32 protein-coding genes, 1 pseudogene and 1 riboswitch are annotated in these 41578 nt (G+C 73.9%); of the genes and pseudogenes, 14 read left to right on the forward strand and 19 right to left on the reverse strand.

The window, feature by feature from the left end; genetic code table 11:
- The first annotated feature begins 1067 nt into the window (after positions 1-1067).
- A complete protein-coding gene (locus tag AWW66_RS15695) occupies positions 1068-3200 on the forward strand; it encodes an alpha-1,4-glucan--maltose-1-phosphate maltosyltransferase (protein ID WP_083978525.1) in 2133 nt (710 codons plus the stop codon).
- 10 nt (positions 3201-3210) lie between these two features.
- Positions 3211-5313, forward strand: a complete 2103-nt coding sequence (glgB, locus tag AWW66_RS15700) for a 1,4-alpha-glucan branching protein GlgB (RefSeq protein WP_067366320.1) — start codon at positions 3211-3213, stop codon at positions 5311-5313.
- A 622-nt stretch (positions 5314-5935) separates the two neighbouring features.
- Here glgB and AWW66_RS15705 read toward each other — a convergent pair.
- A complete protein-coding gene (locus AWW66_RS15705; RefSeq protein ID WP_067366322.1) occupies positions 5936-6976 on the reverse strand; it encodes an App1 family protein phosphatidate phosphatase in 1041 nt (346 codons plus the stop codon).
- A gap of 120 nt (positions 6977-7096) precedes the next feature.
- Between AWW66_RS15705 and AWW66_RS15710 the strand changes: the two genes are divergently transcribed.
- The 5 genes from AWW66_RS15710 to AWW66_RS15730 all read left to right on the forward strand — a co-directional run bounded on the left by AWW66_RS15710 (position 7097) and on the right by AWW66_RS15730 (position 12227).
- Positions 7097-8752, forward strand: a complete 1656-nt coding sequence (locus AWW66_RS15710) for a hypothetical protein (RefSeq protein WP_211271958.1) — start codon at positions 7097-7099, stop codon at positions 8750-8752.
- A 99-nt stretch (positions 8753-8851) separates the two neighbouring features.
- Complete coding sequence (gene yaaA / locus AWW66_RS15715) at positions 8852-9649, forward strand: peroxide stress protein YaaA (RefSeq protein ID WP_067366324.1); 798 nt, start codon at positions 8852-8854, stop codon at positions 9647-9649.
- Positions 9650-9788: 139 nt separating this feature from the next.
- Positions 9789-10469, forward strand: a complete 681-nt coding sequence (locus tag AWW66_RS15720; RefSeq protein WP_067366327.1) for a hypothetical protein — start codon at positions 9789-9791, stop codon at positions 10467-10469.
- A gap of 60 nt (positions 10470-10529) precedes the next feature.
- On the forward strand, positions 10530-11480 hold the full coding sequence (locus AWW66_RS15725) for a TAXI family TRAP transporter solute-binding subunit (RefSeq protein ID WP_281179604.1): 951 nt from the start codon (positions 10530-10532) through the stop codon (positions 11478-11480).
- Between the two features lie 114 nt (positions 11481-11594).
- Positions 11595-12227, forward strand: coding sequence for an NAD(P)-dependent oxidoreductase (locus tag AWW66_RS15730; protein WP_067366329.1), 633 nt, complete (start codon positions 11595-11597; stop codon positions 12225-12227).
- Here the strand turns inward: AWW66_RS15730 and AWW66_RS15735 are convergent.
- Both AWW66_RS15735 and AWW66_RS15740 read right to left on the reverse strand, forming a co-directional pair.
- Positions 12221-13699, reverse strand: a complete 1479-nt coding sequence (locus tag AWW66_RS15735) for a sensor histidine kinase (protein ID WP_067366334.1) — start codon at positions 13697-13699, stop codon at positions 12221-12223. The two genes, AWW66_RS15730 and AWW66_RS15735, sit on opposite strands and share 7 nt — an antisense overlap.
- Positions 13700-13709: 10 nt before the next feature.
- A complete protein-coding gene (locus AWW66_RS15740; protein WP_067366337.1) occupies positions 13710-14366 on the reverse strand; it encodes a response regulator transcription factor in 657 nt (218 codons plus the stop codon).
- Positions 14367-14624: 258 nt separating this feature from the next.
- Here AWW66_RS15740 and AWW66_RS15745 point away from each other — a divergent pair, with 258 nt between their 5' ends.
- Positions 14625-15167 (forward strand): acyltransferase, encoded by a 543-nt coding sequence (locus AWW66_RS15745; protein ID WP_067366340.1) that lies wholly within the window; start codon positions 14625-14627, stop codon positions 15165-15167.
- A 61-nt stretch (positions 15168-15228) separates the two neighbouring features.
- Here AWW66_RS15745 and AWW66_RS15750 read toward each other — a convergent pair whose 3' ends face one another.
- From AWW66_RS15750 to AWW66_RS15765, 4 genes are all read right to left on the reverse strand, one after another.
- A complete protein-coding gene (locus AWW66_RS15750; RefSeq protein WP_067366343.1) occupies positions 15229-16992 on the reverse strand; it encodes a CDP-glycerol glycerophosphotransferase family protein in 1764 nt (587 codons plus the stop codon).
- 271 nt (positions 16993-17263) lie between these two features.
- The gene (locus tag AWW66_RS15755) at positions 17264-19654 is read right to left on the reverse strand and encodes a DUF6077 domain-containing protein (protein WP_067366346.1); all 2391 of its coding nucleotides are present in this window, start codon (positions 19652-19654) and stop codon (positions 17264-17266) included.
- A gap of 177 nt (positions 19655-19831) precedes the next feature.
- Positions 19832-20797 (reverse strand): Gfo/Idh/MocA family protein, encoded by a 966-nt coding sequence (locus AWW66_RS15760; RefSeq protein ID WP_083978526.1) that lies wholly within the window; start codon positions 20795-20797, stop codon positions 19832-19834.
- Positions 20794-21894: a DegT/DnrJ/EryC1/StrS family aminotransferase gene (locus AWW66_RS15765; protein WP_067366349.1), complete on the reverse strand. Its 1101-nt coding sequence runs from the start codon at positions 21892-21894 to the stop codon at positions 20794-20796. Before AWW66_RS15765 ends, AWW66_RS15760 begins: the two co-directional genes overlap by 4 nt.
- 204 nt (positions 21895-22098) lie before the next feature.
- On the opposite strand from AWW66_RS15765, the gene AWW66_RS15770 reads away from it, so the two are divergent.
- Positions 22099-23163: a lysylphosphatidylglycerol synthase transmembrane domain-containing protein gene (locus AWW66_RS15770; RefSeq protein WP_067366351.1), complete on the forward strand. Its 1065-nt coding sequence runs from the start codon at positions 22099-22101 to the stop codon at positions 23161-23163.
- A 44-nt stretch (positions 23164-23207) separates the two neighbouring features.
- On the opposite strand, the gene AWW66_RS15775 is transcribed toward AWW66_RS15770, so the two are convergent.
- From AWW66_RS15775 to AWW66_RS15815, 9 genes are all read right to left on the reverse strand, one after another.
- Positions 23208-24443: an acyl-CoA reductase gene (locus AWW66_RS15775; protein ID WP_067366354.1), complete on the reverse strand. Its 1236-nt coding sequence runs from the start codon at positions 24441-24443 to the stop codon at positions 23208-23210.
- 67 nt (positions 24444-24510) lie between these two features.
- On the reverse strand, positions 24511-25557 hold the full coding sequence (locus AWW66_RS15780; RefSeq protein WP_067366357.1) for a LuxE/PaaK family acyltransferase: 1047 nt from the start codon (positions 25555-25557) through the stop codon (positions 24511-24513).
- Positions 25554-26975, reverse strand: a complete 1422-nt coding sequence (locus AWW66_RS15785) for an AMP-binding protein (protein WP_067366360.1) — start codon at positions 26973-26975, stop codon at positions 25554-25556. Before AWW66_RS15785 ends, AWW66_RS15780 begins: the two co-directional genes overlap by 4 nt.
- The gene (locus AWW66_RS15790; protein WP_067366363.1) at positions 26972-27727 is read right to left on the reverse strand and encodes an SDR family NAD(P)-dependent oxidoreductase; all 756 of its coding nucleotides are present in this window, start codon (positions 27725-27727) and stop codon (positions 26972-26974) included. Before AWW66_RS15790 ends, AWW66_RS15785 begins: the two co-directional genes overlap by 4 nt.
- The gene (locus AWW66_RS15795; protein ID WP_067366367.1) at positions 27720-27959 is read right to left on the reverse strand and encodes an acyl carrier protein; all 240 of its coding nucleotides are present in this window, start codon (positions 27957-27959) and stop codon (positions 27720-27722) included. The genes AWW66_RS15790 and AWW66_RS15795 overlap by 8 nt, the downstream gene beginning before the upstream one ends.
- Before the next feature lie 38 nt (positions 27960-27997).
- On the reverse strand, positions 27998-28618 hold the full coding sequence (locus AWW66_RS15800; protein ID WP_067366369.1) for an acyltransferase: 621 nt from the start codon (positions 28616-28618) through the stop codon (positions 27998-28000).
- Positions 28615-29805, reverse strand: coding sequence for a glycosyltransferase family 4 protein (locus tag AWW66_RS15805; RefSeq protein ID WP_067366372.1), 1191 nt, complete (start codon positions 29803-29805; stop codon positions 28615-28617). Before AWW66_RS15805 ends, AWW66_RS15800 begins: the two co-directional genes overlap by 4 nt.
- A 102-nt stretch (positions 29806-29907) precedes the next feature.
- Positions 29908-30840 carry an NAD-dependent epimerase/dehydratase family protein gene (locus AWW66_RS15810; RefSeq protein ID WP_067366375.1) on the reverse strand — a complete coding sequence of 311 codons (933 nt, stop codon included), beginning with the start codon at positions 30838-30840 and terminating at the stop codon, positions 29908-29910.
- A 26-nt stretch (positions 30841-30866) separates the two neighbouring features.
- A complete protein-coding gene (locus tag AWW66_RS15815; protein ID WP_067366378.1) occupies positions 30867-32003 on the reverse strand; it encodes a DegT/DnrJ/EryC1/StrS family aminotransferase in 1137 nt (378 codons plus the stop codon).
- Positions 32004-32171: 168 nt separating this feature from the next.
- Between AWW66_RS15815 and lhgO the strand changes: the two genes are divergently transcribed.
- Positions 32172-33368: an L-2-hydroxyglutarate oxidase gene (lhgO, locus tag AWW66_RS15820; RefSeq protein WP_067366381.1), complete on the forward strand. Its 1197-nt coding sequence runs from the start codon at positions 32172-32174 to the stop codon at positions 33366-33368.
- A gap of 112 nt (positions 33369-33480) precedes the next feature.
- Here lhgO and AWW66_RS15825 read toward each other — a convergent pair whose 3' ends face one another.
- A complete protein-coding gene (locus AWW66_RS15825) occupies positions 33481-34089 on the reverse strand; it encodes a TetR/AcrR family transcriptional regulator (RefSeq protein WP_067366414.1) in 609 nt (202 codons plus the stop codon).
- A gap of 256 nt (positions 34090-34345) precedes the next feature.
- On the opposite strand from AWW66_RS15825, the gene AWW66_RS15830 reads away from it, so the two are divergent.
- From AWW66_RS15830 to AWW66_RS15845, 4 genes are all read left to right on the forward strand, one after another.
- On the forward strand, positions 34346-35242 hold the full coding sequence (locus AWW66_RS15830; protein ID WP_067366384.1) for an ABC transporter permease: 897 nt from the start codon (positions 34346-34348) through the stop codon (positions 35240-35242).
- Positions 35235-36053: an ABC transporter ATP-binding protein gene (locus AWW66_RS15835; protein WP_067366387.1), complete on the forward strand. Its 819-nt coding sequence runs from the start codon at positions 35235-35237 to the stop codon at positions 36051-36053. Before AWW66_RS15830 ends, AWW66_RS15835 begins: the two co-directional genes overlap by 8 nt.
- 140 nt (positions 36054-36193) lie before the next feature.
- Entirely contained in the window at positions 36194-37699 is a 1506-nt protein-coding gene (locus AWW66_RS15840) for a bifunctional cytidylyltransferase/SDR family oxidoreductase (protein WP_067366390.1), read from the forward strand.
- A gap of 72 nt (positions 37700-37771) precedes the next feature.
- Positions 37772-39499: a CDP-glycerol glycerophosphotransferase family protein gene (locus AWW66_RS15845; RefSeq protein WP_067366393.1), complete on the forward strand. Its 1728-nt coding sequence runs from the start codon at positions 37772-37774 to the stop codon at positions 39497-39499.
- A 95-nt stretch (positions 39500-39594) separates the two neighbouring features.
- Here AWW66_RS15845 and AWW66_RS15850 read toward each other — a convergent pair whose 3' ends face one another.
- A complete protein-coding gene (locus AWW66_RS15850) occupies positions 39595-40467 on the reverse strand; it encodes a C39 family peptidase (RefSeq protein WP_067366396.1) in 873 nt (290 codons plus the stop codon).
- A gap of 229 nt (positions 40468-40696) precedes the next feature.
- Positions 40697-40840: riboswitch (cyclic di-AMP (ydaO/yuaA leader) on the reverse strand.
- A 297-nt stretch (positions 40841-41137) separates the two neighbouring features.
- A pseudogene (locus AWW66_RS34430) lies at positions 41138-41578 on the reverse strand (hypothetical protein); the annotation flags it as partial.

The following is a 41578-nucleotide window of genomic DNA, read 5'->3' on the forward strand; positions in this document are numbered from 1 at the left end:
TCTCGCGCGCCGAACATGATCAGGCTGCCGGGATCACCCCCGCGTGCGCGGGGAAGAGTTGACGTTGGAGCCGCTCTGGTCGCATGATTTGGGATCACCCCCGCGTGCGCGGGGAAGAGACCGGCTCCGGCTCGACCGGGGGCAGCTTCTCGGGATCACCCCCGCGTGCGCGGGGAAGAGTTCGGCGCAACGAACCTGCGCATGTACCGGGAAGGATCACCCCCGCGTGCGCGGGGAAGAGACTTCCTGACCTGGGGCGCTAGAGATCAACTTCGCTGTTTTTCTTCACTTTGTCGCTCAAGATCGACTCCCAGTCGCGGCAGGCTCGATGGCGGATCAGTCATGAACAGTAGCTTTCAGGCGGTGTGCGCAGGTAGCCCGTTGCACCGTCTACCTGAATCATGAGGCGCGAAGAGACCTTGGAAGCGAATGGCCCTCATGGGGGCCGAAATCCTCCAAGATCTCTAAGCCACAACCCTCCCACGCAGGGGGCGCTTGGCTGTCTTCCGGCGCAGGACGCTTCACTCGCCGCGCAGCAGGTCCATCAGCTCGTCGGTGGAGAGGTGCGCAAGCTCCCCGGCCGGGGCTCGGTGGCGCAGGTTCCGTAGGTGACGCACCAACCTCTGCCCGGGGCTCTCGGTGCCGTCAAGCGGCACCACCTGCGGGTTGTTGCCCCTCGTTCGCCCGGTCACCCCGCCCTCTCGATCAACTCCGGGCCCCCTCACTCAGCCAGGCCCGCCCGGAGCATTATCCTCAGCCGCCGGGGGTCCACGGGTCGCACAGAGACGCCGTAGTTGTCGCCTCAGCGGCCGATGATGACCACTAAATCCAAGATGTTGTGGCAAGGCAGCACGCCCGAGCGCGGTCTGGCGTGTCGCGGTCAGCAGCGATACTGCTTTGGTTGCACATACCTGCCAGGAATAATTATACCTGCCAGGTATGCGGCTCAAAAGCAGTACGTCGCCCCGACGACCCCAGGTGGCCCGGAGGAGCGCGCGGCGAGGCGCGGAGACGTGGCGGGAGGGCTTGGACGGGCGCGAGGGAGGCTCGCACAGTAGGTTGATCGGGTGACTGGACGGTTCCCGATCGAAGACGTCTCCCCCACCGTCTCCTGCGGGCGCTACCCGGCCAAGGCGGTCGTGGGCGAGGTGGTGCCGGTGTCGGCGCGCGCCTACCGGGAGGGCCACGACGCGCTGGGCTGCAACGTGGTGTGGCTCGGGCCGGACGGGGCGGCCCGCCCGTTCACCCGCATGCGCCCCGGCGAGCCCGGCCAGGACCGGTGGCACGCCACCATCGTGCCGGACGCCGTCGGCGACTGGACGTTCACCGTCGAGGCGTTCCAGGACCCGTACCTGACCTGGCAGAACGCGGTGACCAAGAAGGTCGCCGCCGGGCAGGGCGCGGCGGAGCTGGCCAACGACCTGGCCGAGGGCGTGCGGGTGCTGACCGCCGCCGAGGGCCTGGTGCCCCGCGGCGACGTCGAGCGGGTACGCGCCGCCGTCGCGGCGATGGGCGACGAGGCGCGGGACCTGCCGCACCGGGTCGGGCCGGGGCTGGAGCTGGCCGAGCTGCTGTGGGCGTACCCGGTGCGGGAGCTGGTCACCACCGGCGAGCCGTACCGGATCTGGGTGGACCGGCCCCGGGCGCTCTTCTCCGCCTGGTACGAGTTCTTCCCCCGCTCGGAGGGGGCGGTCCTGGCGACCGCCGACTCCCCCGCCCGGTCGGGGACCTTCGCCACCGCCGCACGGCGGCTGCCGGGGGTCGCGGAGATGGGCTTCGACGTGCTGTACCTGCCGCCGGTGCACCCGATCGGCCGGGTCAACCGCAAGGGCCCCAACAACGCGCTCACCGCCGGGCCGGACGACGTGGGCTCGCCGTGGGCGATCGGCGCGGCCGAGGGCGGGCACGACGCGCTGCACCCCGACCTGGGTACGCCGCAGGACTTCCGCGACTTCGTCGCCGCCGCCGCCGAGGTGTGCCTGGAGGTGGCGATGGACCTGGCGTTGCAGTGCGCCCCGGATCATCCGTGGGTCGCCGCGCACCCGGAGTGGTTCACCACCCGGGCCGACGGCAGCATCGCGTACGCGGAGAACCCGCCGAAGAAGTACCAGGACATCTACCCGCTGAACTTCGACAACGACCCGGAGGGGATCCGGGCGGAGGTCCTGCGGGTGGTGCTGCACTGGGTCGGCGAGGGCATCAAGATCTTCCGGGTGGACAACCCGCACACCAAGCCGTTCGACTTCTGGCACTGGCTGATCGGCGAGGTCAAGCGGGTCGACCCGGACGTGCTCTTCCTGGCCGAGGCGTTCACCCGGCCGGCGATCATGCACGGGCTCGGCAAGATCGGGTTCACCCAGTCGTACACCTACTTCACCTGGCGCACCAGCGCGGCGGAGATGCGGGCGTACTGCGAGGAGCTGGTCGCGGCGGCCGACTACATGCGGCCCAACTTCTGGCCCAACACCCCGGACATCCTGCACGAGTCGTTGCAGCACGGCGGCCCGCCGATGTTCAAGATCCGGGCGGTGCTCGCCGCGCTGCTCTCCCCCTCCTGGGGCCTGTACGCCGGGTACGAGCTCTTCGAGCACGTCGCCCGCCCCGGCGCCGAGGAGTACCTGGACAACGAGAAGTACGAGCTGCGGCCCCGGGACTGGGCCGGCGCGGAGGAACACGGCCGCTCGCTCGCCCCGTTCCTCACCACCCTCAACCGGGTGCGACGGGAGAACCCGGCCCTGCACCAGCTCCGCAACCTCGTCTTCCACGAGATCGACAACCCGGCGCTGCTCTGCTGGTCCAAGCACGACCCGGCCACCGGCAACACCGTCCTGGTGGTCTGCTCGTTCGACTCCCGGGGCGTCCAGTGGGGCAACACCGTGCTGGACATGCCCGCGCTGGGCCTGGACTGGCACGACCGGTTCACCGTCCACGACGAACTGACCGGGGCACAGTACGACTGGGGTCAGCACAACGCGGTCCGGCTCGACCCGTATCTTCAACCGGCGCACGTCTTCACGGTGCGCCGCCCGCAGCCGCCCGAGCCGCCGGCCCCCGCCGGCACCGCACCGACCACGCTGACCGTGGCGAACGTGCCGGAGGAGATCTCCGGGGGCACCGCCCCGACCAGCCCCGCCCCCACCGACGCCACCCCGACCGCCGCCACCCCTGCCGTCCCCGCCCCGACCGATTACGCCTCGTGAAGGATCACCGATGGACCAGTTGATCGCCGGCGAGACGCACGACCCGCACGCGGTCCTCGGCGCGCACCCCGCCGACGGGCGGACCACCATCCGGACCCTGCGCCGCGCCGCCGGGACGGTGACCGTGCTGGTCGGCGGCGCGCGGCACCCGGCGACCCGGGTGCACGACGTCGGGGTCTTCGAGGCCACCGTGCCCGGCACCGTGCTGGACTACCGCCTCGACGTCGACGGCGCGATCGTCGACGACCCGTACCGGCACCCGCCCACCCTCGGTGAGCTGGACCTGCACCTGATCGCCGAGGGCCGGCACGAACGGCTCTGGGAGGCGCTCGGCGCCCGGGTCGGTGACGACGGGGTCGCCTTCGCGGTCTGGGCGCCGAACGCCCGGGGGGTCCGCGTGGTCGGCGACTTCACCGGCTGGGGCGCCCACGACGGCTGGCCGATGCGCTCGCTGGGCGCCAGCGGGGTGTGGGAGATCTTCGTGCCGGGCGCGGCCTCCGGGCACCGGTACAAGTACCGCATCCTCGGCGCGGACGGGCAGTGGCGGGACAAGATCGACCCGCTGGCCGGGTACGCGGAGGTGCCGCCGGCCACCGCGTCGGTGGTGCACCGCTCCACGTACCAGTGGACCGACGGGGCGTGGCTGGCCGGCCGGGTCCGCCGGCAGCCGCACCAGGAGCCGATGAGCGTGTACGAGGTGCACCTCGGCTCGTGGCGCCCCGGCCTCGGCTACCGGGAGCTGGCCGAGCAGCTCACCGCGTACGTGGTGGAGCTGGGCTTCACGCACGTGGAGTTCCTGCCGGTGATGGAGCACCCGTTCGGCGGCTCCTGGGGGTACCAGGTCACCGGCTACTACGCCCCCACCTCCCGGTTCGGCGACCCGGACGACTTCCGGTACCTGGTCGACACCCTGCACCGGGCCGGCGTCGGGGTGCTGCTGGACTGGGTACCCGCGCACTTCCCCAAGGACGACTGGGCCCTGGCCCGCTACGACGGCACCCCGCTGTACGAGCACCCCGACCCGCGCCGGGGCGAGCACCCCGACTGGGGCACGTACGTCTTCGACTTCGGCCGCCGGGAGGTGCGCAACTTCCTGGTCGCCAACGCGCTCTACTGGTGCGAGGAGTTCCACGTGGACGGCCTGCGGGTCGACGCGGTCGCCTCGATGCTCTACCTGGACTACTCCCGCCCCGAGGGGCAGTGGCTGCCCAACGAGCACGGCGGCCGGGAGAACCTGGAGGCGATCGCGTTCATGCAGGAGGTGAACGCGACCGTCTACAAGCACCACCCCGGCGTGGTGATGATCGCCGAGGAGTCGACGGCCTGGCCCGGGGTCACCCGGCCCACCTCCGACGGCGGGCTCGGCTTCGGGTTCAAGTGGAACATGGGCTGGATGCACGACACCCTGCTCTACACCTCGAAGGACCCGATCTACCGCCAGCACCACCACCATCAGCTCACCTTCTCCCTGGCGTACGCCTGGAGCGAGAACTACGTCCTGCCGATCAGCCACGACGAGGTGGTGCACGGCAAGGGCTCGCTGGTGGCGAAGATGCCCGGCGACACCTGGCAGAAGCTGGCCACCGTCCGGGCGCTGCTGGCGTACATGTGGGCGCACCCGGGCAAGCAGCTCCTCTTCATGGGCTGCGAGCTGGGTGACGAGCGGGAGTGGAGCGAGGAACGCGGCCTCGACTGGTACCTGCTGCACGACCCGGCCCGCGCCGGGTTGCAGCGCCTCGTCGGTGACCTGAACCGGATCTACCGCGACACCCCGGCGCTGTACGCGCAGGACACCTCGCCGGCCGGCTTCCGCTGGCTGGCCGGGGACGACCTGGCCAACAACACGATCTCCTTCGTCCGGATCGCCCCGGACGGCCGGACCCTGGTCTGCGTGGTCAACTTCTCCGCGCGCCCGCTGGAGGAGTACCGGGTCGGGCTGCCGGCCGGCGGGCGCTGGACCGAGGTGCTCAACACCGACGCCCACCACTACGGCGGCTCCGGCGTGGGCAACCTCGGCGAGGTCCGGGCGCAGGACGTGTCGTGGCACGGCCAGCCCGCCTCGGTGGCCCTGCGGGTCCCGCCACTGGGCGCCCTCTGGCTGCGCCCGAGCTGAGCCGGGTGCCCCGGGCCGGGCCGGTTCGGCCGGTGCCGGACTTCGGCCCTGCCGCAGTCGTCTCCGCCAGGGCTGCTCGCCGGCTCCGGCCCGGGGCCGAGGTCGTAGGCGACGCCCTTTCGAGCTGCCCCGTCGGTAGGACCGCCACCGCGTCACCCACTCACCGCCCCCAGCGCCCGCGTCACCCCACGCCGCCCACTCGCCACCCGCGCCCCCGCGTCACCCACTCACCGCCGGGTCATTCACTCACCGCCGCGTCACCCGCGCCGCCCGCGTCATCCACCCGCCACCGCGCCATCCGCGCCATCCGCGCCGCCACCGCGCCGCCCGCGTCACCCACCCGCCACCGCGCCATCCGCGCCGGCCGCTCACCGCCCGTGCCATCCACTCACCGCCCGTGCGCCAGGCCGCGCGGTCCAGAAACTCACGGCCCGCCGGACAGCCTTCCCGCCGGCCACCCGCAGCCCGGGCGGCCCCTTCGCCGCCCGTGCGTGGGGCGTCGTGCGGCGTGCCCCGTTCATGAGGGCAGCTCCAAAGGAACCGCGAGTCATGACCGCCCCGCCTGCGGTCCGGCCCGTCCGCCGCCCGGCCCGCCCCGGGACCGGCCACCGCGCCCGAGCGGTCAGACCAGGCCGTTGTCGCGCATGAGCTTCCACAGGCCGGCACCGTCCGGCGCGGAGAGCCACCGCTGCCCCACCGGGCCCTGCACGGTGCTGTCCAGCGGGGTGGGCAGCGTACCGGCGAGGACCGCCTCGGTGGGTGAGAGCTGCCGGATCGCCACCCCGGCGACGTTGTCCGGGTGGCCGGCGGCGAACTCGCGGTAGATCTCCTGGTCGTGCTGGCCGTCGTCGCCGACGAGCAGCCAGCGCATCCGGGGGAACTCCCGGGCCAGCCGTTCCAGGGTGGCCCGCTTGTGCTCCCGGCCGCTGCGGAACCAGCGGTCGTGGGTCGGCCCCCAGTCGGTCAGCAGCAGCGGGCCGGCCGGGTACAGGTGCCGGGAGAGGAACCGGGTCAGCGTCGGGGCGACGTTCCACGCCCCGGTGGAGAGGTAGAAGACCGGGGCCCCGGTGTGCGCGGTGACCAGCCGTTCGTAGAGCACCGCCATGCCGGGCACCGCCATCCGGGCGTGCTCGTCGAGGACGAAGGTGTTCCAGGCGGCGAGCAGCGGTCGGGGCAGCGCGGTGACCATGACCGTGTCGTCGATGTCGGAGAGGATCCCGAACCGGACCTCCGGGTCGAGGATGCGCACCGGCGCCTCGACCGGCTCGGCCTCGGGCACGCTGATCCGGACCACCCCCCAGCCGGGCGCCAGGTCCGCCTTGACCACCGTCTGCACGAAGCCGCTCCGGTCGGTACGGACCTCGTGGCGCACCCCGGCGGCCTCGATGGTGACGGTGACGTGCTTCGCGGGCAGGGTGGCGAAGCTGCGCCAGCCCCGGACCTTCTCCAGCCGCCCCCGCTGCCGGGTGTCCGGGCGGCCCAGCAGCACCCGGCACATCACCCGTACCCAGCCGGGCGCGCCGTAGCCGGTGTAGGCGACGACGTTGGTCCGCCAGCCGGTGCGGCGCAGCCGGCGTTCCACGAGCTGGTGTACCGCGTCCTCGATCCGCGCGGCCCGGTGCAGGGTGGGTACGGCCAACTGGCCGGCGGGTGTGGGTGGCACGCCTGCCACCCTGCCACACCTGGCCGAGACCGGCCACGCGAGCCGATCAGCTCACCGGAGCACCCCCGACGGCTCACCGCTCGCCGGGTCGGCCGAACGTCCTCGGCGGGGCGGTCGGGCGTGACAGACTCCGGTCGGGGCGACGACGGGGGCGTGGTCGTGTCGACACCTGGGCAGCACGGCCGACGGTGGCCACCGGCGCTCGACCGGCCGGCCGCCGTCGCGGTCCTGCTCGGCCTGGCCGGCGTCGGGTACCGGCTGGTGCTGCTGCTGGCCACCGTCCCGGCCGCGAACAGCGACGAGGCGACCTTCGGCCTGGCCGCGCTGCACATCGCCGAAGGGCGGGAACGACCGGTCTTCCTCTACGGCCAGCGGTACATGGGGATGCTGGAGTCGTACCTGGCCGCGCCGCTGGTGGCGGTCGCCGGGCCGGGCTGGCCGGTGCTGCGGCTGCCCCTGTTGGCGCTGTACGCCCTCTTCCTCTTCCTCACCTGGCGGCTGAGCCGGCGGCTGTTCTCGCCGTGGTTCGCCACGGTCGTCGTCGGCCTGCTCGCCCTCGGCTCGGAACGGGTGGTCCGCGACCAGCTCACCGCCGTGGGCGGCCGGCCGGAGGTGAAGGTGGCGGTGCTGCTGATGCTGCTGGTGGCGGTGGGCCTGGCCGACGGCCGGATCCGCCGACGCGGGTGGGCGGTGGCCGCGTTCGGTCTGCTGGCCGGGCTGGCCGTCTGGTCGGACTGGCTGATCCTGCCCTACCTGGCCGGGGCGGGCCTGCTGCTGGGCTACGTGCTGCGGCGCGAGCTGCTCGGCCGGGCCGGCCTGCTGCTGGTGGTCGGGTTCCTGGTCGGGGCGGCGCCGATGATCGCCGACAACCTGGTCGCACCGCCGGGCGAGGACTCGCTGTCGGTGCTGCGCCGGCTCAGCGCCGGGACCGGGGTGGTTCCGCCGCTGGCCGACCGGGTGCGGGCCGGGTTGCTGACCGGGGTACCGCTGGCCACCGGCCTCTGCCCGGTCGACGGGTGCGCCCGGTGGCAGGCGTGGTTCGGTGCGCTGTACCCGGTGCTGCTGGTCGTCGCCGCCGGGCTCGCGCTGGTCGCGTGGCGGCGGGCCGCCGGCCGGGCGCTGGCCCGGCGGGTCCGGCCGGTCGCGTCGCTCGCCCTGCTCGCCGGGGCCGCCCTCACCCTGCTGGCGTACCTGCGCAGCCCGCTCGCCGCCACCGCGCCGCTGGACAACGCCCGGTACCTGTCGGTGCTGCAACTGTCCCTGCCGGCGGTGCTCTGGCCGCTGTGGGTGGCGGCGGTGGGCTGCTGGCGGGGCACCGTCGGGGTGGCCGGCCGGCTCGCCGGGGCGCTCGGCACCGCCGTCCTGGCCGGGCTGACCGGCGCGCTGCTGGTCGGCACCCTGGTCTTCGCCACCGGCACCGGGGCGGCCCGCGCCGACCAGCGGCAGGCCGAGGCGGTGGCCGACGCGGTCCGCCGGGCCGGCCTGCGCGCGGTCTACGGCGACTACTGGACCTGCAACCGGCTCGTCTTCGACACCGCCGAGGAGGTGGCCTGCGCGGTGCTGGACGGGGCGCTGCGGCCGGGGCAGAACCGCTACCCGGCGTACTGGCGGCGGGTGGCGGCGGCCGACCGGCCCGGGTACGTGCTGCCCGCCGGGTCCCCGGCGGACCAACGGCTGCGGGCGGCGCTGGGCGACCGGGCCGACGCGGCCACCGTCGCCGAGGTGGGCGGGGTACGGGTGTACCACCCCGAGCCGGCCCTGCGCCCGGTGCGCTGACCGCCGGGTCCCGGTGCCGGGAACGGCGCTGCGGGGTGCCGCCGGCCGGGTCGTACGCTGGCGCACGCCGCACCCGTGAGTCGAGGAGAGCCGTACCCGATGCTGATCCTGCTGCCGCCCTCGGAGGGCAAGGCCACCGCCGGTGCCGGCCGGCGGCTGGACCTGGCCCGGCTCAGCCTGCCCGAGCTGAACCCGGCCCGGGAGCGGGCGCTGGCCGCGCTGACCGCGCTCTGCGCCGGGCCGGACGAGGAGGCCGCCCGCGCGGCCCTGGGGCTCAGCGCGGGGCAGGGCGCGGAGCTGCGCCGCAACGCCCGGCTGGAGCGGGCGGCGACCGCCCCGGCCGGCCGGATCTACACCGGCGTGCTGTACGGAGCGCTCGACCTGGCCACGCTGCCCCCGACGGCCCGACGGCTCGCCGAGCGGTCGGTGCTGGTCTCCTCCGGCCTGTGGGGCGCGGTCCGGCTGACCGACCGGATCCCGCCGTACCGGTGCCCGATCTCCGCGCGGCTGCCCGGCCCCGGGGCGTTGCCGGCGTACTGGCGGCGGGAGCTGGGGCCGGTGGTGACCGCTGCGGCGGACGGCGGCCCGGTGCTCGACCTGCGGTCCGGGGCGTACGCGACGACCTGGACGCCCCGGGGCGAGCTGGCCGAACAGACCGTCACGGTCCGGGTGCTGCACGAACGGATGATCGACGGTAGTCTGGTCCGGTCCGTGGTGAGCCACTTCAACAAGGCCACCAAGGGACGACTGCTCCGGGATCTGCTCACCGCCGGCGTCCGCCCCGGCACCGCCGGTGAGCTGGTGACGGCGCTGCGGGACCTGAAGTACACCGTGCTGGAGCCGGCGGCGACGCCGGGCCGGCCCCGGCAGGTCGACCTGGTGGTCACCGAGCTGTAGGGCCGCCGGGCCGGCAGGGCCCCACGCCAGTTCCGCCGCGCCAGCGCAAGATTTCCTCAAGCCTCGCCCCGATCGGTACCACCGGGCCCGCGGTCTTGACACCGTAGGTGCACTCCCCGTCGACGAAGGAGTGCCTGCGTTGGCCAGCGAATCCACCCTGCTCGACCGTCCCCGGCACCTGGCGGTCCCCGCGTCGCCGCTGGACTGGCCGACCCTGGCGGACGCGTTCGAGGCCGCCTGCCTGCTGCGCTGCACCCCGCCGCCGCCTCCGGCCGGGACGGGGCGACGCCGGCCGGCCGGGCCCCGCCCCCCGGGCACGGCGGAGTTCAACCGGGAGGACGCGGCGCTGCGGATGCGGCAACTGCTCGGCCGGCTCGACATCCCGGTCCGCCACGAGCAGACCGTCGGCGGGCTGCGCCGCCGCTACGAACTGCACCAGCTCCGGGTGCCACCCGAGCACCAGGCGACGTACGTGGCGCTGCTGGAGGCCGGGTGGCGGCAGGGCCGCCGGGAACTGCTGGGCGGTCTGGTACCCGGGGCGTCGGCGCCCCGCCGGGCGTGGCGGGCCCGGCTGGCCGCGGCGGCCTGGCGCTCGGCGCTGCTGGCCGGCGGGCGGCACGTCCGCCGGCACATCCTCGGGGTCCGGCTGGCCGACCGGGAGCTGGCCGCCGTGCTGGTCCGGGGCGCCGCGCTGCTGGACGTGCCGGCGCTGCTCCGGCCGGGCGCGGGCTGTCTCGTGGTCAGCGTCGCCGACGGCCCGGACCGGGACCGGATCCTGGACAGCACCGCGCTGGCACCGGCCGTCCGACCGACCGGCTGACGGTATCCCGACCACAGGTCGGGTTGCGGTCCACACCGTTCACGGCGCATTGTGCTGGCCGTGGACGGTCACTGCAATGCCCGCAACCGGCGGTACGCCGCCGGTCTGATGGCGCTGCTCATGGTGCCCGCCGGGCTCGGCGGCTGCCGGGACACCCCGGCCGAGCCGGTGCCCATCCGGATCGCCACGGGCAGCCCGACGGCGGTGTACCACGCCTTCGGCCAGTCCCTGGCCGCCATCCTCAACCGTGAGCTGCCCCACGTGCAGGCCAGCGTGGTGGTGACCGCCGCCTCGGCGGCGAACGTGCGGCTGGTCGGCAGCAGCCAGGCGGAGCTGGGCTTCACCCAGGCCGACGTGCTGGAGACCGGGCCGACCGGCGACCCGCCGGTGGTCGCCGTCGCGCGGGTCTACGACGATCTGCTGCACCTGGTCACCACCGCCGACGGCCCGATCCAGACGATCGCCGACCTGCGCGGCCGGCGGGTCTCGGTGGGCGCGCCCGGCTCCGGTACGGAGATCACCGCGACCCGGCTGCTGACCGTCGCCCAGCTCGACGACGTGGCGGTCGACCGCCGCCCCCTCAATCTGGACGAGTCGGTCGAGGCGCTGCACGCCGGCCGGATCGACGCGTTCTTCTTCTCCGGCGGCCTCCCGGTGCGCGCCGTCGAGCAACTGGCCGCCACCGTGGCCACCCGGATCGTCGACCTCGGCGAGTGGATCGAGCCGCTGCGCCGCAACTACCCGGAGGTCTACGTCTCCCGGGACATCCCCCGCTCGGTGTACGGGGTGGAGCCGGTGACGACGGTGGCGAACCCGAACTACCTGATCGTCCGGGCCGACCTGCCGTACGCCCTGGTCCACGAGGTGACCCGGCTGCTGATGGAACGGCGGGCCGAGCTGGCCGCCGCGCACCCGGCCGCCGGGCGGATGAGCACCCGCTCGGCGATCGCCACCACCCCGCTGCCGCTGCATCCCGGGGCGGCGGCGTGGTACCGGGAGACCAAGCCCTGACCGGGCACCGGCGGCGACCTGCGTCGACCCGGAGCCCCTCGGCCGGCGGTTGACAGCGGGGTGTCCGCTGCCCCAGTCTCGGGGTCCGGCAGGCATCGATCACGGGGGTACGTCATGCGGCTGACCGTCTTCGGCGCGACCGGCCGTACCGGTCGACACCTCGTCGACCAGGCTCTCGCCGACGGCCACGAGGTCACCGCCGTGGTCCGGGACCCGGCCCGGCTGGCGTCCGCCGGCCACCCCCGGCTGACCCCGGTGGTCGCCGACACCATGGACCCGGAGTCCATCGCCGTCAGCGTGACCGACCAGGACGCGGTGGTCTCCACGCTCGGCCGCCGGGCCAGGACCGACGGGTCGGTCTGCGCCGACGGCGCCCGCGCGATCAGCACCGCGATGCGGGCCACCGGGACCAGCCGCCTGATCGTGGTCACCGCCAGCGGCCCGGTCGTGGACGAGGGGGACGACGCCTTCACCCGTCTCGTGTTCAAGCCGGTGCTGCGCCGGTTCCTGGCGGCGGAGTTCGCCGACTTCACCCGCGCCGAGCGGGTCGTCCGCGACAGCGGGCTGGACTGGACCATCGTGCGCCCGCCCCGGCTGACCAACGGCCGCCGCCGCCCGTACCGCACCGCCCTGGACCGCAACATCCGCGGCGGTACCTCCATCGCCCGCGCCGACGTCGCGCACGCCATCCTCGCCGCGCTGGACGACCCGGCCACGATCGGCCACACCGTCGGCCTGGGCTACTGACCGGGCCCGCCGGAGCCGGTGCCCACCCCGACGGCGGGCGGCCCGACCGCAGGCGGGCCGACAGCGGACGGGCCGACCGTCGGCGGGCCTGTCTCGGGGACGGTCTCCGGGGCGGGGAACCACAGCTCGGCGACGAGGCCGCGCGGCTCGCCCGGCCGCATGGCGAGCCGCCCACCGGAGGCGTCGACGAGGACCGCGACGATGGTCAGCCCGAGCCCGGCACCGTCGACGTTCTGCACCTCCGGCGCCCGCCAGAACCGCTCGGTGGCCTGACCCAGCTGGCTGGTCGTCAGGCCCGGCCCGGTGTCCCGGACCTCCAGGACGGTCCCGCCGTCGGCCCGGCGGACGGTCACCGTCACCTCCTCGCCGGCCCCGCTGAACTTCACCGCGTTGTCGATCAGCGCGTCCAACGCCTGGTCGATGGCGGTCGGCACGGTCCGGGCGTACGCCGGGTGGTCGAGGGTCACCAGGCCCAGGGCGACCGACCGGTGCCGGGCCAGCGGCTCCCAGGCGGCCACCCGGGAGGCGGCGACGGCGACCGCGTCGACGGTGACCCGTTCGTTCTCGGTCCGCTCCGCCCGCGCGAGGGTGAGCAGGGCGTCCAGCACCTGCGCCAGCCGGTCGGTCTCCTCCAGCGCCAACTGGTGCTCGACCCGGCCCTCCGGGTCGGTGAGGCTCGGCCCCAGCTCCTCCACCCGCAGCCGCAGCGCGGTCAACGGGTTGCGCAGCTGGTGGCTGGCGTGCGCCACGAAGGCCCGCTGCCGGTCCATCACGTCGGAGACCGCGTCGGCCATGTGGTTGAAGCTGGTCGCCAGGCGGCGCAGCTCGGGCGGGCCCAGCCGGTGCTGCACCCGGGCGCCCCGGTCACCCTCGGCGATCTCGTGGGTCACCGCGTCGAGTTCGGTGACCGGTCGCAGCACCCAGCCGGCCAGCCCGAACGCCAGCAGCACGCCGGCCACCACGGCCAGCACCCCGACCGCGGCCAGCAGCAGCCACCAGGCGGTCACGGTCCGGCGGATGCGCTCCGACGGGGTGGTGATCACCACCGCGCCGAGCACCTCGCCGCCGTCGTTGATCGGTACCGCCACCACGACCGGGTCGCGCACCCAGGGCCAGACCGAGTCCGGGGTGCTCACCTGCAACCCGGACAGCGCGGTGTCCAGGGCCGCCGCCGTCCCCGCGCTGGCCTCCCAGGTCGCCGACTCGGTCACCGTCCGGCGGTCCCGGTCCACCACCGCCGCGCCGATGCCGTACAGCTCGTCGTAGCTGGCGAGTTCCCCGCCGAGCGGGCCGACCACGTCGTCGCGCAGCGCCGGGCCGGCCAGCGAGGCGAACCGGGTCGCGTCGGCCAGCCGGTCGGCACGGACCCGGTCGGTCTCCCGGGTGGCCAGGGTGAGCGCGAGCGGGGTCTCCAGGGCGAGCAGCACCAGCACCATCAGCAGCAGGTAGCTGATCACCAGCCGACGACGCACGCCCGGCCCCTCACTCGGCGCGGAGCCGGTAACCGACCCCGCGTACCGTCTCCACCAGCCGGGCGTCGCCGAGCTTGCCCCGCAGCGACGCCACGTGCACCTCCACCGTGTGCCGGTCCGCCCAGGTGGTGCCCCAGACGTCGAGCAGGATCCGCTCGCGGGGCACGGCGACCCCCGGCTGCCGGGCCAGGGAGAGCAGGATGTCGAACTCCTTACGGGTCAGCGCGACCGCCCGCCCGTCGACGGCCACCGTCCGGGCGGCGACGTCGACCCGCAGCACGCCGGCCTCGATCAGGTTCCGCTCGGGCAGGGTGTGCGCGGCCCGGCGCAGCACCGCCTCGATCCGGGCCTGCAACTCCACCATCGAGAACGGTTTGACCACGTAGTCGTCGGCGCCGAGCCGCAGCCCGAGCACCCGGTCGCGTTCCTCGCCCCGCGCGGTGACCGCGATGATGCCCAGTTGCGGGCTGCGGCGGCGCAGTTCCCGGCAGAGGTCCACCCCGTCGCCGTCGGGCAGGTTCAGGTCGAGCAGCACCAGGTCGCACGGGGCCGCCGACAGCGCGGCGGCGACCGTCGCGGCGTGCTCGACCTCGTAGCCCCGCCGGGTCAGCGCGGACGACAGGGCCGCCGCCACCCGACGGTCGTCCTCGACCAGCAGGATGCGCACCCGAACCCCCCTCCTTGCGTGGAACCGCTGCTAGGGCATCGTGGCAGATGGGTCGGCCCGACGCGATGGGCCACCGGGGCGGGGTCGCTATGCTACGCCGGCCCGCGCGTCGCGGCGGCGGGGCGACCGCCCGACGCGGTCACCCGCGTCCGACGCGCGTCGTCGTGCCCCGCGCGCCGACGGCGGCCGGCGCCACGCCCGGCCGGCACCGCGCACCCACGGCGCGTCGCCGCGCCCCGACCTGTTGCGAGCTGGCGGATGACTGACCCTGAATCCCACTCCCCCACCGTCTTCGTGCACCCCACGGCCGATGTCGAGGCCGGTGCCCGGGTCGGCGACGGTACCCGGATCTGGCACCTGGCCCACGTCCGGTCCACCGCCACCGTGGGGGCGAACTGCGTGATCGGGCGGAACGTGTACGTCGACGCCGGGGTGACCGTCGGTGACCTGGTGAAGATCCAGAACAACGTCTCGGTCTACCAGGGGGTGACCCTGGAGGACGAGGTCTTCGTCGGCCCGTGCGCGGTCTTCACCAACGACTTCCGGCCCCGGGCGCAGAACCCGGACTGGACGATCACCCCGACCGTGGTCCGCCGGGGCGCCTCGATCGGCGCGAACGCCACCCTGGTCTGCGGCATCGAGGTCGGCGAGTACGCCATGATCGCTGCCGGCGCGGTGGTGACCCGGGACGTCGCCCCGTACCAGTTGGTCGCCGGTAACCCGGCCCGCCCCAAGGGCTGGGTGGACGAGCGCGGCGAGGTGGTCTCCCGCGACGTCGACACGCCGCCGCGGCGGGGCTGAGCCGCCCCGGTACGCGCGGAACGGGGGACGGCCCAGGCCGTCCCCCGTCGGTCGTCACGCCTCAGCGGCTGAGCCGGGTGATCTCCTGCCGGAACCGCTCCATCGCGTTCGGCTCGTCCGGGCCGAGCAGGTACGTCTTCAGGTCCCGCCGGGCCTCGGTCATCGGGTCGTCGCCGGCCCGGGTGAGCGCCACGATCTTGGGGAGCTCGCCGCAGTCCGCCGAGAGCAGGTACGCCGCCCGGGCGGTCGGGAACTTGCGCCGGAACTCGTCCTCCGGCAGCCCGCTCGGGTTCGCCACCACGTACGGCCGCTGGCTCTGCACGAAGTCCGACACCACGCTGGAGATGTCACTGATCAGCAGGTCGGTCTGGTTGAAGCAGTCGAACAGGGCCGGCACCCGGCCGGTCACCACCCGGTGCGCGGGGCCGTCGAGGCTGCTCGCGTCGGTGTCGCCCCCGGCGGCGGCGATCCGGGCGACCACCCGCTCGTGCACCGCCTTGGCCGCCTTGGACCGGGCGCCGGTCAACGGGTGCGGCTTGTAGATCACGCGGATCCCCGGCCCGGCCTTCAGCAGGCCGTTCATGATCCGCTCGCCCATCAGCACCAGCGAGGTGTGGTACGGGTCGTCGTCCAGCCACCCCTCCCAGGTGGGCGCGTAGAGGACGGTGAACGGCCGGTCCACCGCCGGGGCGCCGAAGGTGTGCACCCCGGCGAGCTGCGGCCGGCCGATCTCGACGATGTCGGCGTCGAGCACACCGACCCCGGCCCGCGCGTACCGCTCCCGCCCGGCCAGCCCGGCGACCCACACCTCGTCGTACACCTTGCTGTACGGGTTGACGCTAGCCTGCTTGTCGCTGTCGCCGTGGCCGACGAAGACGTGCTTCATGCCGGGCTCGCGGAGCATGTGGATGTTCGCGCCCACGTTGGCCGCGTACAGGCTCGCCCGGATGCTGGACAGCTCCAGGTTCATGAAGTCCACGCTGGCCGGTACGCAGATCACCGGGAGCCGGGTGTCGGCCAGCTCCAGGAAGGCCTCCTTGCTGCGCATCAGCACCACGCCGCGCTGGTCCAGCGCCTCGGTCGGGGCGAGCCACATGTTGGCCTGGTAGACGTCCTTGGCCGGGCCGGCAAAATAGAGCGCCACCTGCGGCCGGTAGCTGTCCAACCAGGTCTGCACCGCGGCCAGCACGGCGTCCTTGCCGGTGCCCTGGCCGCGACCGCCCAGCCAGGTGAGCGCGACGATCCCGCCCACCACGGCGGCGGCCAGCACCGCCGCCGCGCCGGCCACGAAGACCGGCACCAGGTCACCGAGGACGGCGGCCACCACCACGGCCGGCACCAGCAGGATGTTGAGCTGCGCCATCCCGTTGCCCACCACGGCGCCGGTCCACTCGGGAGGCCGGGGAGCCGCCTTGATCGGGCCGAGGTCGATGTTGCGCACCAGCGCGGAGACCGGGTTCCGCCGGTTGATCATCCGGTTGAAGGCCCCGGCGAAGACGCCGATCATCCAGACCACGGCGGGCAGCAGCAGCAGGACGGTGATCTCGCCGATGCCGGGGCGCACCGTGGTGACCGCCAGCAGGACCACCGACAGGTCCCGGGCGAGCTGCCGGTAGACCCGGCTCAGGCCGACCTTGTCCAGCAGGACCCGGGAGGGGGCGGACCAGCGACCGATGGCGTACTCGCCGAACACGGCGGCCAGCCCGGCGACGGCGAACGCGCCGACCCAGCCGAGCGCGCCCGTGACGAGCATGACCAGATAGCACAGCAGCAGCAGCGCACCACGGGCCGGGACCCCGAGTCGCTGGAGTAACGTGCCGAACAAGGATGGCTCTCCCTACGAGATCGACGACGAGCCGGACCGAACGGACGGAGGCGACCGCTGGGCTCGGCCGGCGGGGGCCGGCGGCGTCGGTCGGTGTCGGCCTGACTGCCCACGACCTTAACGCGAGGACAACGGGAGTCGCCGTTCGGGTATAGAGCGATTTGCGGGGGTGATACGAACCCGGTACCACGCTGTCCGGGTTGTCCCGACCGCTGCCGGTCGGGACCGCCGTGACCTGCTCCGCGAGCGTCGCCGCGCCCCGGCCGACCGGTCAGTCGGTCGGCGGCGGCGCCCCCGCGTCGAGCTTGCGCAGACAGCGGACCGAACCGGCCGGGTCCTCCCGTTCGCCGAACACCTCGAAGTCGAGCCGCTCCAGCGCCCGACGGGCCGCCCGGTTGCCGAAGTACAGGCAGACCGTGGTGACGTCGAGCCGGTCCAGGGTCGCCGCCAACTCGTCGTCGGGCGGGACCCCCTCCCCGTCGGCGAAGGCGGCGAGCCGCAGCCGGTCCTGGGCGAACTCCGAGTTCCAGTCGTACTCGATCAGGTAGCCGTCGCGGGGCAGGACGACCCGCAACTCACTGCTGAGGATCGGGGCGAGGCGCATCAGGGTGCTGGGGGCCAGCAGCAGACCGGGCGGGCGGGCCGGGGTCAGGGACTGGATCCACTCGACGCGGCCCAGCCGGTCCTGGGGCACCTTCCACACCGGGTGGGGATGCGTCTCGACGAAGCTGTCCCGGTGCCACATCGGGGTGCCGTACAGGCTGAAGGTGGCCAGCAGGACGGCCGCGACCAGGGCGCTGGTCAGGGCCTTGAGCGTCCGGCCGGTCCAGGGCAGCGGGCCGAGCAGGGGCAGCCGGGCCGGCCAGGGCAGGCGCACGGTGCACAGGATGCCGATCAGGCCGGGCAGGGCGAGGATCCACGGCACCCGCCAGAGCACCGCGGCGATGCCGGTCAGGTCGGCGAGGAACTCCAGCACCCCGGGGACGAACAGCACGCTCATCGTCACCGCCGCGCCGGCGGCGAGCAGGCGGGGCGTCCGGTGCCGCATCAGCAGCGGGGCCACCCAGAGGGCCAACCCGCCGATCACGCCGAGCGACCCGACCAGCAGGGTGCGCCGGTACGTCCCCTCGGCGTCGAAGAACTGGGTCTCGCCGCCGACCTCGGTGACCGGGCCGAGGGCGAGCCGGGACACCACCACCGAGCCGAGCGGGTACGCCACCGCCGCGGCGAAGGCGAGCACCGCCGGCAGCCAGCGCCCGACCAGGAGCATCGCGAAGGCCGCCGCGCCGACCAGGATGGGCAGGATGATCGCCGCGGTGGAGGTGAGCCCCGCCGAGGCCACCCCGAGCGCGAAGATCAGGAAGAGCTTCCACCGGGACCGGGACTCCAGCCAGTCGGTCAGGTACACCCACATCAGCGGTACGGCGGCGGAGACGAACATCCCCTTGCCCTCGTAGAGCCGGGGCAGGTGGAAGGTGCCCAGCGCGGCGTCCGAGCCGGCCACGAGGTAGAGGTAGCCGACGGCGACCGTGAAGGCCAGCATCGGGCGGCGCGGGGCCCACCGGTGCACCAGCCGCCACAGGGCCAGCACCGCCAGCACGGCCAGCACCGGCAGCAGCACGAACCAGGTGGCGTCGGCGGCGTGCAGGCCGAGGAACCGCCCGAGCGCCCCGGCGAAGACCTCGATGGAGGAGATCGGCGGCTGGGTGCTCAGCCCCGGCAGGACCTCCTCGGTGAACAGGAAGTCCCGCACCGGGACGCTGTCGCGCTCGGCCACCCAGACGGACTTGCCGAGGTAGAACACGTCGTCGGGGGTGTTGCGGGCCATGTAGAGCGAGGAGACGGCCACGCCCGCCGAGACCAGCAGGACGTACCCGGTCTGCCAGACGGTGGGGGCGGGCTCGCCGTCGGGGCCGGCGACCAGCCAGCTCCGCCGGGCCAGCAGCGCCACCGCGACCGAGGCGACCAGGCCCAGCGACGCCGGCCACCACCAGGGCATGGTGCCGCCGATCCCGGCGGTCACCGCCGCCGCCACCCCGACGCCGAACGCGGGCAGCACCCACCACCAGCGGGGACCGCGCCGGGCGGGCGGGGTGAGTTCCACCGTCGTGCCGTCCTGCGGCACGGTGGCGGCGGGCCGGCGGGCGGTCCGCTCGCGCAGCCCGGCGACGACCAGCCGGAGCAGCGCGAGCAGGGCGCAGCCGGTCAGCCAGATCCGGAAGGTCAGCGACGGGGCCCACCCGAACGGGAACGCCAGGTGGTAGAGCACGGTGTAGAGCGCGAACGCCAGCACGGCCGCGTCGGTGATCCGGCGCGGGACCGCCGCGACGAACCGGCGGACCCGCTCCAGCACACCGGGCCGGCGGGGCGCAACGGCGGCCGGGACCGTGTCGTCGTCGACGCCCGGCTCGGCGAGGGTCGGGGCGTCGTCGGCGCCCGGCGCGGTCGGGGCCGGCACGGCGGCGGGGCCCGCCGGCGGCACCGGGGCGGTGGCCGGGGCCGGCTCGACGAGTGTCGACTCCGTCGTGGTCGCCTCGGCCGACGTGCGGGGGGCGGCCGGTCGCCCGGCCCCGGCCGGCCCGGCCCCGGCCGGCCCGGCCTGCTCCGGCCCGGCCTGCTCCGGCCCGGGCCGCTCCGACACGGTCAGTTCGACTGCGGTCACAACGGGAATTTCGCCCTTCACTGACACAGAACGTCCTTGTTGTGGCCTCGATGATGGGGGGACGGTCGCCGTCGCGGGGCCCACTGCCGCCGCTCGGCCCGACGCGCCGAGCCTACCGGAGCGGGTCCCACCCGGCCTGTCGACGGGCCGGGTGGGCGGGCACCGGCCGCCCCGCCGTCACGGCCGGTTGCCGTCGATGACGCTGGCCACCGCCCGGTGCGCCGGCAGGATCCGCTGCCGCTCCGCGTCGGCGTCCAACCGGCCGGCCAGGATGTCGAGGAAGTGGTCGAGCTGGGCGGCCAGCGGCTCCTGGTTCGACAGCAGCTCCGGCACCTCCATGATGCTCTGCTGCCGGTACCCCCGCCCGTCCGGCGTCGCCGCGTCCAGCGACACGTGCCGGTAGATCGTCACGTGCTTGCGGATCAGGTCCGCCTCGATCAGCCGGTCGACTTCGCCGATCGCCAGGGTACGGATCTTGCGCTGGCCGATCCGGCTGGCCGAGACGTGCGCCAGCGCGCGGTCGCCGAAGGTGAGCACCGCCTCGGCGACGTCCTCCGCCCCGGGCTCGGAGTCGGGGTGGAAGTGGCCGAGGGTGCCCCGGACCGCGCTCGGCGTGGCCCCGCCGAACAACTGGATGGCCAGGTCCACGTCGTGCACGAGCAGGTCCCACGCCACGCCGGTGCGGATCCGGGGCGCGTACGGGGAGTGCCGGGTGACGGTGACGTGCACCGGGTCGCAGGCCAGCGCCAGCGCGGTGAGCACCGCCGGGTTGAAGCGCTCCAGCAGGCCGCAGAGCAGCGGCAGGCCGCGCTTCTCGGCGAGCGCCACGACCTCCTCGGTCTCGGCCAGGTTGCCGCAGACCGGCTTCTCGATCAGCAGCGGCCGGTCGGCGGCGAGCACCTGCTCGGCCAGGTCCCGGTGGTACTCGGTCGGGGCAGCGACCACCACGGCGTCCACCGCCGACAGGTCGGTCAGGTCGGGCACCCACTCGGCGCCGTAGCGCTGCGCGATCTCCCGGCCGACGTCCGCCCGGGGCTCGACCACCCGGGCCAGCCGGGCGCGCGGGGACTGGGCGATCACCCGGGCGTGCAGCGAGCCCATCGTCCCGGTGCCGACCAGCGCGAAGCTGACCGGGGCGGTCACGCCCCGACCGCCTTGCGCACGGCCTCGACGACCCGGTCCACGTCACCGTCGGCGAGGTGGTGGTGCACGGGCAGCGACAGGCACTGCCGGGCCACCCGCTCGGCGACCGGCGCCGGGTCGGCCACCACCCGGGGGTGCTCCCGGTAGCAGTCGTAGTCGTACACCACCTTCGGGTAGTACACCCCCGAGCCGACGCCCTGCTCGGTCAGCCGGGCGGCCAGCTCGTCGCGGGTGACCGGGGCCGCCTCGGTGACCAGCACGGTGTACTGGTGCCAGACGTGCGCGCGGCCGGGCAGCTCGGCCGGCAGCCGCAGGCCGGGCACGTCGGCCAGGCCGGCGGTGAGCCGGGCGGCGTTGTCCCGGCGGCGCTTGACGGTCTCGTCGTAGCCGGCGAGCTGCGGGATGCCCAGGGCGGCCTGCAGGTCGGTCATCCGGTAGTTGTGCCCGGCGACCTCGTACTGGTACCGCTGGCGCATGCCCTGGTTGCGCAGGACGCGCAGCCGGTCGGCGAGGACCGCGTCGTCGGTGGTGACCATCCCGCCCTCGCCGGTGGTCACGTTCTTCGTGGCGTAGAGCGAGAACGTGCCGAGCCCGAAGCTGCCCGCCCCGCGCCCGTCGACGGTGGCGCCCAGCGACTGCGCGGTGTCCTCGACCAGCCCCAGCCCGTGCGAGCGGACCAGCGGGACGATCGCGCCCATGTCGGCCGCCTGGCCGTACAGGTGCACCGGCAGGACGACCCGGGTCCGGGGCCCGACCGCCTCGGCGAGCGCCGCCGGGTCCAGGCAGAAGTCGTCGTCGCGGATGTCGGCGAAGCGGGCGGTGGCGCCCGCCTCCAGGATGGCGTTGAGGGTGGCCACGAAGGTGAACGGGGTGGTCACGACCTCGTCACCCGGCCGCAGGTCGAGCACCTCCAGCGCGGCCACCAGGGCCGTGGTGCCGTTGTTCACGGCCACCGCGTGCTCGACGCCGACGAGTTCGGCGAAGTCGCGTTCCAGTCGGGCCACCATCGGCCCCTGTGCCAGCACACCGGACCGGATCACCTCGACCGCCAACCGTTCGGCCGCCTCGTCGAGTTTGACGACGGAAATGGGGATCACGCTCGGACTCCTCGGGGGGACGTGGTGCCAGCGCTCCGACGTTAACAGCGGTGGAATGCGGCCCGACACAGGGCCGACCGGTGGGCGACCCGCAGGGGTACGGCCGGCGGGCGGCCCACCGGGGACTGGGCTAGGGTGGTGCCCTGCTCCACCACCCCCATCCCCCAGGTACCGGGCGGAATCCGACACGTAGGCAGGTAGTCAGTGGTACGAACCGCAGCCCGCAGCGAGGTCGGGGAGACCACGGCGGCACCCCCGGCCACGACCACCGGCGGCACGCGGCAGCGGCTGGGCCTGGCCGTCCGGGTGGTGGTGATCGTCGCCATCGTGGCCGGGATGACCTGGAGCGTGGTCGACCAGTGGCCGCAGGTGCGGGCGACCTGGCTCGGCCTGGCCTGGCAGTCCGTCGGGCTCTCGGTGCTCGCCGCGCTGCTCGGCATGGTGGCCAACACCATGGCCTGGCGGGCCGCCGTCGCCGACCTGGCGCACCGGGTCACCGTCGGCGCGGCCCTGCGGATCTGCCTCGTCGGTCAGCTCGGCAAGTACATCCCCGGCAGCGTCTGGGCCTACGTGTTGCAGATCGAGTTGGGCCGCCGGGCCGGACTGCCCCGTCCCCGGGCCTTCCTCGCCTCGCTCATCGCCGTCGGGCTCGGCGTGACCACGGCGCTCGGCCTCGGCGTGGCGGGTCTGCCGTCGCTGCGGGAGGCGGTCGGCTCGGGCTCGGACTACGCCGAGTCGGTCCGGGTGGCGCTGTGGATCATGGCGATCCTCTTCCCGGTCGCGGTGCTCTGCGCCGTCCCCCGGGTGCTCACCGCGCTGGTCCAGCTCGTCCTGCGGGTACTGCGCCGGCCGCCGCTGGAGCACCGGCTCACCTGGCCCGGCGTGCTGCGCGTGGTCGGCTGGAGCGCCCTCGGGTACGGCCTGTTCGGGGTGCACCTGTGGCTGCTGGCCAACGCCCAGGCCACCCCCGGCCTGGACGGGCTGGTCCGCTGCGTGGGGGCGTTCGCGATCGCGATGACGGTGGGCATGTTCGCCTTCGTCTCCCCCTCCGGGCTCGGGGTCCGCGAGGCGGTGCTGGTCGCGGCGCTCGCCCCGTTCCTGGTCGGCAGCGGCGGCGTCGGCGCCGCGATGGGCATCGCGCTGGCCTCCCGGCTGATCTTCACCATCGCGGACGTACTCGCCGCCGGGCTCGCCGCGCTCTCCGGGGTACGCCAGCTGCGGGGCGACGGCCCGGACGTCGTCCCCCACGCCACCGGCCCCACGGGCTGACCAGCCCTGCCCCGGTCACCCGGGCCGACCAAGCCCTGTCCCGGTCAGCGGACGCCGACCGTGGTGATCCGGGTGAACTCCCGCATCAGGTCGTACCCGTCCCAGGTGGCGGCGAAGTCGAGCGCGGTGCCGATCGGCACCAGCCGGTCGATCCCCCGCCCCGCCACGGTCCGGGCGAACGCGGTCAACTCGGCGGCGTCGAGGCCGAAGTGGGTGACCGTCTGGTCCCGGCGGACCACCACCGGGGCGAGGTCGGCCAGGGCGTCGACCCGGGCCTGCGGGAAGGTGCCGACGCCGAGCCACCGGCGGGGGATGTCCCCCGGGCCGGTCAGCTCCACGGTGGCCAGGTCGTTGCCGTCGAACCGGATCCCGGTCGCCGTCCCCTCGACGGCCAGCCCGTACGTGGCGACCCGCTTCTGCACCGCCATCGCGGCGTCAACCTCCGGCCGCTTGCCGTCGAGCACCGCGCGCAGCCGGGCCCGCAGGTCGGCCTGGGCGGTGGCGGCGTCGGCGGCCGGGCCGATCCAGTACACCGCCCGGGGCGAGGAGCAGGCGGCCTGGTCGAACCAGTACGCGTCGTTGTAGAGCCCGAGCGCGGCGGCGTCCCGCTCCGCCTCGCTCGCGGCCAGCCACCCGGCGACCCCGATCACCGTGAACGACGACCGGTCGGGGAAGGTGACGTCCCGGGCGTGCGGGGCCAGCGGGTGCCGGCGCAGGTCGGTGACCGAGCCGTCCCCGCCCCAGATCACCCGCAGGTCGGCGGCGACGGAGAGGGCGGCGGTCACCGCGTCGTCCCGGCCGTAGGTGACCATGCGCTGGGTCTCCCGCAGCGCCGGGTGGGCGTCGGCGAGGGTCTCGTTCAGCGCGTCCAGCACGGCGTCCGCCGCTCCGGCCGACCGGGAGGAGATCCGCACCACGTTGCTGTTGCCGGCGAGCGCGGCGAGCGCCCACGAGTAGACGAAGATGGTGTCGACGTTGGCCGGCGGCACGTGGAACACCAGCCCGCGGGGGAAGCGCAGCTCGCCGGGGGTCTCCGCGACCCGGTCCCGGACCCGGGCGAGTTCGCCCCGGCGCAGGAAGAAGCCGAGCGAGGCCAGTTCCGGGTGCCGGCGGGCCACCGCCGGGCGCAGCAGCCGGCGGGCGAACGCCACCAGGAACTCGACCACCCGCTCGTCGCCCACGGTGAGCGGCCCGTCGGTCGGGGCCGACCGCAGCGCGGCGAGCAGGTCCTCGACGGTGACCGGGCCGCCGGCCGGGAACCGTTCGACCACCGTGCTCATGCCGGTACCACCCTCCGCTGTCCGCGCCGCCGGCTCATGCCGGTACCGCCCTGTGCTGGCCGCCGGCTCATGCCGCCGCCGCGAAGGTGTCGCTGCACCCGCGCGCCTCGGCGCGGGGCAGCCGGCCCAGGATCGAGAACCGCTTGCCCGGCCAGGCCCCGTCGTCGACGCCGTGCACCACCCCCCGGTCCTCGGTGAGCAGCAGGTGGCCCGGATACGACCGGGGCAGGGTGCTGATCACCTGGACCACGCCGGGGGTGCCGACCGGCACCTCCCGCCAGGTGGCCGGGTCCCGGACGATGACGTCGGAGAAGTCGGGGCAGTACAGCCCTCCGCCGTCCGGCCCCTCCAGGAAGGTCAGGCCGATCTGCTCCACCATGCCGTAGAAGTTGTGGATGTGGCGCAGCCCGGTCTCCTGGGCGAAGCGGCGGCGGAACTCGTCGTTGTCCACCGCCCGGTCGGCCAGCTTCTTCCAGCCACCACTGTGGATCAGGATGCCGTTGCTCAGGTCGAGCCGGTGCTCCCGGGCCAGCTCGTAGAGGTAGAGCCAGGTCATGAAGGTGAACCCGAAGATCAGGAACGGCTGGTCGCCGTGCCGGGCGAGGAAGGAGCGGACCGCCTCCGGGTCGGGCCGGTCCTGCTCGTCGAGGACGAAGGTGTGGTCCCGGCCGAAGTTCATCATGCCGAGCACGCCCGCGCCCCGCGCCGAGAACGAGCGCCGCTTGGTGAACAGCGCCCGGGTGTCGACCAGCAGCATCGGCAGCCGCCGCCCTCCGATCACGGTCTGCATCGTGGCGCTGAGCATCCGCTGCTGGACCGAGGCCGCCGCCTTGTCCAGATAGATCCGGCTGACCTCCCCGGTGGTGCCGGAGGAGGTGAGCACGGTGAACACCTCGTCGTCGGGGATGCTCTTGAGCACGTGGTGCTTGAAGAGCCGGACCGGCAGCCAGGGCAGGTCGGCCACCCGCGCGTACCGGCGGCCGGGCGGGTGGCCCAGCGCGGCCAGCAGGCGGGCGTACTCCGGGCTGGCGGCCCGGTGGTGCTCGGTCAGCTCGACCAGCTCCGGCAGGAGCCGGGCCTCCCGGTCGGCCTGGCCGAGGGTAAACAGGGTCATACCTGAGCCTCCAGGGCACGGTAGTCGATCTTGCCGTTGGAGAGCTGCGGCAGCCGCTCCACGGGTCGGACGTCGAACCCGGTGCGGTGGGTCCGGAGCCGCTCGGCCAGCCGCCCGGCGATCTGTCCCGCCGTGGCGGCGTCGACGCCCTCGGCGAAGATCACCACCCGGTCCGGGCCGGAGACCGCGACCACCGGCCCGTGGTCGCGCACCATCTCCTCGATGTCGTGCAGGTTGACCCGGACCCCGAAGACCTTGCCGAACCGACTGAGCCGCCCGCGCAGCCAGACGTACCCGTCGGCGTCGAGCCGACCCAGGTCGCCGGTGCGCAGCACCCCGCCCTGGTCGTCGCCCCGGGCCAGGTCGGCGGCGCGCTCGGCGTACCCCATCATCACGTTCGGGCCCCGGTAGACCAGCTCACCGACCACCTCCGGGGCGCTCGTCTCCACCCCGTCGGGGTCGAGCACGGTGAACGCGCCGCCGGCCAGCGCCGGCCCGACCGAGCCGACCCGCTCGGGCAGCGCCTCCGCCGGCAGGGTGCTCATCCGGGGCCCCGCCTCGGTGCACCCCCACATCACGTGGAACCGCCCGCCGACCGCGCTGATCTTCTCGTGGAAGGCGAGGATCAGCTCGTCGCGCAGCCGGCCACCGGCCTGGGTGAGGGTCCGCAGGGTCGGGTACCGGGCCGGGGTCCACCGGATCCGGTGCAGCATCTCGTAGTGGTGCGGCACCCCGGCCAGCGAGGTCGCCCCGTGCTCGGCCGTCGCCTGCCAGAACTCCCGGGCCAGCACCCCACCGTCGACCACCAGCACCGTCGCCCCGGCGGCGAGGTGGCTGTTCACCACCGACATGCCGAAGCTGTAGTACAGCGGCAGGTTGGTCGGGGCGACCTCGGTCGGGTCGAGGGCCAGCGCGGTACCGATGGCGGTGGCGTTGGCCAGCACCGCGTCCCGGGAGAGCCGGACGAACTTCGGGTCCCCGGTCGACCCTGAGGTGGCCAGCAGCACCGCCAGGTCGGGGTGCGGTCGCGCGGCGGGAGCGTGCTCCCGGACCCAGACCGGGCCGAGCACGGCGTCGGTGACCTCGCGGTACCCCTTCGGCAGCGCACCCGGGTCGGCGCCCGCGCCCCCCTCGGCCAGCCCCAGCACGGCGGCGGGCTCGAAGCGGTGGACGAAGTCGGCCAGCACCGCCGGGTCGAGCGCCGGGTCGAGCAGGGCGACGGGACGGCCGGCCTCGACCGCGCCCACGTACCGCAGCACCGCCTCGACGCCGAGTCCGCTGCGGGCGAAGAGGACGCCGGGTGGCAGGGCCGCGTACGCCTCGCCCACCCGGGCCAGCCGGGCGGCCAGGTCCGGGCCGCCCAGGGTCACGCCGCTGGCGGCGTCGAGCAGCCGGGCGGCCGGGTGGACCAGCCTCATGGCACCAGCCCGCCGTCGACCCCGAGCACCTGCCCGGTGACGTACCGGGCCCCGTCGCCGGCCAGGAAGCGGATCACGTCGGCCACCTCCTCGGGCTCACCGAGGCGGCGCAGCGGCGCGGCGGCGGCCTGGGCGTCGAGCACGTCGGCGGGCAGGACCGCGGTCAGGTCGGTCCGGACGACGCCGGGGGCCACCGCGTTGACCCGGATGCCCCGGGGGCCCAGCTCCCGGGCGGCCGAGCGGGCCAGCGCGGCGACGGCCGCCTTCGACGCGGCGTACACCGCCTGCCCGGCCGCGCCGTGGGTGCCGACCACCGAGGCCAGCAGCACGATGGCACCGCCCTGGCGGGGGACGCCGTCGGCGTCCGTGCGGCGGCGGGCCATCGCGCGGGCGGCGGCCTGGACGGCCGCGACGGTACCGGCGACGTTGACGTCCAGGGTGCGCCGGACGGCGTCGGCCCGGACCATGCCGAGCAGCGCGTTCTCCATGATTCCGGCGTTGGCGACGAGCACGTCGAGCCCGCCGTGGTCGGCGACGACCCGCCGGACCACCGCGCCCACAGCGTCGAAGTCCCCGACGTCCAGGCCGAGGCCGTGCCCCCCGATCTCCTTGGCCACCGCCTCGGCGCGGGCGGCGTCCCGGCCGGTGAGCACGACCGTGGCGCCCGCCCCGGCCAGCGCCCGCGCGGTGGCCAGGCCGATCCCCCGGGTGCCCCCGGTCACCAGGGCCACCCGGCCCGCCAGCTCACTCATCGACGCCGAGGCCCCGCAGCATGTCCTGGGCGACCTTGAAGCTGCTCAGGTCGATGACCTGGTCGGTGTCGAGCTGCACGCCGAACTCGTCCTCGATCGCGGCGACCAGCGTCATGTGCCCGAGCGAGTCCCACTGCTCGATGTCGCGGTACTTGAGGTTCTCCACGTCGACGCCCTCCGGCAGTTCGAGGGCGTCGACGAAGACGGCGCGCAGGCGGTCGGTGAGGGTCATGGTCGCGATTCTCCGTTGGTCCGTGTGGCGAGTGACCGTCACTGTCCGTCAGGACGGTCGGTACGTGAATCCGGTGGTGCGGGCTGCGTACGCTCCCGGCGGGCCCGGTTGGCCGCCCGGACCCGCTCTGCCTCGGTGCGGATGTGGTCCTGGTCGTAGCGCTGAAAGACGCGGGCGGGGTTCCCGGACACCAAACTGTATGCGGGCACGTCCTTGGTCACCACCGAGAGCGGGCTCACCGTGGCGTGGTCACCGATGGTGACCCCCATCATGATCACGCTGTTGCCCCCGATGAAGCAGCCCCGCCCGATCCTCACCGGTTTGCGTTCGATCAGGTCACTGCCCGAGTGGTTCTCCAGCATCATGTTCGCCAGCCAACTGGAGTGGGTGAAGACCAGGCAGTTGAGGCCGATGCTGGTGTGCTCCCCGATCTCCAGCCCACCGCTGGCGTCCAGCAGGGTGTTCTCCCCGATCCAGCAGTGCTCGCCAATGGTGAGCTGCTCCGGGCTGATGATCTTCGCGCGTTCCCGGATCCGGGTGGTCTCCGGCAGGCCGAGGTGCCGGGCCCGCTCTACGTCGTTGAGCAGACTCCCGACGAAGTCGTCGAGGATGGCCGGGCGCAGCCGGTTGCTGCGGTCGTCGTCGAGGAAGAGACTCACGCCGGCACCCCCACCATCCGCTCGAAGGCCGTCAGGTGCTGCCGGGTCACCACATCCATGGTGAAGTGGGAGTAGACCAGGTCCTGCTGCTGCTTGGCGATCCACTGCCGTTCCTGCGGGTCGTCGAGGAGACGGACGATCGCGGTGGCCAGGTCGGCCGGGTCGTTGGGGCGGGCCAGGACGAAGTTCTCCCAGTTGTGCAGCCGGACCGCCGGGAAATTCGTCTCGGTCACGGTACCGATGGTCGCCCGGCCCGCCGCCATGGCCTCCAGGCTGGCCGTGCCGAAGCCCCCGCCCTGGAGGTCGTGGGCCACGATGTCTGCGGCGGCGAAGTAGGCCGGCACCTCGCTGGAGGGCACCGGCCCGGTGGCGATGATCGCCTCCTGGACCCCCAGTTCGGCGGCCCGCCGGGCGAAGGCGTCGTAGTACACCTGCCCGACAATCATGACCTTGGCGGTGGGATGCCGCTCCAGCACCGCCGGCAGCGCCTCGACCAGGGCCAGCCGGTCCCGCAGCGGAATGACGTGCCCCAGGGAGACGATCAGGGGCTGGTCGCCGAGCCCGTGCCGGGCGCGCACGTCGAGGGTGGGCTGCTCCTCGAAACGGTCCGGGTCCACCGCGACCGGGATGTACTCGAAGTCCGCCTCGGTGGCCCGGTACCGCTGCGTGCAGTAGGTGGCGGCCAACTCGTCCATGATCACGTAGCGCGGGTGGAAGCGGCGGATGATCGGCCGGACCAGAAACCGGTCCAGCCCCCGGAACAGCAGGGCGTACTTGGGGTCCGGGCTCTCCAGTCGGGTGTGGATCGACAGCAGCACCGGGACCTTCCGCCGCCGGGCGTACCAGCCGGAGATCCAGCTCAGGTCGAAGAACTGACCGTGCTGGTGGATCACCTCCGGCTGGAACTCGTCGAGCAGCCGGAAGACCCGACGCAGGTTCCCCGGCCGGGCCAGGGCGAAGGCCAGGTCGAAGTCGATCGCCAGCCCGAGCTGGGGCATGGGCAGCGCGGGAAGGCGCACCACCCGGTAACCGTCCCGTTCCTCCTCGGCGGGAAGACCCCGGTAGGCGGCGGTCACCACGAGGACCTCGTGCCCGGCCGCCACGTAGCCGGCAGCGAGGGCGGCGGCGAGGTGGGAACTACCTCCTGGCCGCGGGGGAAAGAAGTTGTTCACGACTGCGATCCGCACGGAATTGCTCCAGTCCGGGAGGAGAACGAGGGTGAGAGTCGGGGATCGCATCGCCGGGGCAGCGTACGAGCCTCAATGGTCCCGCAGGTGAACGACGGGTGACTAGACGACCTCGGTCTTGATGAGGTCGGTCATGCCGTCCTCGACGGCGATGGTCGGCTCCCAGCCGAGCACCTCGCGGGCCCGGGTGATGTCGGCGGCCCGCCGGCTGACCAGCACCTCACGGGGGTTGAACTGCGGCTCGACGTCCACCCCGACCGCCTTGATCAGGATCTCGGCGAGGGTGGCGACGGAGGTGTCGAGGCCGGTGCCGATGTTGACCGGCAGGTTGCCCTGCTCGGCCTCCAGCGCGGCGACCACGGAGCGGGCGATGTCGTGCACGTGGATGAAGTCCATCGACTGCTCGCCCTTGCCGTCGATGATCGGCGGCTGGCCGGTCTTGAGCCGCTTGACGAAGTGGTTGATCACCGAGGTGTAGTAGGCGGTCGGCTTCTGACCGGGGCCGTACACGTTGAAGAACCGCAGCGCGATCCAGTTCAGGCCCTTGCTGCGCTGGTAGAAGCCGAGCAGGTCCTCCCCGGCCCGCTTGGCGATGCAGTACGGGGTGAGCGGGTCCAGCCGGTCGTCCTCGTGCATCGGCAGCTTCTGCGGGTCGCCGTAGACCGAGGCGGAGGAGGCGTAGACCACCCGCTTGACCCCGTGGTCGGCGGCGGCGGCGAAGACGTTGTGGTTGCCCACCACGTTGATGTCGATCGACTCGTACGGGTCGGCCTGGCTCTTGTTGATCGAGACGGCGGCGAGGTGGATCACGTACTCGCAGCCCTTCATGGCCGCGTGCACCGCCCCGCCGTACCGGACGTCCTGGTCGATCAGCTCGACGTCGCCGGTGGCGACCAGCTCGGCGACCTTGTCCCGGTCACCCCGGAACATGTTGTCGAAGATGCGGACCCGGTAGCCCTTCTCCAGCAGCAGCGGCACCACGTGCAGCCCGATGAAGCCGGCCCCGCCGGTGATGAAGACGGTCTGCTTGGACATGTCGAACGGTGTCCTTCCTACGTTCATCACCTGGCTGCCGTGGCGTCGACGACGTCGACCAGAGTGGTCGCAACGGTCTCCACCTGGGCGTCGGTGAGGTTGGCGTGCATCGGGACGGCAAGGTGCCGGGCGAAGAGGTCAGCCGAGACCGGGCAGGGCTCGCGCTGGTCGTACAGCGGCTGGACGTGCGAGGCGTACGTGCCGAAGGTGCACTGTACGCCGCGCTCGCGCAGGGCCAGCGCCACCGCGCCCCGGTCCACCGTCGGGTCGAGGGTGACCACGTACGACTGCCACGGGTGTTCGCGGTCCGGCGCCTGGTACGGCGTGGTGATCAGCGGGTGGTCCTTGAGCAGCTCACCGTAGCGGGCCGCGGTGCGCCGCTTGGCGGCCAGCAGCTCCGGCAGCCGGTCGAGCTGGGCCAGCATGATCGCGGCGGCGACGTCGGAGAGCCGGTAGTTGTAGCCCAGCTCGGTGAAGCTCGGGATCGGCAGGTGGGACAGCTCGGCCCGGGTCAGCGCGCCCTCCACCCCGTAGGTGTGCAGCTTGCGGGCGTGCGCGGCGAGGTCGTCCCGGTCGGTGACGAAGGCCCCACCCTCCCCGGCGGTGATGCCCTTGCGGCCGTGGAAGCTGAAGGTGGCCACGTCGGCCAGGCTCCCGGCGGGACGGCCCCGGTACGTGGCGCCGGCCGCGCAGGCCGCGTCCTCGACCAGGAAGAGCTGGTGCCGGTCGGCGATGGCCCGCAACTCGTCGTAGTCGGCCGGCTGCCCGAAGGCGTCGACCGCGATGATCCCCACGGTACGGGGGGTGATCGCCGCCTCGACCGCGGCCGGGTCGACCGTCCAGGTGTCCGGCCGGACGTCGGCGAAGACCGGCTTCGCGCCGGTCCAGAGCACCGAGTGGCCGGTGGCCGGGAAGGTGTAGTCGGCGACCACCACCTCGTCACCCGGCCCGGCGCCGAGCGTGAGCAGCGCCAGGTGCAGGGCGGACCCGCAGTTGGTGGTGGCGAGGGCGTGCCGGGTGCCGGCGGCGGCGGCGAAGCGCTCCTCGAACCGGCGGCAGGTCGGCCCGGCGCCGGCCAGCCAGCCGGAGGCGAAGACCTCGGCGATGGCGGCGAGCTCGGCCTCACCGACGGTGGGCTGGCCGAGCGCGATGACCTCAGACATGTGACTCCCGGTGTGACTGGACCCGCAGCAGTCTAGGCCAACCCCACGCAACGGGCGCGGATCGGGCAAGCCGATGGGCTTCGTTACCATCGCTGCGCGGTGCCGGGCGGGCACCGGCGTCCGGCGGTACCGGCCGGGCCGGTACCGACGTGCCCGAGGGGAGAGGGAATGACGAGGTTCGTGGTCGTCGGTGGCGGCATCGTCGGTCTCGCCGTGGCGCACCGGCTGCTGACCGACCGCCCCGGTGACCGGGTGACCGTGCTGGAGAAGGAGTCCGGCTGGGCGGCCCACCAGACCGGGCACAACTCCGGGGTCATCCACGCCGGGGTCTACTACAAGCCGGGCAGCCTGAAGGCCACCCTGTGCCGGGCCGGCAGCGCCTCGATGGTCGAGTTCTGCGCCCGACACGACCTGCCGTACCAGGTCTGCGGGAAGTTGATCGTGGCCACCGACCGGGCCGAGCTGCCCCGCCTGCACGACCTGCACCAGCGGGCGCTGGCCAACGGGCTGCCGGTGCGGCTGGTCGACGCGGCCGAGGCCGCCGAGTACGAGCCGCACGTGGCCGCCGTCGCCGCGCTGCACGTCGCCTCGACCGGGATCGTCGACTTCGGCGCGGTCTGCCGGACCCTCGCCGGCCTGCTCGCCGACGGCGGCGCGGAGCTGCGTACCGGGGCCGAGGTGACCGGGGTGACCGACCGCCCGGAGGGGGTGGTGGTCACCACCACCACCGGCGAGGTGGTCGCGGACGTGCTGGTCAACTGCGCCGGCCTGCACGCCGACCGGATCTCCCGGCTGGCCGGGGTGCCCACGCCGGTGCGGATCGTGCCGTTCCGGGGCGAGTACCACGAGCTGACCCCGCAGCGGCGGGACCTGGTCCGGGGGCTGATCTATCCGGTACCCGACCCGCAGTTCCCGTTCCTCGGGGTGCACCTGACCCGGATGGTCGACGGCAGCGTGCACGCCGGGCCGAACGCGGTGCTGGCCACCGCGCGCGAGGGGTACTCGTGGGGGCGGTTCAGCCCGCGTGACGTCTGGGACGCGCTGTCCTACCGGGGGTTGTGGGCGTTGGGCCGCCGGCACTACCGGTACGGCCTGACCGAGGTGACCCGGTCGCTGTCACGCCGACGGTTCGCGGCCAGCCTGGCCCGGCTGGTCCCGGAGCTGACCGCCGCGGACATCGTGCCGGCGGGCGCGGGGGTCCGCGCCCAGGCCATCCGGCCGGACGGCACGCTGGTCGACGACTTCCTGATCGTCGAGGCGCCCCGGCAGGTGCACGTGCTCAACGCGCCCTCACCGGCGGCGACCAGCTCGCTGGAGATCGCCCGGCACATCGTGTCCCGGCTGCCGCTGGCACCGGTCCGGTAGTCCGGTGGCCGTACGGCGGGAGGGTGCCCGGTCAGGCCGACGCGGTCGGCATGCCGGTTCAGGCCGACGCGGCCGGCGGGGCGGGTCAGGCCGACGCGGCCGGCATGCCGTTTCAAGCCGGCGCGGCCGGCGGGGCGGGCCTGTGCTGGCGGGGCACCGTGGCCGACGCGCCCAGGGCGGTCACCACCGCGTCGACCAGGCTGCCCAGGTACTCCTCGGTCAGCGGGGTGCGGGCGATGGCCAGCCGCCAGTAGAGCGGGCCGGCGACCAGGTCCACCGCCAGGTCCGGGTCGGTCTCCGGGGGCAGTTCACCGCGCCGGATCGCCCGGTCGACCAGCCGCCCGCCGATCTCCTGCTGCTGCGCCCGCAGCACCTGCTGGAGGGTCTCGTCGATCTGCGGGTTGCGGGCCGCCTCGGCGAGCAGGTCCGGGATGATCTGGGCGGCCAGCGGGTGGCCCAGCGCGTGCACCACGACGCCGAAGAGCAGTTCGAGGTCGCCCCGGAGGCTGCCGGTGTCCAGCGTCGGCAGCTTGCGCCCGGCCGTGGCGGAGACGACCTCCAGCACCAGTTCCAGCTTGGAACTCCACCGCCGGTAGATCGCCGTCTTGCTCACCCCGGCGCGGCGGGCCACCGCCTCGATCGACAACCGGCCGTACCCGGCGGCGGCCAACTCCTGCATCAGCGCCCGCCGGATGGCGGAGGTGATGTCGTCGCGGAGCACCGCCGCGCCGGCCGGCGTCCGCCGCTTCCCGGTCGCCACCTGCACCTCGTCCGGCGCGGTCACGCTGTCCTCTTCTCGCACGTCACGTGCCCCAATGTAGCGCAACGACGGTACGGTTGCGTCCCGACGTAATTTGGACTACCGTCCACGCAGCGACGAGGCGGCGCTCCACGCACCGGCCACACGTGGTCCCTGCCACGCGTGGTCCCGTCGCCACGCGCACCCCGTCGGCACAAGAGATCGGAGCGCCCCACCAATGGCCAACACCGCGCTGGCCGACCCCGATTCCGGCCTCACCCAGGCGCAACTGGCCGCCCGGCACGGGCTGCGGGTCGCCGGCGAGCGGCCTCCGCTGGCCGAGTACACCCGCCGGCTCTGGTCCTACCGGCACTTCATCGCCGCGTACGCCAACGCGAAGCTCGTCGCCTCGTTCAGCAACGCCAAGCTGGGCCAGCTCTGGCAGGTGCTCACCCCGCTGACCAACGCGGCGGTCTACTACCTGATCTTCGGCATCGTGCTCGAACAGAACCGGGTGCCGAACTTCATCGCGTACCTGACCACCGGGCTGTTCATCTTCAACTTCACCCAGACGGCGGTGCAGAACGGCACCCAGTCGATCACCAACAACCTGGGCCTGATCCGGGCCCTGCACTTCCCCCGGGCCTGCCTGCCGCTGGCCGTCGTGACCACCCAGCTCCAGCAGCTCATGGGCGCGATGGTGGTGCTGGTCGGCATCGTGCTGGTGACCGGCGAGCCGATCACCTGGGAGTGGCTGCTGCTGGTGCCGACCGTGCTGTTCCAGGCGCTGTTCAACGCCGGGCTGACCATGGCGGTGGCCCGGATGGGCGCCAAGGTCAACGACCTCAAGCAGATCATGCCGTTCGTCCTGCGCGCCTGGATGTACGGCTCCGGCGTGCTGTACAGCGTCACCCTCTTCGAGCAGAGCCTGCCCGGCTGGGCGGCCCGACTGGTCGAGCTGAACCCGGCCCTGGTCTACATCGAGTTGGCCCGGGTCTCCCTGCTGGAGTCGGCACCCCTGCTCAACTCCTCGCCGACCCAGCTCTGGCTGGTCGCGGCGGCCTGGGCGGTCGGCATGGGCATCGGGGGCTTCCTCTACTTCTGGCGCGGCGAACAGGAGTACGGCCGTGGTTGATCAGCTCGAGAACTCCAACGACGTCACCGTCACCCTCCCCCGGGTGCAGGACCGCATCCCGACGGTGGTGGCCGACGACGCGCACGTCATCTACCGGGTGCACAAGGGCGCCGGGGCCACCGCCAGCCCGGTGGCCGCGCTGAAGCGGATCGTGTCGCGCACCTCGGCGCCGCAGATCCGCGAGGTACACGCGGTCAAGGGGGTCAGCTTCACCGCGTACCGGGGCGAGGCGATCGGCCTGATCGGCAGCAACGGCTCCGGCAAGTCGACCCTGCTGCGGGCGATCGCCGGGCTGCTGCCGGTGAACCGGGGCGCGGTCTACACCCAGGGGCAGCCCTCGCTGCTCGGGGTGAACGCCGCGCTGCTCAACGACCTCTCCGGCGAGCGCAACGTCGCGCTCGGCTGCCTGGCGATGGGGATGTCCCCGACCGAGGTCGAGCGGCTCACCCCGGAGATCATCGAGTTCTCCGGGATCAACCAGCGCGGCGACTTCGCCTCGCTGCCGATGCGGACCTACTCCTCGGGCATGTCCGCCCGGCTGCGCTTCTCGATCGCCGCCGCGAAGAAGCACGACGTACTGCTGATCGACGAGGCGCTGGCCACCGGCGACAAGGGCTTCCGCAAGCGCAGCGAGCAGCGGGTCCGGGAGCTGCGGGAGAACGCCGGCACGGTGTTCCTGGTCAGCCACCAGCTCTCCTCGGTGCGGGACACCTGCGAACGAACGATCTGGCTGGAATCCGGCACCCTGCGGATGGACGGCCCGACCGCCGAGGTGATCCGGGCCTATGAGACATACGTGAACTCCAAGTAGAGTTCCGTCGTCCGTGCGGCAACCACCCGGTGCCGTCCCACCGCGTCGCCCCACCGGGCGGCGCGGTGGCCGCGTTACTGTTCATCGGGGCGTACCCCCGGTGTCACCCAGAGTCAACCCCCCGGAAGTGAGGATCGGCAATGACGCAGGACCACACCGCTGGCCCGGACGCCACCGGCGAGGCGGCAGCCCCGTGGCGACCCACGCGGACGGTGGCGGTGGTGCTGGCCGGCGGCACCGGAACCCGGCTCGGCCTGGGCATCCCGAAGCAGCTCCTGAAGATCGCCGGTAAGCCGATCATCGAGCACACCCTCGCGGTCTTCGAGGCCGCCCCGGAGATCGACGAGATCATCGTGCTGATGGCCGCCGGGCACGTGCCGCAGGCCCAGCAGATCGTCGACAAGGCCGGCTTCCGCAAGGTCAGCAAGGTCATCGAGGGCGGTGAGACCCGCAACGACACCACCCGCGTCGCGCTCGACGCGGTCGGCGAGGGCGACGTCAACATCCTCTTCCACGACGCGGTCCGCCCGCTGGTCAGCGGCCGGATCGTCCGCGAGTGCGTCAACGCGCTCTGGACGTACTCCGCCGTCGACGTGGCGATCCCCTCGGCGGACACGATCATCCAGGTCGACGACGACGAGTGCATCACCGACATCCCGGTCCGGGCCCGGCTGCGCCGGGGCCAGACGCCGCAGGCGTTCCGCTCGGGCACCATCCGGGAGGCGTACCGGCGGGCCGAGGGCGACCCGAACTTCGCCGCCACCGACGACTGCGGCGTGGTCCTGCGGTACCTGCCCGGGACCCCGATCAAGGTGATCGACGGCTCGGACGAGAACATCAAGGTCACCCACCCGGTGGACGTGCACCTGGCGGACAAGCTCTTCCAGCTCGCCGCCGCCCAGGTGCCCCGGCTGGCCGACCCGCGCGGCTACACCGAGGAGCTGGCCGGCCGGACGGTGGTGGTCTTCGGCGGCAGCTACGGCATCGGCCACGAGCTGACCGAGCTGGCCCGCCGCTACGGCGCCCAGGTCTTCCCGGTCAGCCGCTCCACCACCGGCACCCACGTCGAGCGGGCCGGGGACGTCGAGGCGGCGCTGCGGACGGCCTTCGAGGCCACCGGGCGGATCGACTACGTGGTGGTCACCGCCGGCATCCTGGAGAAGGGCGCCCTCGCCGAGATGGACGAGGAGACCATGGACCGGGTCCTCCAGGTCAACTTCGTCGGGCCGGTCACCATCGCCCGCCAGTCCCTGCCGTACCTGCAGCAGACCAAGGGCCAGCTCCTGCTCTACACCTCCAGCTCCTACACCCGGGGCCGGGCCCAGTACGCCCTCTACTCCTCCACCAAGGCGGCCCTGGTCAACCTGACCCAGGCCCTCGCCGACGAGTGGGCCGAGTTCGGCATCCGGGTGAACTGCGTCAACCCGGAGCGCACCGCCACCCCGATGCGGACCCGGGCCTTCGGCGAGGAGCCGGAGCACACCCTGCTGGCCGCCGAGACGGTCGCGCAGGCCTCGCTGGACGTGCTGATCTCCGACCTGACCGGCCAGGTGATCGACGTCCGCCGGGCTCCCGGCGAGGGGTCGGCCAGCCCGGCGGTGCCGGCCCAGGCGGACAAGCCCGCCCCGGTGGCCAGCGCCGGCTGACCCGCCCACCCGCACCACCGGCGGCCGGTCGACCGGCCCGGCGCACCCAGCGAGACCGAAAAGCGGAGTGACATGCGTGGTGACCTGGTCAGGAAACTGATCGCCCGGTGCCTGACCACCGGTCTGGCCCTGCTCGCCTTCGCCGTGGTCGCCCTCACCGGGGCGACCTGGTGGGGGCTGGCCCTCGCGGTGGCGGCGCTCGCCGCCGCCGCGTGGGAGCGGCGGGTCCGGCCGGCGGCCGACGTGCTGACCGAGACCACCCTGGTCGCCGCCGCCGTCCTGGTCGGGTACGCCCGCCGGCTCGACGCCGGGTTCGACCCGGTGCTGGCGGTCACCGCGCTGGCGCTGCTCGGGCTGGTCCTGCTCGCCGGCCCGCTGCGGGAGGCCGGGATGCTGGAGATCCGGGCCGCCAACCTGCCGGTGCGGCAGTGGACCCCGCTGGTCGCCGCCCAGCTCGGCAACGCGGTGCTCGGCCTGCTCGCCGTGGTGGCGCTGGCCGCGCTGGCCGCCCTGCCGGCCTGGGTGGCGCTGCTGGCCACCCTCGTGGTGGGCGCCGGGGCCGGGGCGGTCGGGCTGGACCTGGCCCGGCGGCGGTTCCGGCCCGGTGCCGGGGGCGGGCCGGTGGGCCGGGCGCTGCGTCGGGACCAGCCGGAGTTCCTGCTCTACTTCTCCGCCCCGCCCGGGTCGGAGTACCAGGTCACCATGTGGCTGCCGTACCTGGAGCGGATCGGCCGGCCGTTCCTGGTGGTGCTGCGCGAGCCGGAGTTCCTCGCCCCGGTCGCGGCGGCCACCCGCGCCCCGGTGGTCTTCTGCCCCACCCTGAAGGCGCTGGACGAGGCGCTGGTGCCGAGCCTGAAGGTGGCCTTCTACGTCAACCACGGCGCGAAGAACAGCCACTGCGTCCGGTTCAACCAGCTCACCCACATCCAGCTCCACCACGGCGACAGCGACAAGGCGCCCAGCGCCAACCCGGTCTCCGGCATCTTCGACCGGATCTTCGTGGCCGGGCCGGCGGCGATCGAACGGTACGCCCGCGCCGGGGTCGACATCCCGGCGGAGAAGTTCGAGGTGGTCGGCCGACCGCAGGTGGAGGCGATCCAGGTCCGGCGGGAGCCGGCCGGCGCGGCACCGAACCCGAACCCGACGGTGCTGTACACGCCCACCTGGACCGGCCACCACGCCGACGCGAACTACTGCTCCCTGCCGGTGGGCGAGACCCTGCTGCGCGCCCTGCTGGCCCGGGGTGCCACGGTGATCCTGCGCGCCCACCCGTACACCACGCAGAACCCGGCGTCGGCCCGGCACCTGGCCCGGCTGACCGAACTGCTCGCCGCCGACCGGGTCCGGACCGGCCGGCAGCACGTCTACGGCGCGGCGGCGAGCCGGGAGCTGACCCTGACCGAGTGCGTGAACCGCTCCGACGCGCTGGTCTCCGACGTCTCCGGGGTCATCTCCGACTACCTCTACTCCGGCAAGCCGTACGCGGTGACGGACATGGTGGGCGAGGGTGACCGGTTCGTCGAGCGGTTCCCGCTGGCCGGCTCGGGCTACGTGCTGCGGCGGGACATGACCAACGTCGACGAGGTGCTGACCCGGCTGCTGGAGACCGATCCGGCCGCGTCGGCCCGGTGGGCCACCCGGGCCCGCTACCTCGGTGACTTCCCCGCTGAGACGTACGCCGAGGTCTTCCTGGCCGCCGCCCGGCGGCACCTGGAGCCGGGCTGGGCCCCGCCGGGGCCGCGCAGCTCGGCCGTGGTGCCGCTGCCGGACGCCAACGCGCCGCTGACCCCCACCACCTGATGCGCGCGCCCACCACCTGACGCGCGCCCCCACCGACGCCGACGGGCGCCGGTCCCCGAGTCGGGGGCCGGCGCCCGTGGTGCGTCGCGGGTGGGTCAGGCGGAGTACCCGCGGGTGGCGATCCAGTCGGCCAGCGCGTCGACGCTGAGCCAGTACGAGGCGGTCGCCGGGTTCGCCGAGTCGGCGATCTTCACGGACTTGCCGTTGTCCCGGTAGCCGACCACGGCGACGTAGTGCCCACCCGGGAACGAGTGCCAGCCGCCGGAGAGGTCGGTGGTGCTGCCGGCGACGTTCACCACCGGGCTGCGGTCGTCGGCCACGGCGGCGACCACGTCGGCCCGCAGCCGCTCGGTCTGGGCGGCGGTGGCGGCACCCCCGGAGATCATCCGGGTTCGGTACGGCTCACCCTTGACGAGCTGGTTGAGCACCCGGGTGGTGTCGGCGGCCGAGTTGGTGCCGAACTGGGTGGTGCCGAGCCGCCCGGCCAGGTCGTCCTGGCTGCGGGCGATGCCCATGGCGGTCAGCGCGTTACGGACCGCCGCCGGCCCGCAGTAGTAGTAGGTGGTCTGCGCCTGGTACTCGTGGTCGAGGACCTTCGACGCGGGCGCCTTCGGCGCCGCCGAGCGGGTCAGGTCCGGGTCCGGCGCGGCGCTGCTGGCGGCGGCGCTCGGCGAGGCCGCCCGCGACGGGGTCGCCGCCGGCGAGGTGGCCGTCGGGGCCGGGGTGGTCAGCGACGGCGCCGAGGTCTGCGGGGCGCTCAGCTCGGCGCGGGCGGGCAGCTCACCGACGTGCGGCGCCTGCTCGGCCACGGCGGCCGGGCGGACCCCCGCAGGCTCCGGGGTGTCACCGGCGGTGGCCAGGACGCCGACGCCCGAGGCCACCACGAGGGTCGCGGCCGAGGCGGCGACGACCTGGTACGGACGGTCCGCGGCGAGCCGTCGGAGCTGCCGCTTGAGGTGCTGCTTCACGTGTTTCCTCCACGGTGCCGGTGGCGACCGCACCGGCGCGGCGGAGCCGAGGGGCACGCCGACGACGCGGGTCGGGGCCCGCGGACGGTGGGATCGCTGGGGGATGGCGCCCGATCTGCTCGGGCGGGGGCGGTTGCCGGAATCAGCTCGTCGCGAGCGCGACGGTCGACGGCACCGCGGCACCGTGGGGGTTCAGCTCAGGGGATTGGTCGTGGCGCACAGGCTGTGGCTCTCCTTCCGATACCGCCTACCGGGTTAGCTGACGGATTCGGGCGGGAAGAATTCGCCCTACCGCGAGCCGTGGGCCCGCGGATTCACCCCACACGTGCACTGGGTCCCCGGTTCGTCGTCGACGATTGAGCGGGTCGGCACGGCGTCGCCTCTTGCGATCGTGAACCGCACCGGACGCAGCGACACTACTGGCCGCCCACCGGTGCCGCCAACCCGCCCTCACCTGCTCAAACATCGAACACCGGACGACTTGCCGACCCAGTTGTGCACTGACGCTACTCAATGGGACGAGCAGTTGTCAGGGAATCACCGGTCGACAACCGGACACCCGGTGCGCATCCCACGGGAATTGACGGCCCTCCTCACCCCGCCTGCGCCGGCTGCCCGAATCCGCCAGCCTGTGACCGGCGTCACCGAAGTCGTCCCGACGCGGCCCGGGTCAGCCGACCCGGGCCGGGCGGAACCGGGCCGCCAGCACGGTACGCCGGGCCTGCGCCGACGTCGCCGCCGCCGGCGCGACGGCCGGGCTGAGCCGCTGCGCCGCCGCGTACGCCTCTACGGCGAGCACCCGGGCCGCCTCGGCGGACAGGTCGGCGTCCCGCCACGCCGCCCGCTCCCGGACGACCGCCTGGCGGTACCGCGCCAGCTTGGCGTCGCGGACCGCGCGGGCCAGCAGCACCTCCTGCTCGACCGGGTGCCGCCGGGGGTCCCAGCCGCCCCGCCCGGCGAAGACGTCACGGAGTTGCTGCACGGTGAGGTCGCCCCGCCAGTGCGCCAGCACGGCCGCCCGGTGCAGGTAGCGCTTCCGGGCGGCGCGCTCGGCCGGCGTGTACGGCGGTCGCAGGGCGGGCAGGGCCCCCGCCCCGGCGAACCGCCGGGC

The sequence above is a fragment of the Micromonospora rosaria genome (assembly GCF_001567585.1).
Classification (GTDB): domain Bacteria; phylum Actinomycetota; class Actinomycetes; order Mycobacteriales; family Micromonosporaceae; genus Micromonospora; species Micromonospora rosaria.

Bases quoted from the DNA above. Each gene is read 5' to 3' on its own strand.
- AWW66_RS15790 (WP_067366363.1), bottom strand. From the start codon at position 27,727: ATGAGTGAGCTGGCGGGCCGGGTGGCCCTGGTGACCGGGGGCACCCGG.
- AWW66_RS15730 (WP_067366329.1), top strand. From the start codon at position 11,595: ATGCGGCTGACCGTCTTCGGCGCGACCGGCCGTACCGGTCGACACCTC.
- AWW66_RS15840 (WP_067366390.1), top strand. From the start codon at position 36,194: ATGACGCAGGACCACACCGCTGGCCCGGACGCCACCGGCGAGGCGGCA.
- AWW66_RS15785 (WP_067366360.1), bottom strand. From the start codon at position 26,975: ATGAGGCTGGTCCACCCGGCCGCCCGGCTGCTCGACGCCGCCAGCGGC.
- AWW66_RS15810 (WP_067366375.1), bottom strand. From the start codon at position 30,840: ATGTCCAAGCAGACCGTCTTCATCACCGGCGGGGCCGGCTTCATCGGG.
- AWW66_RS15815 (WP_067366378.1), bottom strand. From the start codon at position 32,003: ATGTCTGAGGTCATCGCGCTCGGCCAGCCCACCGTCGGTGAGGCCGAG.
- AWW66_RS15775 (WP_067366354.1), bottom strand. From the start codon at position 24,443: ATGAGCACGGTGGTCGAACGGTTCCCGGCCGGCGGCCCGGTCACCGTC.
- lhgO (WP_067366381.1), top strand. From the start codon at position 32,172: ATGACGAGGTTCGTGGTCGTCGGTGGCGGCATCGTCGGTCTCGCCGTG.
- AWW66_RS15830 (WP_067366384.1), top strand. From the start codon at position 34,346: ATGGCCAACACCGCGCTGGCCGACCCCGATTCCGGCCTCACCCAGGCG.
- AWW66_RS15845 (WP_067366393.1), top strand. From the start codon at position 37,772: ATGCGTGGTGACCTGGTCAGGAAACTGATCGCCCGGTGCCTGACCACC.
- AWW66_RS15795 (WP_067366367.1), bottom strand. From the start codon at position 27,959: ATGACCCTCACCGACCGCCTGCGCGCCGTCTTCGTCGACGCCCTCGAA.
- yaaA (WP_067366324.1), top strand. From the start codon at position 8,852: ATGCTGATCCTGCTGCCGCCCTCGGAGGGCAAGGCCACCGCCGGTGCC.
- glgB (WP_067366320.1), top strand. From the start codon at position 3,211: ATGGACCAGTTGATCGCCGGCGAGACGCACGACCCGCACGCGGTCCTC.
- AWW66_RS15780 (WP_067366357.1), bottom strand. From the start codon at position 25,557: ATGACCCTGTTTACCCTCGGCCAGGCCGACCGGGAGGCCCGGCTCCTG.
- AWW66_RS15745 (WP_067366340.1), top strand. From the start codon at position 14,625: ATGACTGACCCTGAATCCCACTCCCCCACCGTCTTCGTGCACCCCACG.